42 protein-coding genes and 1 pseudogene are annotated in these 42,422 nt (G+C 71.5%); 27 read left to right on the forward strand and 16 right to left on the reverse strand.

All coding sequences use genetic code 11. The features are described from left to right. From DY218_RS10285 to metK, 3 genes are all read left to right on the forward strand, one after another. Positions 1–402, forward strand: a 402-nt coding sequence (locus DY218_RS10285; protein ID WP_147336133.1) for a winged helix-turn-helix domain-containing protein, incomplete at its 5' end; no start/stop codon positions are given. 14 nt (positions 403–416) lie between these two features. Continuing rightward, entirely contained in the window at positions 417–1,169 is a 753-nt protein-coding gene (locus DY218_RS10290; protein WP_128555638.1) for a sensor histidine kinase, read from the forward strand. Between the two features lie 83 nt (positions 1,170–1,252). Beyond that, entirely contained in the window at positions 1,253–2,461 is a 1,209-nt protein-coding gene (gene metK, locus DY218_RS10295) for a methionine adenosyltransferase (protein ID WP_128555639.1), read from the forward strand. 73 nt (positions 2,462–2,534) lie between these two features. On the opposite strand, the gene DY218_RS10300 is transcribed toward metK, so the two are convergent. Both DY218_RS10300 and DY218_RS10305 read right to left on the reverse strand, forming a co-directional pair. Then, positions 2,535–3,485 carry an NAD-dependent epimerase/dehydratase family protein gene (locus tag DY218_RS10300; RefSeq protein WP_233521472.1) on the reverse strand — a complete coding sequence of 317 codons (951 nt, stop codon included), beginning with the start codon at positions 3,483–3,485 and terminating at the stop codon, positions 2,535–2,537. Positions 3,486–3,559: 74 nt separating this feature from the next. Next, the gene (locus tag DY218_RS10305; RefSeq protein WP_128555641.1) at positions 3,560–4,516 is read right to left on the reverse strand and encodes a ScbA/BarX family gamma-butyrolactone biosynthesis protein; all 957 of its coding nucleotides are present in this window, start codon (positions 4,514–4,516) and stop codon (positions 3,560–3,562) included. 217 nt (positions 4,517–4,733) lie between these two features. Here DY218_RS10305 and DY218_RS10310 point away from each other — a divergent pair, with 217 nt between their 5' ends. Beyond that, positions 4,734–5,408: a ScbR family autoregulator-binding transcription factor gene (locus DY218_RS10310; RefSeq protein WP_267899368.1), complete on the forward strand. Its 675-nt coding sequence runs from the start codon at positions 4,734–4,736 to the stop codon at positions 5,406–5,408. Positions 5,409–5,640: 232 nt separating this feature from the next. Here DY218_RS10310 and DY218_RS10315 read toward each other — a convergent pair whose 3' ends face one another. The 4 genes from DY218_RS10315 to DY218_RS10330 form a co-directional block, all read right to left on the reverse strand. Next, a complete protein-coding gene (locus DY218_RS10315; RefSeq protein ID WP_128555642.1) occupies positions 5,641–6,276 on the reverse strand; it encodes a ScbR family autoregulator-binding transcription factor in 636 nt (211 codons plus the stop codon). 6 nt (positions 6,277–6,282) lie between these two features. Then, positions 6,283–6,789 carry a hypothetical protein gene (locus DY218_RS10320; protein WP_128555643.1) on the reverse strand — a complete coding sequence of 169 codons (507 nt, stop codon included), beginning with the start codon at positions 6,787–6,789 and terminating at the stop codon, positions 6,283–6,285. A gap of 69 nt (positions 6,790–6,858) precedes the next feature. Continuing rightward, positions 6,859–8,247 carry a TfuA-like protein gene (locus DY218_RS10325; RefSeq protein WP_128555644.1) on the reverse strand — a complete coding sequence of 463 codons (1,389 nt, stop codon included), beginning with the start codon at positions 8,245–8,247 and terminating at the stop codon, positions 6,859–6,861. Further along, positions 8,244–9,392: a YcaO-like family protein gene (locus tag DY218_RS10330; protein ID WP_233521474.1), complete on the reverse strand. Its 1,149-nt coding sequence runs from the start codon at positions 9,390–9,392 to the stop codon at positions 8,244–8,246. The genes DY218_RS10325 and DY218_RS10330 overlap by 4 nt, the downstream gene beginning before the upstream one ends. Positions 9,393–9,797: 405 nt before the next feature. Between DY218_RS10330 and DY218_RS10335 the strand changes: the two genes are divergently transcribed. The 16 genes from DY218_RS10335 (at position 9,798) to DY218_RS10410 (ending at position 26,477) form a co-directional block, all read left to right on the forward strand. After that, positions 9,798–10,781 (forward strand): ParB/RepB/Spo0J family partition protein, encoded by a 984-nt coding sequence (locus DY218_RS10335; protein WP_158574012.1) that lies wholly within the window; start codon positions 9,798–9,800, stop codon positions 10,779–10,781. A 222-nt stretch (positions 10,782–11,003) separates the two neighbouring features. Next, positions 11,004–11,816, forward strand: coding sequence for an SDR family NAD(P)-dependent oxidoreductase (locus tag DY218_RS10340; RefSeq protein ID WP_128555647.1), 813 nt, complete (start codon positions 11,004–11,006; stop codon positions 11,814–11,816). A 37-nt stretch (positions 11,817–11,853) separates the two neighbouring features. Continuing rightward, the gene (locus DY218_RS10345) at positions 11,854–13,083 is read left to right on the forward strand and encodes an acyl-CoA dehydrogenase family protein (protein ID WP_128555648.1); all 1,230 of its coding nucleotides are present in this window, start codon (positions 11,854–11,856) and stop codon (positions 13,081–13,083) included. A 71-nt stretch (positions 13,084–13,154) separates the two neighbouring features. Further along, on the forward strand, positions 13,155–13,634 hold the full coding sequence (locus DY218_RS10350) for a PhzA/PhzB family protein (protein WP_199566687.1): 480 nt from the start codon (positions 13,155–13,157) through the stop codon (positions 13,632–13,634). Positions 13,635–13,649: 15 nt separating this feature from the next. Next, on the forward strand, positions 13,650–14,273 hold the full coding sequence (locus tag DY218_RS10355; protein WP_128555649.1) for an isochorismatase family protein: 624 nt from the start codon (positions 13,650–13,652) through the stop codon (positions 14,271–14,273). Beyond that, positions 14,270–16,180, forward strand: coding sequence for an anthranilate synthase family protein (locus DY218_RS10360; RefSeq protein ID WP_128555650.1), 1,911 nt, complete (start codon positions 14,270–14,272; stop codon positions 16,178–16,180). Before DY218_RS10355 ends, DY218_RS10360 begins: the two co-directional genes overlap by 4 nt. Further along, on the forward strand, positions 16,177–16,518 hold the full coding sequence (locus DY218_RS10365; protein ID WP_128555651.1) for a hypothetical protein: 342 nt from the start codon (positions 16,177–16,179) through the stop codon (positions 16,516–16,518). Before DY218_RS10360 ends, DY218_RS10365 begins: the two co-directional genes overlap by 4 nt. After that, a complete protein-coding gene (locus DY218_RS10370) occupies positions 16,511–17,347 on the forward strand; it encodes a PhzF family phenazine biosynthesis protein (RefSeq protein ID WP_128555652.1) in 837 nt (278 codons plus the stop codon). The genes DY218_RS10365 and DY218_RS10370 overlap by 8 nt, the downstream gene beginning before the upstream one ends. 65 nt (positions 17,348–17,412) lie before the next feature. After that, positions 17,413–18,072: a phenazine biosynthesis FMN-dependent oxidase PhzG gene (phzG, locus tag DY218_RS10375; RefSeq protein ID WP_199566688.1), complete on the forward strand. Its 660-nt coding sequence runs from the start codon at positions 17,413–17,415 to the stop codon at positions 18,070–18,072. Between the two features lie 19 nt (positions 18,073–18,091). Continuing rightward, entirely contained in the window at positions 18,092–18,568 is a 477-nt protein-coding gene (locus tag DY218_RS10380; protein WP_128555653.1) for a flavin reductase family protein, read from the forward strand. Further along, positions 18,565–19,149 (forward strand): flavodoxin family protein, encoded by a 585-nt coding sequence (locus DY218_RS10385; RefSeq protein ID WP_128555654.1) that lies wholly within the window; start codon positions 18,565–18,567, stop codon positions 19,147–19,149. Before DY218_RS10380 ends, DY218_RS10385 begins: the two co-directional genes overlap by 4 nt. 171 nt (positions 19,150–19,320) lie before the next feature. Continuing rightward, on the forward strand, positions 19,321–21,255 hold the full coding sequence (locus DY218_RS10390) for an FAD/NAD(P)-binding protein (protein WP_128555655.1): 1,935 nt from the start codon (positions 19,321–19,323) through the stop codon (positions 21,253–21,255). Further along, positions 21,252–22,655, forward strand: coding sequence for a nitrosuccinate lyase (locus tag DY218_RS10395; protein WP_128555656.1), 1,404 nt, complete (start codon positions 21,252–21,254; stop codon positions 22,653–22,655). The genes DY218_RS10390 and DY218_RS10395 overlap by 4 nt, the downstream gene beginning before the upstream one ends. Next, complete coding sequence (locus tag DY218_RS10400; protein ID WP_128555657.1) at positions 22,652–23,857, forward strand: 3-deoxy-7-phosphoheptulonate synthase class II; 1,206 nt, start codon at positions 22,652–22,654, stop codon at positions 23,855–23,857. Before DY218_RS10395 ends, DY218_RS10400 begins: the two co-directional genes overlap by 4 nt. Continuing rightward, positions 23,854–25,251: an ATP-grasp domain-containing protein gene (locus DY218_RS10405; RefSeq protein WP_128555658.1), complete on the forward strand. Its 1,398-nt coding sequence runs from the start codon at positions 23,854–23,856 to the stop codon at positions 25,249–25,251. The genes DY218_RS10400 and DY218_RS10405 overlap by 4 nt, the downstream gene beginning before the upstream one ends. Beyond that, entirely contained in the window at positions 25,248–26,477 is a 1,230-nt protein-coding gene (locus DY218_RS10410) for an MFS transporter (RefSeq protein WP_128555659.1), read from the forward strand. Before DY218_RS10405 ends, DY218_RS10410 begins: the two co-directional genes overlap by 4 nt. A gap of 39 nt (positions 26,478–26,516) precedes the next feature. Here DY218_RS10410 and DY218_RS35935 read toward each other — a convergent pair. Beyond that, positions 26,517–26,625 (reverse strand): mycothiol-dependent nitroreductase Rv2466c family protein (locus tag DY218_RS35935; protein ID WP_456341169.1); only part of this gene is annotated, 109 nt, incomplete at its 5' end. Position 26,626: 1 nt separating this feature from the next. Continuing rightward, a pseudogene (locus tag DY218_RS10415) lies at positions 26,627–27,209 on the reverse strand (mycothiol-dependent nitroreductase Rv2466c family protein); the annotation flags it as partial. A 247-nt stretch (positions 27,210–27,456) separates the two neighbouring features. On the opposite strand from DY218_RS10415, the gene DY218_RS10420 reads away from it, so the two are divergent. Both DY218_RS10420 and DY218_RS10425 read left to right on the forward strand, forming a co-directional pair. Continuing rightward, the gene (locus DY218_RS10420) at positions 27,457–28,176 is read left to right on the forward strand and encodes a LuxR C-terminal-related transcriptional regulator (RefSeq protein ID WP_158574014.1); all 720 of its coding nucleotides are present in this window, start codon (positions 27,457–27,459) and stop codon (positions 28,174–28,176) included. Beyond that, positions 28,173–29,183: a histidinol-phosphate transaminase gene (locus DY218_RS10425; RefSeq protein WP_128555662.1), complete on the forward strand. Its 1,011-nt coding sequence runs from the start codon at positions 28,173–28,175 to the stop codon at positions 29,181–29,183. The genes DY218_RS10420 and DY218_RS10425 overlap by 4 nt, the downstream gene beginning before the upstream one ends. Positions 29,184–29,292: 109 nt before the next feature. Here the strand turns inward: DY218_RS10425 and DY218_RS10430 are convergent, their stop codons facing one another. From DY218_RS10430 to DY218_RS10465, 8 genes are all read right to left on the reverse strand, one after another. Then, positions 29,293–30,981: a class I adenylate-forming enzyme family protein gene (locus tag DY218_RS10430; protein ID WP_128555663.1), complete on the reverse strand. Its 1,689-nt coding sequence runs from the start codon at positions 30,979–30,981 to the stop codon at positions 29,293–29,295. 92 nt (positions 30,982–31,073) lie between these two features. Continuing rightward, positions 31,074–31,952 (reverse strand): prephenate dehydrogenase/arogenate dehydrogenase family protein, encoded by an 879-nt coding sequence (locus tag DY218_RS10435; RefSeq protein ID WP_128555664.1) that lies wholly within the window; start codon positions 31,950–31,952, stop codon positions 31,074–31,076. After that, positions 31,949–34,051: an aminodeoxychorismate synthase component I gene (gene pabB, locus DY218_RS10440; RefSeq protein ID WP_128555665.1), complete on the reverse strand. Its 2,103-nt coding sequence runs from the start codon at positions 34,049–34,051 to the stop codon at positions 31,949–31,951. Before pabB ends, DY218_RS10435 begins: the two co-directional genes overlap by 4 nt. Further along, positions 34,048–34,353, reverse strand: coding sequence for a chorismate mutase family protein (locus tag DY218_RS10445; RefSeq protein ID WP_128555666.1), 306 nt, complete (start codon positions 34,351–34,353; stop codon positions 34,048–34,050). Before DY218_RS10445 ends, pabB begins: the two co-directional genes overlap by 4 nt. A 151-nt stretch (positions 34,354–34,504) precedes the next feature. Continuing rightward, positions 34,505–35,353 carry a class I SAM-dependent methyltransferase gene (locus tag DY218_RS10450; RefSeq protein ID WP_233521478.1) on the reverse strand — a complete coding sequence of 283 codons (849 nt, stop codon included), beginning with the start codon at positions 35,351–35,353 and terminating at the stop codon, positions 34,505–34,507. A gap of 51 nt (positions 35,354–35,404) precedes the next feature. After that, entirely contained in the window at positions 35,405–36,892 is a 1,488-nt protein-coding gene (locus DY218_RS10455; protein WP_128555667.1) for an aldehyde dehydrogenase family protein, read from the reverse strand. After that, complete coding sequence (locus tag DY218_RS10460; protein ID WP_128555668.1) at positions 36,892–38,028, reverse strand: phenylacetate--CoA ligase family protein; 1,137 nt, start codon at positions 38,026–38,028, stop codon at positions 36,892–36,894. The genes DY218_RS10455 and DY218_RS10460 overlap by 1 nt, the downstream gene beginning before the upstream one ends. Before the next feature lie 35 nt (positions 38,029–38,063). After that, the gene (locus tag DY218_RS10465) at positions 38,064–38,444 is read right to left on the reverse strand and encodes a VOC family protein (RefSeq protein ID WP_128555669.1); all 381 of its coding nucleotides are present in this window, start codon (positions 38,442–38,444) and stop codon (positions 38,064–38,066) included. Positions 38,445–38,730: 286 nt separating this feature from the next. Between DY218_RS10465 and DY218_RS10470 the strand changes: the two genes are divergently transcribed. Genes DY218_RS10470 through DY218_RS10490 form a run of 5 tightly spaced genes read left to right on the forward strand, consistent with a single transcriptional unit; the run spans position 38,731 to position 42,332 of the window. Continuing rightward, positions 38,731–39,426, forward strand: a complete 696-nt coding sequence (locus DY218_RS10470) for a class I SAM-dependent methyltransferase (protein WP_128555670.1) — start codon at positions 38,731–38,733, stop codon at positions 39,424–39,426. A gap of 44 nt (positions 39,427–39,470) precedes the next feature. Beyond that, positions 39,471–40,349, forward strand: coding sequence for a diiron oxygenase (locus tag DY218_RS10475; protein ID WP_199566689.1), 879 nt, complete (start codon positions 39,471–39,473; stop codon positions 40,347–40,349). Beyond that, a complete protein-coding gene (locus DY218_RS10480) occupies positions 40,346–40,600 on the forward strand; it encodes an acyl carrier protein (protein WP_128555671.1) in 255 nt (84 codons plus the stop codon). The genes DY218_RS10475 and DY218_RS10480 overlap by 4 nt, the downstream gene beginning before the upstream one ends. After that, on the forward strand, positions 40,597–41,457 hold the full coding sequence (locus DY218_RS10485) for a class-II aminoacyl-tRNA synthetase family protein (RefSeq protein WP_199566690.1): 861 nt from the start codon (positions 40,597–40,599) through the stop codon (positions 41,455–41,457). The genes DY218_RS10480 and DY218_RS10485 overlap by 4 nt, the downstream gene beginning before the upstream one ends. Beyond that, the gene (locus DY218_RS10490) at positions 41,454–42,332 is read left to right on the forward strand and encodes an alpha/beta fold hydrolase (protein ID WP_128555672.1); all 879 of its coding nucleotides are present in this window, start codon (positions 41,454–41,456) and stop codon (positions 42,330–42,332) included. Before DY218_RS10485 ends, DY218_RS10490 begins: the two co-directional genes overlap by 4 nt. Positions 42,333–42,422 lie beyond the last annotated feature (90 nt).

Consider the following 42,422-nt stretch of genomic DNA (forward strand, 5'->3'; position numbering starts at 1 on the left):
GGCCACGGGCCCGAGTCGCCGCTGCCCGTACCGCCCGCCGCACCCGGCAGCGCCGCGCCCCCGGACGGCCGGCCCCCGGCCGCGCACGGTGCACAGGCCGCGCTGCGCGCGGGCCCGCTCCAACTCGACCCCAGGGCCCGCAAGGTCCATCTGCACGAGGAGGAAGTGCGCATCACGCGCAAGGAGTTCGACCTCCTGGCGATGCTGATGGAGGAGCCGGGGACGGTGATGGAGCGGCAGGACATCATGTCCCGCGTCTGGGACGAGAACTGGTTCGGCTCCACCCGCACCCTCGACGTCCATGTGGGCTCGCTGCGCACCAAGCTCGGCAGCACCGAGTGGATCGAGACCGTACGGGGCGTCGGCTACCGGCTCACGGTCCCGGCCGTGGCGCGGACCTGAGAGGACCGATCACGATGACTGTCACCTCTCTCGAGGCCCTCGGGGCCCTGGAGGCTCCCGATTCCCGGGCCGTCCCCGCGCTGCCGGACCCCGACTCGCCCTCCATGGCGGCCGTCGCCGCCCATCAGGTGCGCGGACCGCTGTCCTCCGTACGTCTCAGGCTCGAGCTGCTCGGGGACCGGCTGGACGGCGACGGCGATCAGGACGCCAGGCGCGAGGTCGGCGGGGTGCTGCGCGAGGTGCAGCGGCTGGCCGATGTGCTGGAACAGGTGCTGGCCTGGGGCGCCGTCGAACAGGGCGGCGCCGCGCCGGTCGAGGCCGTGGACGTGCTCGGCTCCGCGGCCGCCCGCGTCGACGCCTGGTCGGTACCCGCCCAGGCGCGCGGCGTCCAGCTGCGCCTCGACGGCATCGCCGTCACCGGCACCCAGGCCCGCGGCACCCTCGAACAGGTCCTCGACGTACTCATCGACAACGCCCTGCACGCCTCGCCGGAGGGCGGCACGGTGCACATCGCCGTGCAGCCGGCGGCCGGCGCGGACGTGTGTGTGGAGGTGCGCGACGAGGGGCCCGGCATGAGCGACGAGGAGATCTCGCGGGCCCGGCGGCCGTTCTGGCGGGGCCCGGGTTCGGGCGGCAGCAAGGGCACCGGCCTCGGCCTGACCATCGCTTCGGCCCTGCTCACCGCCTCGGACGGCCGGCTCGAACTGCACCGCGCTCCCGGAGGCGGACTGCGCGCCGTCGCCGTACTGCCGCAGCACGCCGACTGATCCGACCCCCACTCTGTCAGGCAGCCGAACCGCCCACGGTCGGCCCCCGGTTCGACCATCAACCGCCCGGACGGGAGAAGCAGATGTCCACTCGGTCCTTCACCTCGGAGTCCGTCACCGAAGGCCACCCCGACAAGATCGCCGACCGGATCAGCGACACCATCCTCGACGCGCTGCTCGGTGCGGACCCGCACGCCCGTGTCGCGGTCGAGACGCTGATCACCACCGGCCAGGTGCACGTCGCGGGAGAGGTCGGCACGACGGCGTACGCGGACATCCCCGCGCTGGTCCGTGCGGCCGTGCTCGACGTCGGGTACGACTCCTCCGCCAAGGGGTTCGACGGCGCCTCCTGCGGAGTGTCCGTGTCCATCGGCGCGCAGTCGCCGGACATCGCCCAGGGCGTCGACACCGCCTACGAGTCCCGCGTGGGCGGCGAGGACGACGCGCTCGGTCTGCAGGGCGCCGGCGACCAGGGGCTGATGTTCGGCTATGCCAGCGACGAGACCCCCGAGCTGATGCCGCTGCCGATCGGCCTCGCACACCGGCTCTCCCGGCGTCTGGCCGAGGTGCGCAAGAGCGGCACCGTCCCGTATCTGCGGCCCGACGGCAAGACCCAGGTGACCATCGAGTACCGGGGCAGCAAGCCGGTGCGCCTGGACACCGTCGTCGTCTCCGCGCAGCACGCCGCCGATGTGGACCTGGACGGGCTGCTCACCCCGGACATCCGCACCCATGTGATCGAGCATGTGCTCAAGGAGGCCGCCGAGGAGGGGCTGGTGCTCGAGACCGACGGCCACCGGCTCCTGGTGAACCCCACCGGGCGGTTCGAGGTGGGTGGTCCGATGGGCGACGCCGGACTGACCGGGCGGAAGATCATCATCGACACGTACGGCGGCATGGCCCGGCACGGCGGTGGTGCGTTCTCCGGCAAGGACCCCTCCAAGGTGGACCGTTCGGCCGCGTACGCGATGCGCTGGGTGGCGAAGAACGTGGTGGCCGCCGGTCTCGCGACGCGCTGCGAGGCGCAGGTCGCGTACGCGATCGGCAAGGCCGAGCCGGTGGGTCTGTTCATCGAGACCTTCGGTACGGCCACGGTCGCGCAGCGGGTCGTCGAGCGGGCGGTGAACGAGGTCTTCGACCTCCGGCCGGCGGCGATCATCCGCGATCTGGACCTGCTGCGTCCCATCTATGCGCAGACCGCCGCCTACGGTCACTTCGGCCGGGAGCTGCCGGACTTCACCTGGGAGCGGACCGACCGGGTGGCCGATCTGCGGCGCGCGGCCGGACTGTAGGCGCGGTTCTGCGGCGGTGTCCTCGGTCCGGCCGAGGACACCGCCGCTCCTTGGGCTGTCGCCGCTCCGCGGGCTACTGCCGGCCCGCGCCCAGCGTCCGCGCGTACCACTCGGCCGCCGCCGCGAAGCGGGCCTCGAAGCCCGGTCCCGGATCGAGGCCCGTGCGGCGCCAGATGCTCGAGCTGTCGTACCAGTGGTCCTGGGTGAGCAGCGCGTACTGGTGGTCGGAGAGCCGGGGCATGAACTCCGTCGTCCGGCGCCGGTGTTCGGCCGCGGTGAGCGCCGGACCCGGCGGCAGGCCCAGGGTGCGGGACAGCGCGTCCAGCACGTCGTGCATACGGACCGGCCGCGGATGGGCGACATGGTGGACCGCGCCGCCGGCGCCCTGCTCCGTGGGTGACCGGGCGAGTGCCACCGCCACCCGGGCGAGGTCATCCACGCACACCATGGAGCTGCGGCCCGACACTCCGTCGGGCAGCCCGCCCACCCGGCGCAGCAGTTGCGCCAGTACGGGCAGCACATGGCGGTCGCCGTGTCCGTGGACCAGGTGCGGGCGCAGGATCACGCCCTCGGCGTCCGTGTCGAGTACGGCCCGTTCGGCGGCGAGCCGCCAGCGGCTGGCCGCGGACACCGGTGCGGGCGTGAGTGCCGTCTCGTCCGGTCCGCGGTGCGGGCCGTGTCCGTACACCGCCGTGGTGCTGATGTACACCACTGAGCGCACCCCGGCGGTGGCGGCCTCCTCCAACAGGGCCTGTGTGCCTGCGTAGTTGACGTCATGACAGCGCTTCGCGTCGCTGCCGACGTAGGACGCCGCATGGATGATCGTGTCCACCCCCGCGCAACTGCCGCGGAGCGAGCGCGGGTCGGTGAGGTCCGCGCTCACCTGTTCCGTGCCCGGTGCCGGTTCGGCGGGCTGCCGGGCGAGCACCCGTACGGGCGGCGTGCTGCCACCGCCCGTACGGGTGCCGCCGGGTGACGTGAGGTGCCGCACGATCGCCCCTCCGGTGAATCCGGTGCCGCCCACCACGAGGACGGTGTTTCCGGTGTGCGGGCCCGTTGCGCAGTTCCCCCGCGCCGACGCCTCGGATCGCACGGCGGTCAGGACTCGACGCCGTCTTGCAGGGTGACGCGGCAGACCGCGGCCACCTCTCCCGACTGGTGGAACTCGACGACGGCCGTGTGCCGGCCGTCGGGCCTCGACTCCGGGTTCAGTACGGAGACCAGGCAGGGGCTGTCGAACTCGATGTACTTGCGGAACTCCGCGTCGCAGGCGAGCAGCAGGGCGTCGGGGCACCGCAGCGCGGCGAGTGCCGCCTGGCGGGCGGCCTCCATGGCCACCATGCCCGGCAGATGGTCCACCGGGTGGTCGAAGAGGACCGGGTGCTCGGGGTCGGCCCGCAGCGCGCGTACCTCGTTGACGGCCTCGGCGCCCAGGACGACGTCCGACTCCCGGGTGCGGCCGACGAGTTCGGGGCGGATGCCCTTGGCGATCCGGCTCGACGGTCTGGCTCCGAGGCGGTCGCCGCGCAGCCGGCGGTAGACGGCGGGGGTGATGATCTGTGCGTCGGTGGACCCGGTGCCGATGGGTTCGCCGTCGCGGTGCACGGTCACGTCGTAGGCGTAGGCCGTGACCTGTTCGCGGCGGCGGACCACGTCGTGGACGGTGACGTCGAGCGTCACATGTGCGGGACCTTCCCGCAGCCGGGCGCCGGTCTCGGTGATGGTGAAGGACGTGGACTTGCTCACGAAACTCTGGCCGATGGGGATGCCGAGCACCTCGTGCCCGATCAGGAGCCCCGCCTGGCGGATCGTTTCAGCGAGCAGCATCGAGTCGTGCCAGCGGCCGGCGACGGCGCCGTAGTAGCTGTGTCCGCGGGACCACTGGGCGCCGATGCGGTGCCGGTGCTCGCCGGTGGAGTGGATGCCGGTCAGGAGTACCTCGGAGATCGCCGCGCGGTGCACCAGGGTGCGCGGGACCGTGCGTTCGAAGAGTCCTTGGCCTGTCGCCGAGCTGAGCTGCAAACCCGGCTGGTCGGCTTTTAAGAGTGCACTCATCTCTGCCTCCTTGTAGCTGACTTACAGGGAGCAAAATGCGCAATGAGCAGGGATGCGGCCGGAGTTGACGCCAGGCCGCTCCGTCGTGCCTCACGAGAAAGCATACTAGGCGACTGGTTTTCTTTGGCAAGAGGAGAGAAGATGAATCAAGATGCAGTCGCGGTGATCGACGGAAGGATGGAAGACCACCATCCGCACCGCGGCAGAGGAGGTCGTAGTGGCAAGGGCAAGACAGGAACGGGCCGAGAACACCCGCCAGTCCATCCTGGACGGCGCGGCAGCGGCCTTCGACGCCGCGGGCTTCGGCAGCACCAGCCTGACCGACATCTCCCGGGCGGCCGGTGTCACCAAGGGCGCTCTGTACTTCCACTTCGCGTCCAAGGAGGCCCTGGCCCACGCCCTGACGGAGGGGCAGTTCGACATCGCCTCGGCACTGTCCGACGTGGAGCGGCCCGGCGTGCAGACCGCCATCGACCTCACCCACCAGATGGCGCACAGCCTGCGCCATGACGTGCGGATAAGAGCCGGCATCCGGCTCGTCATCGAGCTGGGTTCCTTCACGGAGCCGGATCCCACCCTCTACAACCACTGGGTCTCGACCGTGCGGAGCTATCTGGCTCCCGCGCAGGGCCGCGGCGATCTGAAGCCCGAGGTGGACGTCGAGAAGGTCTCGGTCCTCGTGGTCGGAGCGTTCACCGGCATCCAGATCACCTCCCAGGTGCGTACGGGCCGGGAGGATCTGCACGACCGGGTCGCCGACATGTGGACCTCGATGCTCCCGGGACTCGTGCCGCCGCGCCGACTCGGCCGTTTCGAGCCCGCGGGGTCGAAGCAGCTTCGCGCATCACTCGGCCTCGGTGCGGCGAGCCGGCCGCAGGTGAGCGTCGGCTGATGCGAGCGCGGGCTGATCCGAGCACGGGCTGATCCGAGCGCCGGCCGAACTCCTCGCCGGTGCGGCGGAGTTGCAGCGGGTCCGGAGGCGCCTTCTGGGCGTCGCTCAGGGCCCGCTGTCCTGTGCCGGGGCGGCCGCTCGTGGCGGCACCGGCCGTTCGTGGGGGCCCCGGCCGTTCGTGGGGGTGTTCCGGGGGCGTTCCGGGGCTCCCTCCGGGGGGTCGTTCGTGGGCTCAGTGGTCGAGGGCGCGTGGTGCGGTCGTACGGACGTCCACCTCCGGCTCGTGCGGCAGCAGCAGCGGCAGCACGAGGTCCCACAGGCTGCTCAGCCAGCGGGTGGTCTCCGGGTGCGGTACGCCCATCCACACCAGCGTCTCGACCCCGGAGACGGCGGCCGTGACCAGGGTGCGGGCGGTGTCGTCGGTGACCGATCGGCCGAGCTCGCCGTTGACCCGGGCGTCCTCGAGCAGCTGCCAGAGCCGGCCGAGCCACAGCGGATAGAAGTCCAGCGGAGTGGCGGTGCCCGGAGCCCGCTCGCGGGTGATGCGCACGCTCGCCCGGACGAACGGGTCGCTGCGCAGCAGGTGGTTCAGCTCATGGGTGACGTCGACGACGACCTGCACGAAGACCGGCTTGAGGCCGCGGAGTTCCTCGAGGGCCGACTCCAGGATGTCCTGCCCGCGGGCCTGCACCGCGTCCGCCAGCTCGTCCTTGGACTGGAAGTGGAAGAACAGCGCCCCCTTGGTGACGCCGGCGGAGCGGCTCACATCGGCGAGCGTCGCACGGACGAAGCCCTCGGCGGCGAACCGCTCCGCCGCCGAGACCACCAGCCGTTCCAGGGTGCGCTCGGAGCGCTCCTGCTTCGGCATCTTGAGTCACCCTCGCGTGTGTGAGTACCGGTCGTCTGGTTTTTCTCCCGATGGTGCGGCGCCGGGCGGACCGGCGCGGGACAGCAGCAGTTGGGCGGCGTCGGCGAGATCGGGCAGCACCTGTGTGACGCCGAGTCCGAGGAGCCGGCCGGCCGTGGTGGCGCCGGGATCGCCGCTCCGACTGCCTTCGGTACCACCGCTTCCGGGGCTTCCGCCGACGATGACCGGGCGGTTGAGCCCGCCGGTGGCGAGCAGCCACGGCAGATCCACGAGTCCTCGTACCAGGGCGGGCCCCGGTGCCCCGGCGACGAGGAGCAGGGCCTGTGCGTCCGGACGGCGGGCCAGGACGGTGGCGGCCCGCTCCAGGCTGACGCCGGTGCCCAGGTTCACCGTGCGGACGCCGCGGCAGCTAAGGCGCATGGCCGCGAGGAAGCCGTCCGCGGCGCCCTCGCTGCCGCCGATCACGCCGAGGACCGCAAGTGCCGTCCCGGGACGTGCGGTTGCCGAGTTCATCACCCGTTCCACTCCTCAACTCCGACCGTGACGCTGTGCGTTGAGTGTAGAAACCGGTCGAACGGTATGTCAATTGGAAGCCGGTCGAACGGATTTTTTGGCCACATCGTCCGGTCGGATCCCGTGCAGCACCACGAACTCCCGGGCGGCGGCCTCCGCCTCGGCGAGGCCGGCGAAGCCGCGGTCCCGGGCGGCCGCCTCCAGTTCGGCGCGGCTCCGCGCGTGCCAGACCTCCGCGAGATGACCGCTGATCACGTCCGCGGGCCAGTCGCGCGGCGGTCCGGCCCCGGAACCTTCCGCGGTACGGGAGTTGAGACGCGCGGCCGCCGCCACCGCGCGGGTGCTCGCCGTCCAGGCGGGCCCCGGGCTGCGCAGTGCCTCGGGCACGCCGTGGAAGGCGGCGGTCCCGGGTGCGGTGCGGAACGAGCGCACCAGGAGCTTGAGTTGGCGCCGCTCCGGACCGTCCTCGGCGCGCTCACGCGGCGTGAGCCAGTACGCCCAGGCCTCCGGCCGCAGCCGTGGCGGGTCGATGCCGGCCCGCTCCGCCGCCTCGAGCGCCGCGTGCACCAGTCCGCGGTCGGCCGCCGCGATCCGTCCGCCGGCGATTCCCGAGAGGGCGAACCGGCGGTAGCGCGCGGGGAAGTCCGGTGCGTAGAGCTGCTCGAAGCGGAGTACGTCCAGGGCGCGTACGCCGCCGTCCGCTCCGTCCGCCAGGGCCCGGAGCCGGGAGCCGCGCAGCCGTTCCAGGCGGTCGGTGCGGGGCAGCAGCCACGCGGGTGTGCCGTCCGCCGGCGGGGCGGGTGCGGCATCCGGACGGGAGTGCGCCAGCGCCACCAGTGCGTCGCGGCGCTTGAGTTGGGCCAGGTCCGGGTGCTCGGCGGCGAACTCGCGGGCTGTCCGCGCGGCCTGTTCCGCGGCCGTGTGCACACGACCGGCGGCGCGCACCATCGCCGCCCAGGTGCGCTGCGAGAAGTGCACGGTGCGCGCCGCGGCCAGTACGGTCCTGGCGTCCTCCTCCGTGACGGCGTCCTCGGTGACGGCGTTGGCCAGCGTCCAGCGGACGTCCACGAGGGGCACTGTCCGGGCCCCGGAGGGGGCGCCCGGCGGCAGCCCCACCGCCACCTCGTCGTCGGCGTCCAGCAATCCGTCCGCGTACATCCGGAAGATGCGGCCGACGCCCTCCATCCCGTACGGCCACAGCTCGGCGGCGCGCAGCGCGCCGATGCCGGCCGCGCCGATCACGCGGGTGCCGCGGGCGAGTACCTCGGTGATCTCGCGGTGGCGTATCGGGGCCGGCCGGTGCAGGCCTCCGTCGATGAGGACGACGGTGTCGCCCGCGTCCGGCCCCAGGGCGAGCAGGTCGCCGTCGGAGGCCGGCGGATGCACCACCGCGTCCGGGGCCACGCGCCGGCAGTCGCTGTCGCTGAGGGTGGGGCCGACGAAGCCGTGCACGGTCATGGCGCCGCCTCCGGCTCCGGCGCACGGATCCCGTCCGGGCCGCGGGTGAGGTCGCCGAGGCCCGGGGCCACCACCTTCACGACGCTGAACTCCGGGCGGGTGGACAGGTCGACGACCAGTGGCGGCCGTCCGGCGACGCCGGCGATCCGGCGGGCCAGCCACAGCCGCTCCTGGGTGTCCTCGGCGAAGCCGGGCGGCCGTGGGAACACGCAGCAGAGCTCGGTCCAGGTGACACGGCGGCCGGCCGGCTCGCCGGGGGCCGCCGAGTCCGGTCGCAACTCCTCGTGGGCACCGGTGAGTTCGGCGAGGCGGTCGCGGGCGGCCTCGGTGAGTGCGCGCTGCAGGGCGACCGTCGGCGAGCTGTGCGCCCCGGAGCCGTACGCCGGCACCGGGAACTCCCACGACCACAGGTGGGCGGTGAAGCAGGGCAGATCCCAGTCGTTGTGCACGTACTCGATGCGCACCCGGGTCCCGGACTCCTCGATCCGCTCGAGCAGCGCCGCGCAGACCGGGTCGCCGACACTCGCCGGATCGACGTACGCGCGCTCCTGCGCCGGGACCGCGTCGAGCGCTGCCGTGCTCCGGCGCTCGATCAGCTCGTACAGGGCGTGGCTGACCGCCTCGTCGTAGCTGTTGCCGCCCGCGAGGCCGGCCGCGGTGGTCCGGAGCATCGGCGGGCGCCAGGTGCCGTCGGCCTCGTCGTCCAGGGCCACGCAGTCGCGTGGCACCCAGGAGGCGGCGCCGGTCACCGCGTCGTCGGCCGGCACCCAGTCGAGCGGTGTGTGCCGGCCGAGCAGGCCTCCGGGCTGCTGCGGCAACTCTCGTACGTCGTAGGGAAGTTGAAGCCCGGCGGCCGGGGCGTGCTGCGGCCCGGCGGCCGGGCAGGCGTATTCCGCGTGCCAGCGCTCGACCGCCGCCATGGCCGCCGCGACCCGGGCGAGGAGCGGGGAGGTGCCCCCGCCCGGGGCGACGGTGCGGGTGCGGGCCGCGGGCCGGACCGCCAGCGCCACCGGGATGCCGAGGGTGTCGAGGCCGGTGACGTCGGCGATGCGGGTGACGCCGAAGGAGGTTCGGAGCCGGTCGAGGATCGTCCAGGTCTCCTCCGGGTGCCGCACCCGGTGCGTGCCGTCGAATCGGATGTCCACGATGACCTCCTCCGCGTCGGGTCATGGACCAGCATCGCGGCCGGCCGGACAACGGCCGGGCAGCGGCCGGACATACGGGACACAGCCGGCTCGCAAGCTTTCGGCACGGAACGACAGGGCGAGGTAAAGGCCGCCGGTGGGCGCGCGGCGGCTCAGGTGGCCGGATCGGGTGCGTCCGGCACGCGCGGGGGCGTACGTCCCGGAGCCGACTCGCCCGCCAGGGCGCGGAGTTGGCGGGAATCTGCCGTTCCCATGCACTCTTCGTGCGCTCTCTTACCGTTTTGTTGCCTTTGCTCTTACCTGTGGCTGTTGTTGGCTTTCTTACCTTTGAGGACAACAGCAGTTCGTCAGCGAGGGGTTAACAGCCAGCCGGCCCTCACAGCGACAGCAGGAGGAGCTCAACCGATGATCAGCACCGCGGAAGCGCCCCGCTCGCCTTTCCCCTTCGACCTGCCGGGCGGCCTCGCCACCACCACCGTCCGGGTCCCGACCGACACCCTGCTCGACGCCGACTCGCCACGGCTGTCCGGCGTCGACGAGGACCATGTGCGCGCCCTGGCCGAGACCGACGAGGCGCTGCCGCCGATCATCGTGCACCGCTCCACCATGCGGGTCATCGACGGCATGCACCGGCTGCACGCGCTGCGGCTCAACAAGGCGCCGGCCGTCGAGGTGATCTACTTCGACGGCACCGAGCGGGACGCGTTCCTGCTCGCGGTCGAGTCCAACATCAAGCACGGGCTGCCGTTGACCCTCTCCGACCGCCGCGAGTCGGCACGGCGCATCCTCAGCGCCTTCCCGGAGTGGTCCGACCGCGCCATCGCGGCCAAGTCCGGGCTCTCCGGGAAGACCGTGGGCGCGCTGCGCCGGTCGGCCGGCGGGGAACTCGCACAGCCCGCGGTGCGCGTCGGCCGCGACGGCCGGATCCGGCCGCTCAGCCCCGCCGAGGGCCGCCTGAAGGCGGGCGAGCTGCTCGCCAGGGAACCGGCCGCCCCGTTACGGGAGATCGCCAAGTTCGCCGGAGTGTCGGTGGAGACCGCGCGGGACGTGCGCGAGCGGCTCAGCCGCGGTGAGGGGCCGGTGCCGGCCCGGCGGGCGGAGAAGCACACCGAGGTACCGCGGGTGCCGCGCCGGGCGGCGGTCGCCGTCGCCGACCCGCTGACCCACCTGGACTCGCTGCGGCGGGACCCGGCGGTCAAGTACAGCGACACGGGGCGGGTGATGATCCGCTGGCTGGAGACCAGGCTGATCCGCAAGAGCGACGCCCGGCTCGTGCTCGATGCACCGGTGCACCAGTCGATGAAGATCGCGGCCATGGCCCGGGCCTGCGCGGCGTACTGGGAGGACATCGCCGACCGGCTCGAGCAGCGCGGCAGCGAATGCGCGTGAGCCGCGTCAGCGGGTCCGCAGTATGGCGTGCAACTCCCGGAGTTGTCAGCCGCGGGAAATGGCATGCGCCCTTGAATTCTCCGTCCGACCGCAGAAATTCCTCAGTCGGACGCGCGGCGGAATGGCGGCAGTGGACAGGAATGCGGCCGGCGGCGGTGAATGGAGAGCCCGAGCGAGCGAGTCAGTGAGTGAAGCGAGTCAGTGAGTGAGGAGAAGTGTGAAGTGTCTGCCAAGGTGTGGTTCATAACCGGTACTTCCCGTGGATTCGGCCGGGTCTTCGCCCAGGCCGCGCTCGAGGCCGGCGATCTCGTCGCCGCCACGGCCCGCAACACCCAGGATCTCGAGGACCTGGCGACCAAGTACGGCGACTCCGTGCTTCCGCTGCGTCTCGACATCACCGACAAGCAGGCCGTCGAGGACGCGGTCGCCACCGCCCACGAGCACTTCGGCCGCCTCGATGTCGTGGTCAACAACGCCGGTTACGGTCTCTTCGGCGCGGTCGAGGACGTCACCGAGGCGCAGGCCAGGCGGCAGTTGGACACCAACTTCTTCGGCACGCTGTGGGTCACCCAGGCCGTCCTGCCGATCCTGCGCGCCCAGGGCGGCGGCCGGATCCTGCAGATGTCCTCCATCGCCGGCATCGCCTCCTGGCCGATGCTCGGCCTCTACCACGCCTCGAAGTGGGCGATCGAGGGCATGGCCGACTCCCTCGCCCAGGAAGTGGCCCGGTTCGGCATCCACGTCACGATCGTCGAGCCCGGTCCGTACCGCACCGACTGGCGCGGCAGTTCCGCCGTGTGGGCCGCCCCGAGCGAGCCCTACGCCGAGGCCAGCAAGCCCCCGTCGGCCGGCTGGGCGCCCGGTGATCCGGCGGCGACCGGCGACGCGCTGCTGCGTATCGCCGAGGAGCCGGAGCCGCCGCGGCGGGTCTTCCTCGGAGCCTCCGCCCTGGAGACCGCCCGCGAGGTGTACGCGGACCGCATCAGCACCTGGGAGCGGTGGGACGGCCTCGCCAAGTCCGCTCAGGGGAACTGACCCGCCCGCGCAGGGCACCGAAGGGATGGACACGATCATGCTCGTAGAAACCGGACCCACGACGCGCACCACCGGCACCACCGCCACCACCCCGGCGCATGCCGAACTCGTCGCCCGCGCCGCCTCGTTGCGGGACGATCTGCGCAACAACGCCGCCGAGGCCGACCGCGAGCGCCGGCTGACCGACCGGGCCGTAGCGGCCGTCACCGGCTCCGGACTGATGCGCCTGATGACGCCGAAGCGGCACGGCGGGCACGGCGCGGAGGTGCGCACCCTGCTCGAGGTCGCCGCCACACTCGGCGAGGGCTGCTGCTCGGCCGCCTGGACCACCGGCGTCCTCAACGTCGGCAACTACGTCGTCTCGCTCTTCCCCGAGCAGGCGCAGCGCGAGGTCTGGGGCACCGACCCGGACGCCCGCACCGCGCTCGTCCTCGGCCGGCCCAACCCGGGCGTCGAGGAGACCGAAGGCGGCGTGTACATCACCGGCAAATGGCCGTACGTCTCCGGCTGCCTGCACGCCGACCGGGTCGGTGCGCTCGTGCTGCGCCCCGGCGGTGAAGGCCGGCCGTCCGCGCCGTACTTCGCCCTGATGCCCATGGCCGACGTCACGGTCGAGGACACCTGGCACATCGTCGGCATGCGCGGCACCGGCAGCAACACGGTGGTCGCGGACCGGCTGTTCGTGCCCGAGCACCGCCTCCTGCCGTACCAGCCGGTGCTGCGCGGCGAGACCGACGGCGTCGTCGACCCGGCCAACCGCTACCGCAACAGCCTGGTCGGGATCTTCTCCATCGGTCTGCTCGGCTCGCTGCTCGGCGGCGCACGGGCGGCCTTCGACCTCGTACAGGAGAAGGCGGGCAGCCGCCCGGTGGCCGGCTCCACCTACAAGAGCCAGGCGGAATCGCCGAGTCTGCAGCTGGACCTCGCGACCGCCGCCTCGAAGATCGACACGGCCTGGCTGCTCGCGACCCGGATCGCGGAGACCACCGAGCAGTTCGCGGCGGCCGGCGAGAACGCCGACACCCTCACCCGCTCCCGTGCCCGCATGGACTCCACCCGCGCGGCCCAGCTCTGCCGCGAGGCCGTGGACCTGCTCGTCACCGCGCACGGCTCGGCCTCCTTCGCCGAGGTCAACCCGCTGCAGCGGATCTGGCGTGACGTGCATGTCGGCAGCCGGCACGCCGGCTTCGGCATGGGCATCCCCGAGCAGCTCTACGGCCGCGCCCTGGTCGGCGGCGACCCGCGGGAGATCAGCCTGCTGGTCTGACGTACGCCCCACGACTGCGACATACGCCAACGCCCACGACACCCACCCGACCGAAAGCCGAGGCGAGAGAGATGACCGTCAGCACGGAAGCCACCACCGAGCAGCAGGTGCGCGAGCACAACCGCGCCGTCGTCGACCGGTACATGCACACCCGGGGCCAGGACCGCCTGCAGCGGCACCTGCTCTTCACCGAGGACGGCGTCGGCGGACTGTGGACCACGGACAGCGGCGAGCCGATCGTGATCCGCGGCCGCGACCGGCTCGGCGAGCACGCGGTCTGGTCGCTGCGCTGCTTCCCCGACTGGGAGTGGTACGACATCGAAATCTTCGACACCCAGGACCCCGACCGTTTCTGGGTGGAGTGCAAGGGGCGCGGAAAGATTGTCTACCCCGGTTATCCGGAGGGTTACTACCAGAATCACTTCCTGCACTCTTTCCGGTTCTCCGGCGGAAAGATCAAGCAGCAGCGTGAATTCATGAACCCCTGCCAGCAGTTCCGTGCCCTGGGAATCGACGTGCCGGTGGTAAGGCGCGAGGGAATACCCACCTAGAAGGAGTGAGTTGCCATGGCCGGCCTGCCCACCGTCGAGGCCTACGCACTGCCGACGAGGGAGGATCTCCCTCGGAACACGGTCGACTGGAAGCTCGACCCCGACCGCGCGGTGCTGCTCGTGCACGACATGCAGCGTTATTTCCTCGCCGCACTGCCCGACCGGCTGCGGGCCGGTCTGCTGCACAACACCTCGACGCTGCGCGAGCGTTGCGCGGCGGCCGGGGTGCCGGTGGCCTACACCGCCCAGCCCGGCCGGGTCTCCCGGTCCGAGCGCGGACTCCTCATGGACTTCTGGGGACCCGGGATGCGCACCGGCGACGACGACCGCGAGGTGGTGCCCGAGCTGGCGCCGGCCGGCGGCGACTGGGTCCTGACCAAGCGGAGGTACAGCGCCTTCCACCGCTCCGGACTGCTCGAGCGGATGCGCGATGCCGGCCGCGACCAGCTGGTGCTGTGCGGGGTGTACGCGCACATCGGCGTCCTCGCCACCGCGATCGAGGCGTTCGGCCACGACATCCAGCCCTTCCTGGTGGCCGACGCGCTCGGCGACTTCAGCGCGAGCGACCACCGCCTCGCGCTCGACTACACGGCCAGGCGCTGCGGCATGACCGTGCTGGCCGAGGAGGTGTTCGCATGAGTACGCAGGCGGAGCAGGGCCGCGCCACCAGTGGCCTGCGGCTCATCGACGAACTCACCGGCGAGGACCCGCCGCCGTTCGCGCTGCTGCACCGGCCGGAGTTCGGTGTCGGCATCGACGTCCTGGCCGGCGATGTGCATGTGCCCGAACGCCTCGCGGACGTGCCGCTGTCCGACGCCACCCCGGTGGTGCGCGGCGGCGCGGCCCACGAGGCCCTGGTCGTCGTCCCGTACCGGCAGATCACCGAGCGCGGATTCACCGCCCGCGACGACGGGGCGCCGCTGCTCGCGCTAGCCGTGACGCGGCAGGAGCGGATGCCGGTGCAGGACGTGCTGACGCGGATCCCGGACGTGCCGATCCGGCTCGCCGGCGGCCGTTTCGACGTATCCGACGAGGAGTACGCCGCCCTCGTCGACCGGATCGTCTCCGAGGAGATAGGCACCGGTTCCGGCGCCAACTTCGTGATCCGGCGCACCTACATGGCGGACGTCGGCGACTACTCGCCGCAGGTGGCGCTCTCCGCCTTCCGCCGCCTCGTGGAGCGGGAGCAGGGCGCGTACTGGACCTTCGTGATCCACACCGGCCTGCGCACCTTCGTCGGCGCGACGCCCGAGCGGCACGTGTCCGTGCGCGAGGGCACCGTCGTGATGAACCCGATCAGCGGCACCTACCGGTACCCGGCCGCGGGCCCGACCCTGGAGGGCGTCACCGACTTCCTCGCGGACCGCAAGGAGACCGACGAGCTGTACATGGTCCTCGACGAGGAACTGAAGATGATGTCGCGGATCTGCGACAACGGGCCGCGGGTCACCGGCCCGTATCTGAAGGAGATGGCGCGGCTCGCGCACACCGAGTACTTCATCGAGGGCAGCACCGGCAAGGATCCGCGGGAGGTGCTGCGGGAGACGCTCTTCGCCCCGACCGTGACGGGCAGCCCGCTGGAGAGCGCCGCCCGCGTCATCCACCGGCACGAGCCGGACGGCCGCGGCTATTACGCCGGCGTCGCCGCCCTGATCGGCCGGGACACCACCGGGCGCCGCTCCCTGGACTCCGCCATCCTCATCCGTACCGCCGACATCGAGGAGGGCGGCCGCCTAAGCATCGGCGTCGGCGCCACCCTCGTACGCCACTCCGACCCGGCCGCCGAAGTGGCCGAGACCCGGGCGAAGACCGCCGGGGTGCTGCACGCCCTGCGGTCCGGCAGCCGGCACAACTTCCGTGCCCACCCGGACGTACGGGCGGCCCTGGCGCTGCGCAACAGCGGCATCGCCGACTTCTGGCTGCGCGATGCGGCGGGCGGCCGCGCCGCCTCCGCGTTCGAGGCGCTCGACGGGCTCGATCTGCTGGTGGTGGACGCCGAGGACACCTTCACCGCCATGCTCGGCCGGCAGCTGCGCTCCCTCGGTCTCTCGGTGACCGTGCGCAGATTCGACGAGCCGTACGACTTCTCGGCGCACGACCTCGTCGTGATGGGGCCGGGCCCCGGCGATCCGCGGGATGTGCGCGATCCGCGTATCGCGCATCTGCGGTCCGCGGTGGACACGCTGCTCGAGGAGCGGCGGCCGTTCGTCGCGGTCTGCCTCAGCCACCAGGTGCTCAGCCTGCGGCTCGGCCTGGAGCTGCGCCGCCGGCCGCAGCCCAACCAGGGTGTGCAGCGCCGTATCGACCTGTTCGGCAGCACCGAGCGGGTCGGCTTCTACAACACGTATGCCGCGCACAGCGACGACGACAAGGTGACGGCCGACGGCGTCGGCACCGTCGAGGTCAGCGGCGATCCGATCAGCGGAGAGGTGCACGGGCTGCGCGGGCCGCACTTCGCCTCGATGCAGTTCCACCCCGAGTCGGTGCTCACCGTCGACGGCCCGCGGATCGTCGCGGACAGCATCCAGGGGGTGCTGGGCCGATGAGGGCCGACCTGGTGTGGTGGTCCCTCGACGACACCGCGGGCGGGCAGACCGTGGACTCGCTGAGCGAGGCGCTGTCCGACGGCGATGTGCGCGAGTGGACCGAAGTGCCGGGCCTGGCCGCCAAGTTCTGGCTGTCCGATCGGGCCGGCAACCGCTGGGGCGCGGTGATGATCTGGTCCGGCGAGCGTCCGCCGAATGCGGAGCTGCCGCCGAACCGGGCGGCCGAACTGATCGGTGCACCGCCCACGTTCCGTACTGCGTTCGACGTCGAGGCCGTGGCCTGCGGGCCCGATGCCCTCGCCGGCGCACCGAGCACAAGGGGAACCGCCCATGCATGACTATGTCGTCGTCGACGCCTTCGCGCGCGAGCCGCTGCGGGGCAATCCCGTCGCCGTCTTCCTCGACTGCGACGATCTCGACGGTGAGCTGATGCAGCGGATGGCCCGCGAGATGAACCTCTCGGAGTGCACCTTCGTGCTGCCCGCCACCGAGCGGGCGGACGCCCGGATCCGTATCTTCACGCCGGTCAACGAGCTGCCGTTCGCCGGCCATCCGATGCTCGGCACCGCCGTCGCGCTCGCGCGCAGATGGCGTCGGCGGGAGCTCGCGCTGGAGACCGCGATGGGGGTGATCCCCTTCGAGGTGACCTCCGAGGAGGACGGTTCGGCGCTCGTGTGGATGCGCCAACCGGTGCCGGCTTGGGAGCCGTACGAGCACGCCGACGAGCTGCTCGACGCGCTGGGAGTCCGCGATCCGGTCACGCCGGTGGAGGTGTATCGCAACGGTCCCCGGCACGTCTTCGTCGGACTGCCGAGCGTGTCCGAGCTGTCGGCGCTGCATCCCGACCACAAGGCGCTGTCGCGGTTCCCGGACATGGCCGCCAACTGTTTCGCCGGCAGCGGCACCAGCTGGCGCAGCCGGATGTTCTCGCCCGCCTACGGCGTGGTCGAGGACGCGGCGACCGGCTCCGCCGCCGGGCCGCTCGCCATCCATCTGGCCCGGCACCGGCTCGCCGGTCACGGCCCGGAGATCCATATCCGGCAGGGCGTCGAGATGGGACGGCCCTCGCTGATGCGGGCGCGTTCCGAGGGCGCCGGCGAGTCGGTCTCCGCGGTGCATGTGGGCGGCCACGGCGTGGTGGTGGCCCAGGGAACGATCCACGTCTAGGGCATGTCCGTGGGCGTGTCCGGCGCCATCACGTCGAGTGCCACGAGAGGACTGAGGTGTCTGCGGTGTCTGCAACGCGAGCGACGGTCAACACCAGCCGGTTCGAGAGTCTGAGCGGCCGGGTCGACCTCGACTTCCCCGAGTACGAGGCGCCACCGCCCGAGCCCATGGGTCTGGTGCTGCGCTGGATCGACACGGCGGTGGAGCGCGGGGCCCGCGAGCCCCGCTCCCTCGCGCTCGCCACGGCGGACGCCCGCGGCCGGGCGTCCAACCGGGTCATCACCTTCTCCCGGGCGAGTGCGGACGGGCTGCTCTTCACCACGCACGCCGGCAGCCGCAAGGGCCGGGAGATCGACGCCACGGGCTGGGGCAGTGCGCTGTTCTACTGGCGTGAACTCGGCCGCCAGGTGATGCTCTCCGGTCCGGTGGACCGGCTCGACGACTCCGTGGCCGACGAGTTGTGGCGGGCCAGGCCGACGCCGCTGCACGCCATGTCCACGGCCTCGAGCCAGAGCGATCCGCTGCCGGATCCCGGGGCCCTGCGCGCCGATGCGCTGCGGCTCGGGGAGTCCGGGCGGCCACTGCCACGGCCGGCCGGCTTCGCCGGCTATCTCCTCAGGCCCGCGGACGTCGAGTTCTGGAACGCGTCCTCCGACCGCATGCACCGGCGGCTGTCGTACGTCCACGGCCCGGACGGCTGGCTGACGCGCCGGCTGCAGCCGTGAGTCCGGGGGTGGACGCGCCATGGAGAGCAGCCTTCTCACTCGCACGATGGCCCGGGTGCCCGGGCCGGTGACCGTGGTGACCACCGTCGACGGCGGGGGCAAGCCCTGGGGATTCACCGCGAGCTCCTTCAGCTCGGTCTCGCTCGATCCGCCGCTGGTGCTCGTCTGCCTCGACAAGGGTGCCAGCACCCACTCGGCGTTCACCACCGCCGAGCACTTCCTCGTCAATGTGCTCGCCCATGAACAGGACGGTGTCGCACGCCGGTTCGCGACCTCCGGCATCGACCGGTTCGCGGCCGGCGACATGGAAACCTGCGAACTCGGCCTTCCCGGACTTCCCGGCACCTGTGTGCGGGTGGCCTGCGCCATTCATTCCGTCATCGACGCCGGTGACCACAGCATTCTGATGGGCCGGGTCACCGAGACATATGTGAGTGACCGCATTCCGCTCGTCTATTTCAATCGTTCTTTCTCCCGACCGGAGTTGCCCACATGAATACCGCCGTCAATGTGGCCGTCGTCCACTATTCACGCACAGGACATGTGGCGGAGATCGCCCGGGAGATCGCCGAGACGGCGGAGAAGGCGGGCGCCGATGTGCGGCTGCGTCCGGTCGAGCCGGCGCCGGACGGCGGACCTGCCGCGGCGCCGGACGACCTGCTGTGGGCGGACGCCGTGATCATGGGATCGCCCACCCGGTTCGGGAACATCGCCGGTGAACTCAAGCTGTTCCTCGACTCGTTGGGCGACGCCTGGCGCAAGGGGCTGCTCGCCGACAAGGTGTACAGCGCCTTCACCTCCACCTCCAGCGCGCACGGCGGCCAGGAGACCACGCTGCACGCGCTCATGACGTCCTTCCACCACTTCGGCGGGATCCTCGTGCCGCCCGGCTACACCCACCCGGACAAGTTCGCCGACGGCAATCCGTACGGCACCGCCCACTGCACGGCCGGCGCCACCAGGCCGGTCGACGACACCACCCGCAACGCGGCCCGCGTCCAGGCGGAGCGCGTCGTGCGCTTCGCCCGCGCCGTCAAGGCCGTACGAACCGACCACCGCACCGGGAAGGAGGAGTGATGCATATCTGCCGCACCGATGTCGGCTGGAATCCCGGCCGCGTCTGAACTTGCACAACTCTCGGGAATGCGCAGTGCGCAGAGCCGAGGCATGAACGTCCTTCTCGCCGGGCGGCGGAATCGGAAGACTCTTCTGCATGAGGTCTTTCAATTCCGCCGCGGGGAGGAATTCATGAACTCCGGACATGCCCGCACAGCCATAGTCGGCGCGGGGCCGAGAGGTATTTCCGTACTGGAACGAATCTGCAGCCAGGAACGCAAGTCCGCCACCCACGAGGCGCTCACCGTGCACCTCGTCGACCCGTGGCCGCCCGGAGCCGGGCAGGTCTGGCGGACCTCCCAGTCCCCGCACCTGTTGATGAACACCGTCGCCTCACAGGTGACCCTGTACACCGACGCCAGTGTCACCATCGACGGTCCGATCGCGGAGGGCCCGAGCCTCTACGAGTGGGCCCGCCGGCTCGCCGCCGCCGGGGACGGCGGCCTCGGCGCCGAGGTGCTCGCCGAGGCCCGCCGCCTCGGCCCCGATTCCTATCCGACCCGTGCCTTCTACGGCCACTATCTGCGCCGGGTCTGCGCCGAGTTGATACGCGAGGCGCCCGCCCATGTGCGCGTCGAGGTGCACACCGCCCGGGCGGTGGCGCTGACGGAGGAGGAGCCCGGCGGTCCGCAGTCGCTGCACCTCGCCGACGGCTCCCTGCTCACCGGCCTCGACGCGGTGGTGCTCGCGCAGGGCCATCTGCCGGCCGCCCCGGGCCGCGCCGAGGAGCGCCTCGCCCGTTTCGCCGAGCGCCACCGGCTCACGTACATCCCGCCCGCGAACCCGGCCGATGTGCAGCTGGCCTCGATCCGGCCGGGCGAGCGGGTGCTGCTCCGCGGCCTCGGCCTCAACTTCTTCGACTATCTCGCCCTGTTCACGGCCGGCCGCGGCGGCCGCTTCGAGCGGACGGCCGACGGCCGGCTCACTTATCACCCCTCGGGCCGGGAGCCGCTGCTGCTCGCCGGGTCACGGCGCGGTGTGCCGTACCACGCACGCGGCGAGAACGAGAAGGGCCCGCACGGGCGGTACGAGCCGCGGCTGCTCACCACGGACACGGTGGCACGGCTGCGGCAGTCCGTACGGGACGGTGAGTGGCTGCACTTCGGCACCGACCTGTGGCCGCTGATCCAGAAGGAAGTGCAGGGCGTCTACTACGCGGCACTGCTCGCCCGCCGCGACGGCCGCGCCACGGCCGAGCACTTCGCGCTGCGCCACCCGTCCGCCGCGACCCCCGAGGACGAGGAGCTGCTCCTCGCCGAGTACGGCATCGGTGCGGACGAGCGCTGGGACTGGGACGCGCTGCACCGTCCTTACGGGGACCGTGAGTTCACCTCGGCCGCCGACTACAACGACTGGCTGCTCGGCCATCTGCGCCGGGACGCCGCCGAGGCCAGGGCGGGCAATGTCAGCGGTCCGCTCAAGGCCGCCCTCGACGTACTGCGCGACCTGCGCAACGAGATCCGCCTCGCCGTCGACCACGGCGGCCTGGAGGCCAATTCGCACCGGGACGACCTGGAGGGCTGGTACAGCCCGCTCAACGCCTTCCTGTCGATCGGGCCGCCGGTCTCCCGCACCGAGGAGCTGATCGCCCTCGCCGAGGCGGGCGTGGTGTCCTTCACCGGGCCCGGGATGCGCATCGGCACCACCGAAACCGGCCCGGCGGGCGGGGAGTTCACCGCGTCGTCGGATCACATCGAGGAGCCGCCGGTGACCGCACGGGTGCTCATCGAGGCCCGGCTCCCGGAGCCCGATCTGCGCCGGACCACCGACCCGCTGCTCGTGCAGCTGCGGCAGTCCGGCCAGTGCCGCCCGTATGTGCTGCGCGGCACCTGCGGCAGCACGTACGAGACGGGCGGGCTCGATGTCACCGAGCGCCCGTACCGTCTGGTCGACGCCGAAGGGCGGCCGCATCCGCGGCGGTTCGCGTACGGGGTGCCCACCGAGTCGGTGCACTGGCTCACCGCCGCCGGCATCCGTCCCGGCGTCGGCTCCGTGACCCTCGAGGACTCCGACGCCATCGCGCTGGCGGTGCGCTCGGTGCCGGTACCGGCCGGGGTGAGCGCATGACCGCGCCGGACGCCGCCGCCGACCTCGGGCTGCTTTCGCCGGTACGGGCCGGCACCCCGGCGGAGGCCGCCACCGGCGACCGGGCCTGGCTCACCGCCATGCTCGACGCCGAGGCAGCGCTCGCCCGCGCCCAGGCGGCACTCGGCACCCTGCCGGCGAGCGCGGCGAAGACCATCACCGCCGTGGCCCGCCCGGACCGGCTGGATCTGCGTGAACTCGCCCTGGCCGGGCGGCACACCGCCAATCCCGTGGTCGGCCTCGTCCGCGCCCTCACCGCGGCCGTGGCCCAGGAGGATCCGGACGCCGCCGAGTACGTGCACCGCGGATCCACCAGCCAGGACGTGTTCGACACCGGCATGATGCTGGTCGCCGGCCGCACCCTGCGGATCCTGCGCGCCGATCTGCTGCGCACGGCCGAGGCGCTGGCCCGTCTCGCCGCCGCGCACCGGGACACCCCGGCGGCCGCGCGCACCCTGGCGCTGCACGCCGTGCCGACCACCTTCGGACTGAAGGCGGCCGGCTGGCGGCACCTGGTCCTCGACGCCGTGCAGCGCGTGGACCGGCTGCTCGACGGCGGCCTTCCCGTCTCGGTCGGCGGCGCTGCGGGGACCCTTGCCGGGTACCTGGAGTACGCCAGGATCGACGGCCGGACCGCCGCCGACTACCACCGGGACCTGGTCGCCGCCTTCGCCGCCGAGACCGGTCTCGCCGCACCGGAGCTGCCCTGGCACGCGCTGCGCACCCCGGTCGCCGACCTCGGCTCCGTACTCGCCCATGCCACCGGCGCACTCGGCAAGATCGCCGCCGATGTCCTGGTGCTCGTACGCACCGAGGTCGCGGAGGCGGCGGAACCCGCCCCGGCCGGCCGCGGGGTGTCCTCGGCGATGCCGCACAAGCGCAACCCGGTCCTGGCCACCCTCATCCGCTCCGCCGCCCTCGTGGTGCCCGCACTCACCGTCCCGCTCCAGCAGGCCCTCACGGCCGAGGACGAGCGCTCGGCGGGCGGTTGGCACGCCGAGTGGCAGGTGCTGCGCGAGGCGCTGCGGCTCGCCGGCGGAGCCGCCCACACGGCCGCGGAGCTGGCCGAGGGCCTGACCGTCGACGCCGGCCGGATGCGCGCCAACCTCGACAGCACCGGCAGCCGGGTCACCACCGAACGCCTGGCCGCGGTACTCGCACCCCGGCTCGGCCGGGCCACCGCCCGCCGTCTGCTCACCGAGGCCGCCACCACCGCGGACACCACCGGCACCCCACTCGCCGACGTCCTGGCCGCGCACTCCGAGGTGGCCGCCGAACTGTCCGTACACCAACTGCACGACCTGCTCGAGCCCGCCCAATACACCGGAGCCGCTGGTCGGTTGACCGACCGCGCACTCGAACGAGGAGCGATCTCGCCATGACCACCACCGCTGTCCGGACCCTGCCCGCCGCCCAGCAGCCCATCTGGCCCGACCGGGACGCCCTGGAGGAGACCGTCTCCCGGCTGCGCGCCCTGCCCGCCCTCGTCGCCCCCGCCGAATGCGACCGGCTGCGCGGCCTGCTCGCCGCGGCCGCGCTCGGCGAGGGACTCCTGCTGCAGGGCGGACACTGCGCCGAGACGTTCGGCGAACGCTCGCTGCAGCAGGTCGACGGCGTGGTCACCACGCTGCGCCAGATGTCCGAAGTGCTGACCCGGGCCACCGGCCTGCCGGTCGCCGGTGTCGGCCGGATGGCCGGCCAGTACGCCAAGCCGCGATCCAAACCCGTCGAGACGCAGGACGGCCTCGAACTGCCCGCCTACCGCGGCGACATCGTCAACGGCCTCGCCTTCACCCCCGAGGACCGCACCCCCGACCCGCGCCGGATGGAGACCGCCTACCGGATGTCCGAGGCCACCCTGCAGCGCATCACCGCCCTGGGCGCCACCTCCGTGTCCGGCCTCGGCGCGGGCGACGGCAGCGAGTTCCACGTCAGCCACGAGGCGCTGCTCCTCGACTACGAGCGTGCCCTGGTGCGGATCGACCCCGTCACCGGGCGGCGGTACGCGGGCTCCGGGCATCTGCTGTGGATCGGCGAGCGGACCCGTCAACTCGACGGCGCGCACGTGGACTTCGCCGCCTCGATCGCCAACCCGGTCGCCGTGAAGGTCGGCCCCACGGCCACCGCCGACGAGCTGCTCGCCCTGACCGATCTGCTCGACCCGGACGGTGAGCCCGGCCGGCTCACCTTCATCACCCGGATGGGAGCCGACCGGATCGAGGACGTGCTGCCGCCGCTGGTGCAGAAGGTCACCGCATCGGGCCATCCGGTGCTGTGGGTCTGCGACCCGATGCACGGCAACACCCGCGTCACCGACAGCGGCGTCAAGAGCCGCCGGGTCGCCGACATCGCCGCCGAGACCCGCAGCTTCGTCGCGGTGCACCGGGACGTGGGCAGCCACCCCGGTGGACTGCACCTGGAGATGACCGGCGGGCACGTCACCGAGTGCACCGGCGGCACCGACCGGGTCTCCACCGAGGATCTGCACCGGGCGTACGAGAGCGCCTGCGATCCGCGCCTGAACCGCAGCCAGTCCATCGACCTCGCCTTCCTGGCCGCAGAGCGCTGGGGTGAGGGACGATGACCTCCCGTACCGATCGGGGGCGGCCGCGCGGCAAACCCGCCGCGTTCGTGCTGACCGGCTCGTTCCTCGCCATCTGCCGGGCCCCGCGCTATCTGAGCGAACTCGCCGCCCGCGGCCTGCAGATCCTGGTGATCACCGGCTCGGGCTGGCGCGAGCAGGCCGAGCTCGGCATGAAGGACCCGGACCACCCGGCCTCCGCGATCGCCGACATCGCCTTCGTGGACGGCTCGGTCGACCGGGACGGCTCGTACACGCCCGGTGTCGTCGCGGCGGCACGAGCGTGGGCCGAACGCTACGAACTGGTGGGCGCCTACGCGGCCGGCGAGACCATGGTCGAGCCGACCGCCCTGGTCGCCGACGCCTACGCGCTGCGCTCGCCCGGCCTGCGGGCCGGGCGGGTGTGCCGATCCAAGTATCTGCAGCGGCTGTATCTGGCGGAGTTCAGCCCGGCCGTGGAGGTCCTGGTGCCCGGCGGGCGGGACGAGTCCGTGTCGCCCGCGGCCGGCTTCCCCGTCGTCGTCAAACCGGCGACCCGGCACTCCAGTTCGGGCGTGGCCACGGCCGCGGACCGCGACGAGCTCGCCGCGCTGCTCGCCGGATATCCGGAGCACGAGACCATCCTGGTCGAGCAGAAGATCACCGGGCAGGAGTACTCCGTCGAATCCCTGGTGCAGGACGGCGAGATCGTCTTCGCCGGCGTGACCAGGAAGGAGACCACCGAGCACCACGCCGACACGTTCGTCGAGCTCGCCCACACGGTCACCGGGCCGGCGGAGCCCGGCCGGGACGTACTGCTCTCGGCCAACCGCCGGGTCCTGGAGCGGCTCGGCTTCCAGGACGGCATCGCCCACGCCGAGTGGCGGCTGGCCGCCGACGGCCGCCCGTATCTGATGGAGATCGCCGCCCGCCCGCCGGGCGACGGCATCACCGCGCTCTACCACCTCGCGACGGGGCAGCCCCTGGAGCCGGAGATCATCCGCATCGCGCTCGGCGAACCGGCCGGCTGCCCGCGGCCGGTCCGGCACGCCCGGCAGGTGTATCTCGAGCACCGGCCCGGGGTGCTCGAATCGGTGACCGTCGACTGGCCCGGGATCCGGGCGCAGTGGGCCGGCGAGGGCGACCTGTGGCCCGATGTGGCACCGGGGGCGCCGCACGATCCGCCGACCCTGCGGGCCGTCTTCGTACAGAAGGCGCCCGGGACGCATGCCGGTCCGCTGCGCAGCTCCGAGGACCGGGTGGCGAACTTCCTCGTCGACGCCCCGACGGCGGCAGGACTCGACGCCCTCGAGGAGCGGGTACGGGCCGCCGTCACGATCCGTACGACACCCGACGAGGTGCCGGGGCAGCCGGGACGGTCGGGACGGTCGGGACGGTCGGAAGAGGGGGAGGCATGACCGCGACCGTCCCCGCCTCGGAGACCGAACCGCGCGCGGGAGTGCTCGCCACCTTCCGGGACGCCCCGCTCGCCGTGAAGACGCTGCTCGCGGGGGTGTTCATCAACCGCCTCGGCGGCTTCCTGAACATCTTCCTGGTGCTGTACCTGACCTCGCTCGGGCACGCGGCGCAGGCCGCCGCCTTCGCCCTCGGCGCGTACGGCGCCGGCACCGTCGTCGGGGTGCTCATCGGCGGCTGGCTCGCCGACCGGCTCGGGCCGAGGAACACCATCGCGGTCAGCATGGCCGCGTCCGGGGTGCTCATCGCGGCGCTCCTGTACCTCGACTCGTACGCGCTGCTGCTCGCCGTCGTGTGCGTGGCGGGGCTCGCCGGGCAGATGTTCCGGCCCGCGGCGGCCACGCTGCTCTCCGAACTCACCGGCGAGCGGCAGCAGGTGATGATCTTCGCGATGTACCGGTGGGGCCTGAACCTCGGCGCGATGGCCGCGCCGCTGCTCGGCTTCGGCCTCTACAAGCTCGGCTCGGGCCACTACGACCTGCTGTTCTGGGGCGAGGCGCTGATCGCCCTGGTCTTCGCGGCGCTGGCCCGGGCGGCACTGCCGGCCGGCCGGTCCGCGGCGACGGCGCACGACCACGGCGGCGGCTATGCCGAGGTGCTGAGGGACCGCCGGTTCCTGGTGTATCTGGTGGCGACGCTCGTGCACACCGCCGTGTACGCGCAGTACCTGTCCACCCTGCCGCTGGACGTGAAGGCGTCCGGCCTCGCGGTGTTCTGGTACACCCTGGCCGTCTCGCTCAACGGACTCCTGGTCATCGCCTTCGAGTTGCTGATCACCAAGTACACCCAGACCTGGCCGGTGCGGCTGACCGTCGGTCTGGCCTTCGCACTGCTCGGCGCGGGCGTCGCGGTCTATGCGCTGCCGCTCGGACCCGCGGTGATCATCATCGGCACCCTGGTGTGGACGCTCGGCGAGATCGTCGGCGGGCCCGCGATCTTCTCGTATCCGGCGGTGGTCGCCCCGGCGGCGCTCAGGAGCCGCTATCTGGGCGCCTTCCACTTCGCCTTCGGCCTCGGCTCGGCGGTGGGTCCGGTGGCGGGCGGCTGGCTGTTCGTCCGGATCGGCCACGGCGTCTGGCTCGCGATGGCGGCGGCCTCGGCCGTGGCGACGGTCCTCGTCCTCGCCGCGCTGAAGGGCACCGACAACAGGCGGGCGCCCGCGAAGTGACCGCGGGCGCCCGCCTGTCGAAGTATGCGGCGAGGGGATTCAGGCGAAGTTCAGCGACCCCGTGCGGGTCCGCTTCAGCTCGAAGAAGTCCGGGTAACGGGCGAGAGCGAGGGCGCCGTCGAAGATGCGGACGGCGTCCTCGCCGCGCNGGGTCCGCTTCAGCTCGAAGAAGTCCGGGTAACGGGCGAGAGCGAGGGCGCCGTCGAAGATGCGGACGGCGTCCTCGCCGCGCGGAATGGACTGCAGCACCGGACCGAAGTACGCCACCCCGTCGATGTGCACGGTGGGCGTGCCCACGTCCTCGCCGACCGGCCCCATCGCCGCACGGTGGCTGCGCCTGAGCGCCTCGTCGTACTCGGTGCTCTCCGCCGCCTCCAGCAGCGAGGCCGGCAGGCCCACCTCGTCGAGCGCCTCCTTCGCGACCGCCGGGAAGTCCTTGTTCCCGCCCGGGTGGATGCGGGTGCCGAGTGCCGTGTAGAGGTCCCGCAGTACGCCGTCCCCGTGCTGCTCGGCGGCGGCGGTGACGATGCGCACCAGGGCCAGCGAGTTGTCGACCAACTCGCGGTACCAGTCGGGCAGTTCATTGCCCTCGTTGAGCACGTAAAGGCTCATGATCTTGAAGTGCAGGTCGACGTCCCGCTGCCGCTCCACCTCGAGGATCCACCGGGAAGTGATCCAGGCGAACGGGCAGGCGGGGTCGAAGTAGAAGTCGACGCGGGGGGCAGTGGTCATGAGTGCTAATCCCTTCCGAAGTCAGGTCAGGTCCCCTGCAATTCAACCGAGGAATTTCCGCAGTCGGAAGTCCCGGCGCCCCGGTCGAAGTTCTGTTTGAAGCCTCTCGGGTCATCGTGCCAGCCTTTGGCTCGACCCATCTCCACTCCCCGAAGGGGTGATTATGAGAGGCGATCCGGCTGTACCAGAATTGGAGTCCCTTTCGGCTCTTCCCGATGCGCTTTCCCGTATGGCAGAAACTCTTGACGTGCTGGCCCGCTCCGCCTCGGCGGCCGCGGCACGTGCGCCGGCCCCGACCGCCGCCCACTCCGGCGACGGCATCCTCCGGATCGAAGGTCCGCTGGAGATACGGGCGGCCATACACGATGCGCTGCGCGCCGCGCGATATCAGATCCTCACTGCTCAGCCGGACGGCCCGCGGCCGAGCAGTACTCTCGACGACGCCTACCACGCGGTGCGCGAACATCTCGAGCGCCAGGTGTCCATGCGTACCCTCTATCAGCACAGCACGCGTTTCTGCGAGGCCACGAAACGCTATGTACAAACGGTCACGGCACATGGTGCGCAAGTGCGCACGCTGGCCGAGTTGTTCGACCGGCTGATAATCATCGACGATGCCGCGGCGTTCATTCCCGACAATGCGGAGCGCACCACGGCGACCGAGATACGGGAGCCCTCGGTGGTGCGTTTCCTGACCGATGTCTTCGACAAGGCCTGGGACCGGGCGGAGCCGTATCCCTTCCATCCGGTACGGGTCGCGGACGCCGCTTCCGAAGTGGTGCCCGACATCCGTTCCACGATCCGCCGGCTGCTCGTCGAGGGCCGTTCCGACAAGGAGATCGCCCGCCGGCTCGGGGTGAGCCTGCGCTCGGTGCAGGGCCACATCTCGTGGCTGCGCGACCGCTACGGGGCGCACCACCGTTTCCAGTTGGGCTATCTCATGGGCTACGAGGAGGCCGGGAGATGACGACCGTCGCCGGGCGGGCGGCGCACGGTGCGCTGGCCGCCAATGAGAATCCGTATCCGCCGCTGCCGTCCGTACGGGCCGCGCTCGCCGAGGCCGCGGAGCACGCCAACCGCTATCCGGACCGTGGTGTGACGGCCCTGACCGCCCGGATCGCCGGCCGGCTCGGGGTGCCGGAGGCGCGCATCGTCACCGGGGCCGGCTCCGTCGGGGTGCTGCACCATCTCATGCAGGCGCTGCTGCACCCCGGCGACGAAGTGGTGTTCGCCTGGCCGTCGTTCGAGGCGTATCCGCATCTCACCGAGGTCTGCCGGGGTGTCGGTGTGCGGGTGCCGCTGGCCTCTTCCGTACACGATCCCGAGGCGCTGGCCGCGGCGGTCGGGGAGCGCACCCGGCTGCTGTTCGTCTGCAACCCGAACAATCCGACCGGGACGGTCCTGGTCCGGGCGGAGCTCGAACGGCTGCTGCGGCGGGTGCCGGATCGGGTCACGGTGGTACTCGACGAGGCCTACCGGGAGTTCGTGACCGATCCGCAGGTGCCGGACGGCATCGCACTGCAGCGGGACCACCCGAACGTGGTCGTGCTGCGGACCTTCTCCAAGGCGTACGGCCTGGCGGGCCTGCGGGTCGGCTATGCGGTGGCCCCGGAGCCGGTCGCCGCGGCGATCCGCCGGACGGTGGTGCCGTTCGGGGTGAGCGCCCCGGCACAGCTGGCCGCGATCGCGTCGCTGGACGCCGAGCGCGAGCTGATGGCGCGGGTGACGGCGCTGGTCGCCGAGCGGGAGCGCACCTGGCGGGCGCTCACCGGGCTCGGCCTCGCGGTGCCGCGCAGTGAGGCCAACTTCCTGTGGCTGCCGCTCGCTTCGGACGCCGTCGCGTTCGGGGACGCCTGTGCTGCGGCCGGGCTCGCCGTGCGCGTCTTCGCCGGCGAGGGCGTCCGGGTCACGGTGGGCGATCAGGAGGCCAATGACGCGGTGATCGAGGTGGCGAGGCGGCACTTCGGCCGCTGAGCCGGGCACGCGGGTCCTCGACGCGACGAAGGGGCCCGGTCCGATCGGATTTCCCCATCCGATCGAACCGGGCCCCTTCGTGTGTCCGCCCGGGAGGAGGTACTCCCGGTCAGGCGGCCGCGCGGGCCAGCTGCTTGTCCGCGTTCCCCTGTGCGTACGCGGCGATGTCCGCGTACTTCTCGCGCAGGGTGCGCTTGAGGACCTTCCCGGTCACACCCACCGGGAAGTCGGCTTCCGTCCGGGCGACTTCGAGGAGCGCCAGCTCGGGGTGGCCGGCCGTGCGCAGTGCCTCGTTGGCCCGCAGCAGCAGCTTCTCCGGCTCCGCCGCCGCGTCCGCCTTGGCCGTCACCACCGCGACCGGGACGGTCCTGCCGTCGAGCCGGCCGGCGGCCACCGCGACGTCGTCGACGGCGTCGACCTCGGCGAGCAGCACCTCCTCCATCAGGACCGAGTAGCCGGTGCCGGTCTCGGTGCGGATGGCGTCCGCGGCCCGGTCGACGAGGAAGAAGTCGCCGTTCTCGTCCTTGTACGCCATGTCGCCCGGCAGCCAGTGGCCCGCCAGTTTGAAGCGGTAGGTGGTCACCGAGTCGCCCCAGTAGCCGGGTGTGATGGCCGGTCCGCGGGCGGCGAGGAAGCCGACCTCGTTCACGTCGGCGTGGGTGCCGTCGGGGCGCAGTACCGCCACCTCGGCGACGCCCACCGGCTTTCCGGCGCAGCGGTCGTTGCGCTCGTCGTCGAGGGTGCGTGCCTTCAGGAGGACGCCCCAGCCCAGTTCGGTGGTGCCGAGCCGGTCGAGGAAGGCGGCCGCCGGCAGTTCCGGGGAGCGCTGTGCGAGGACCTTCCTGATGTGCGCATGGTGCACGGCGTCGCCGATCGACACCCATGCGGCGACCGAGTCGAGGGTGCCGGGTGCGAGGTCGAGCGCCGCGAGTTCGGCGTAGGCGTGCGCGAAGGACATCACGGCGGTCGGGCGGAACTTCGCGACGGCCGCGGCGAGTTCGTCGCCGCTGCGGTCGTTGAGGGCGACGACGGGGGTGCCGCCGAGCACCGCGTACACGGTGTAGGCGATGCAGCCCAGGTGCGACTGCGGGAGCGCCGTCATCATCAGCGCGCCGGGCTGCTCGGTGTGGTCGAGCAGCCGGAACTTGGGGCCCGCGACGATCGAGCCGTGGGTGTGGATGGTCGGCTTCGGACGGCCGGTGGTGCCCGACGAGTGCAGCACCACCACCGGGTCCTCGGTGACGTGCCGGTAGCGCTCGGCCTCCGGCAGGGTCGCGGCGGGCGGTGCGGGCAGCTCCTCCTCGCTCTGCGTCCAGGCCACGCAGTCCGGCAACCCGTCGGCGTCGGCGAGCAGTCGGAGCCGGGAGCGGTCGGCGTAGAGCCCGGTCGCCTCGGTCTGTTCGAGCAGTGAGGTGGCGATGGCCGCGGTGGCCTTGCTGTTGATGAGGACGGCCACGGCGCCTATCTGGGCGAGTGCGTAGAAATGCACGGAGTACGCGAAGGAGTCCTCGAACCAGATCGCCACCCGCTCGCGGGGCTTGATGCCGCGCGCCAGGTACCAGGCGGACCAGCTCTGCGCCAGCTCGTCGATCTGGCGCAGGCTGTAGTCGTGCCGTGCGGTGCCGTCCAGGCCGACGACGGGCCGGGCCGAGTGCACGAAGGCGGTGTCCGGGCGGGGGCTGTGCGCGATGGCCCGGGTGAGCAGATTGCCGCCGCCGATGCTGTCGTCGGCGGCGACGACGGCCCGCTGCTCGGGGGTGAGGACGGTCTCGGCGAAGACCGGGGTGGACGTGGTCATGGTGGTACCTCTCTCGGTGGTGAGTGGTGGTGGACATGCAGGGGGCGACCGGTCGCGGGGCGCGGACCCGGGCGCCGTGCGCCGTGCGCCGGTCAGCGGGAGGTGAAGATCCGCTCGGCGATCCCGCTGTAGTGCTCGAGTTCGGGCCCGAGTGCGCCGCGTGCGGCGGCCATCACGGCGGCGAAGTCCGCTTCCGTGCCGTACTCGACGGCGTCGGCGAACCGGCGGGCGGCGTCCGCGAGTGCCGCCCGGGCGGCGGCGGCCTGCGGGTTGGCGGACTGGACGTCCCAGTACACCTCGGTGGTGCCGGACGAGACGCGTGCGAGCAGGGCCGCCAGGGTGGTGTACGGGGGCGGGCCGAGCTCGCGCAGTTCGCCGGCGCCCGGATCGAGCCGGTCGAGGGCGAGGCCGAAGGACAGCACCGAGGCGTGTGTGAGGGCCTGCACGGCCGCGGTGAGCCGGTCGTGCCGGGCGTCGTCGAGCGGCACGATGCGCGCGCCCCAGGAGTCCACGAGCTCGTAGAGCTCCGGGACCTGCGGCCCGTCGTGCACGACGACCGCGGCGACCGGACGGCCCTCGAAGCCGAGCGACGGCGCGAACATCGGGTTGAGCCCGACGGCCTGCACGTCCGGCGCGTGCTTGCGGATCGTGTCCGCGATGTGCTGTTTCACCGACAGTGTGTCGACCAACAGCGCGTCCGGGCGCAGCAGTTCGGCCACGACGGGGACGGCGGCGACGGCGACCGGCTCCGGTACGGCGAGCAGTACCGCGTCCGCGGACCGCAGTTCGGCCGTCAGCCGGTCGTCGGGTGCCAGGACGTCACCGCGCAGCCACCGCACCGGACGGTCGGAGTATCCCTCGGGCACGGCGGGGTCGACGACGCACACGTCGTGACCGTCCTCGACGAGCCGCCGGATGAACAGCGCACCGACCGCGCCCATCCCGCCGACGACCAGCCAGCGCCCGGTCATGAGGCGGCCCTCAGGGTCTCGTCGCGGGCCGGCTCGTCCCGGGGTGCCGCCGCGGCCGCGGGCATCGGTTCCATCGCGGTGGCGGCCACCGCAGAGACCATCGCCCGGGACTTCACGTCCGTCTCCTCGAACTCGGCGTCGGCGTCCGAGAGGGAGACGATCGCCCCGCCGACCCCGAACGTGACCCGGTCCTCGGCCGCCACCAGGGTGCGGATGACGATGGACAGATCGGCGGCGCCGCTGAGCCCGAACCAGCCGAGCGAGCCGGAGTACACCCCGCGGGCGCCCTCCTCGAGCCGGTCGATGATCTCCTCGGTACGGATCTTGGGCGCTCCGGTCATCGAGCCGCCGGGGAAGGCGGCCCGTACCGCGGACACGGCCGATTCGCCCTCCTTGAGCGTGCCGCGGACGGTGGAGACGAGCTGGTGCACCGGGGCGTACGTCTCCACGTGGAAGAGCTTCGGCACATGCACCGAGCCGACCTCACAGACGGTCCCCAGGTCGTTGCGGATCAGGTCGACGATCATCAGGTTCTCGGCGCGGTCCTTCTCGTGGCCGAGCAGATCCCCTTTGAGCGCCTCGTCCTCGGCCGGGGTCGCCCCGCGCGGGCGGGTGCCCTTGATGGGCTTGGACTCCACGACGCGGTCGGTGCCCACCGTCAGGAAGCGTTCCGGCGAGGCGCTGAGCACCGCGGTGCCGGGGAAGTCGAGCAGTGCCCCGTACGGGACCGGGCTGATCCGGCGCAGTTCGGTGAAGGTGCGCAGCGGGTCGATGGCGGCCTGCATGGTGACCATGTTGGTCAGGCAGATCTCGTAGCTCTCGCCGTTGCGGATCTCCTCCAGGGACTCGGCGATGCGGCGCAGATAGCCGTCGCGGTCGTGGCGCATCGCCACGGTGCCGGCGAGCGCCGGGTCGGTCATGCCGGTGCCGGTGAAGCGGGCCTTCTCGGCGAGCGGGTGCACGGTGGCCGCGGCGTCGGTGAGGGCGCCGAGTGCCGCTTCGGTCCGGTCGAGCCACTGCAGGGCCGGGCCCGTGTCGCCGCGGGAGAGGGCGAGCAGATAGCAGTCGCCGTTGTGGTGGTCGAAGGCGACCATGCGGTCCGCGAAGAGCAGTGCCGCATCGGGGGTGTCCGCCTTGTACGCCGCGGCGCCGCCCGTCTCCGCCTTCAACTCGTAGCCGAGATAGCCCACATACCCCAGATTGAATTCGAAGGGCAGTCCTTCGGGTACGTCCACCCGGCGTCGCCGCAGCTGTTCGTCCAGGTACTCGAAGAAACTCTGCGACACGATCTCCAGGTGCCCGTCGGCGTGCCGGACCGACACCGAGCGTTCCTGCACCGAAAAGGTGAGGTATTCGGCGAGCGGCCCGGTGCCGTCTCCCATGAAGGAAAAGCGGGAGAGCCCGTCGATGACGCTGCTGCTGTCCAGCCAGAAGCTGTGCCTGCGGCCCGCGAAAAGGGTGCGGTACGCGATGTCCGCGGTGGCGTTCACCGGCACCTTGCGCATCTCGATGTGGAGGGCGGCGCGGCTTGCCAGGGCCAGTTCGCGGAAATTCAGGAGCAGTTCGCGCCCGTATTCGCTGCCGATCGACTCGGGGTGGAACTGCACGCCCCACACCGGGAGTTCACGGTGGCGTACGCCCATGACGATGCCGTCGTCGGTCCATGCGGTCGCTTCCAGGTCCGCGGGCAGCCGGCCGGCCGCGAGCGAGTGGTAGCGCACCACGGTGAACGGCGAGGGGAGGCCGGCGAACAGCTCCTCACCGGTGTGCGTGACCGGCGACGAGCGGCCGTGCACCGGCTCGGGTGCGTGGCCGATGTCGCCGCCGAAGAGTGCGACGATGCCCTGGTGGCCGAGGCAGACGCCGAGCACCGGGAGTCCGGACTCCAGGATGGCCCGGCTGCTGATGCCGAAGTCCCGCTCGACGTCGGGCCGTCCGGGTCCGGGCGAGACGACGATGGCGTCGTAGTCGCTCATCCGAAGGGCGCGCCAGTCGTCGGTGTTCTTCACCACCGTGGGCTCCTGGCCGTAGGCCTCGCCGAGGAGCTGGTACAGGTTGTAGGTGAACGAGTCGTAGTTGTCTATCAGCAGAACTCTCATGACACACCCTTGATCACCAGGTCTTCGATCCTGCAGGTTTCTTCGATCACGAGGTCGTAGAGATTCCGCAGGAAAGCCGGATCGATGCCGTGGGCGGTGCCGAATGCCGCCGCCCGGTCGTGCACCTTGCCGATCCGGTGGGGCTGCATCATCGGAATGTTCTGTTCCTTTTTCACCCGGGCTATTGCCACGCAGGTTTCGATGCGGCGGCGAAGCTCGTCGAGCAACCGCTCGTCGATGGCGTCCAGTTCGCCGCGCAGTGCCTCGAGACTGCCTGCGGCCCGCTCCTCCACGCTCGTCATGACGTCCTTTCCTTTTCCCGTTGCGACCTGTATTCACCCTGCAGTGATCGGTCGTATCCGGGAAAGGCGCGTCATGCCTCCGGTTTGTGCAGTGCACAACCATGAGCGTTGGGAACGGGCCGCGAACAGTTCTTCTTGGCCGCTCTTTTACTTACCGGTCATCGAGCTCCGCGCGGAGCAGCCACAGCCGGCTTGCGCCCTTGCGGTCCCGCGGCTGCACCTCGTACGGCCAGCGGCCCTCACCGGCGCCGGCCTGGCCGGGCTCCTTGACGTCGGTGACGGTCCAGCCGTTGGCGCCCACGAACTCCTCCGGCCGGTCCGAGCCGAAGATCCACGGGGTGCCGTCGTCGGCCAGCTTCTGCAGGAAGCGGCGGTTGAACGGGTTGCGGAGCAGGGTCTTGCCGAGGATGTCGAAGGACAGCCTGCTGCCGGGCGCGGACGCCGAGGCGAGCAACTGCAGCAGACCGGCGGCCTGTTCGTCGGTGAGGAAGAAGGTCAGCGCCTCCGCGATCCACAGTGTCGGCTGTGTCCGGTCGAAGCCGGCCGCCTCCAGATCGGGCAGCCAGGTGGAGGTCAGGTCCGCCTTGACGGGGCGGCGCTCGACGGCCGGCTCGGCGCCGAGGGCGTCCAGGCGGCGCTGCTTCTCCTCGATCAGCGGGCCGTGGTCGACCTCGTACACCGTCACGTCGTCCGGCCAGTCGAGGCGGAAGGCGCGGGTGTCCATGCCGGCGGCGATGAGCACCACCTGCTTGACGGTGCCGTCGGCGAGCAGGTCCTTGATGGCGTCGTCCAGGTAGCGGGTGCGGATCGATATGAAGGGAAGGATGCCGCTGCCGTCGTAGTGGTCGATGAGTTCGAAGCCCTTGGGCTCGGCCAGTTGCTTCGCGTACGGGTCGTTGTACAGGGCGTCCGCGCGCTGCGACTCGAGGGCGCGGGCGGCGGCCATCCACTGGGCGGTGTAGGAAACCGGGTGCAGGCGGGTCTCGGTCTGCGTTGCCATGGGTGGTGGTGTCCCTTCTCGGTGATTTACGGGGCTCGGTGACGCACGGGCTCAGTGGTTCGAGGGCGTCTTGATGACGGATTTGCTGTGCATCAGGAACTCGGCCAGATACCCGTCGTGCGGCAGTCCTGGCTCGATGCGGTAGGTGGGCGTGTCGCCGAGATACAGATTGCTGATCGTCGGTTCGTCGAGCAGCCGGCCGATCAGCTCCTCGCGCTCGGTCACGGCGGTGAGGACGAGGCTGCCGCGCAGCGGCGCCACCCCGTCGCGGGGGGTCCAGGGTGCGACCCACACGCAAGGGAAGGGCAGTTCGGCACCCAGCTGGGGGGCGTCCGGGCCGTCCACCAGGTGGACGGCGGGCCGCAGTACGGCGCTGCCGTCGCCGAGGTCGGCGACCGCGTCGGCGGGTGAGAAGCGGCGGGCCGAGCCGGCGCGCTGCTGCAGATGGCGGGCGATCGCCTGCGCGGTGGCGGCAGGCTGCACCGGCAGCACCGCCTTCTCGTCCTGCGGCGGCAACACCGGGAGCGCGCCGAGCCGTTCGGCGAGCGCGGCCGTGAACGCCGCGGCCGTACCCGGCGCGGTCTCCTCGACGTACACCGCGGTGGTGTTCACGCAGCCGGTGCCGCCGTGGTGGCTCACCGAGGCGACGACGGTGTCGAGATGGTCGCGCCAGTCGCTGTCGCCGGCCAGCAGGATCTTGGACCGTCCCGGGCCCTGCGGCAGTACGCGCGGATCGCCGGCGTACTTGCGTACCACCTCGTCCCCGCCGTAGACCATGCCGAGGTCCGCCGCGCGCAGTACCGCCCCGGCCTGGTCGTGGTCGGTGGGCAGCAGCGCCACCCGGTCGGCGCCGAAGCCGGCCGTGCGCAGCGCGGAGATCAGCCGGTGCGGGGTGAACGGCTCGCGCCGGGACGGCCGCACCATCACCCGGTGGCCGAGTGCGAGCGCCTCCGGCCACAGGCTGTGGGTGCCGGGGTGGTTGCCGGCGGCGTGCACCGCGAACACCTCGCCGCGGCGCGCCCACACCGCCGAGCCGTCGCCTTCGGCGGCCTCGCGCCAGGACGGTACGGCGCCGCGCGGGCGGGCCCGGTCGGCGCTGCCGTGTGCGGCGGCCAGCCGGGTGGCGATGTTGCGGGTGGCGTCCCGTACGACGGTGAGGGGCAGGCCGCTGACCCGGCTGACGGTCCGTTCGTGCTCGTCGATGCCGCGGCCGTCGACGGTGCCGGTGGCGAAGAGGATCGCGGCGCGGCCGAGCGCTGCCGCCCGCTGGTCCGGCGGCAGCGGCGGGGCGGAGCGCAGCGCCTTGGCGGTGCGCTCGGCGAACAGGCCCGGTACCAGGCTGAGTTCGGCGCGCGGCGTGCCGGTCACGTCCGTGACCGTCGCGCGCTTGCGGGTGCGGTAGGGGCCTCGAGGGCCGAGCGCATCGAGGGCGTCGAGGGCGTCGAGGGGCGGCAAATCGGCCGGCGGCGATGCTACTTGCTGCGATTCGGCTATCCGGGACTCGGCTTTCCGGTACTCGGCTTGCTGGGACTCGGCCATCAGTACACCCCTTCGATGACGGTCTCGTTCTCGAACTCCGTCACGGGTGCGATGTCGGCGACCGCGTCACCGGGGCCCTCGCCGAGTGCCGGCACGCGGATCGCGGTGTCGCGTTCCAGGTTGTTCGGCAGCAGGAAGGAGGCGCTGACATGGTGGGCGACCACCCGTCCGCGACTGCCGTACGGCACCGGCTCGTTGATCCCGTACGCGCCGCCCGTCCCGTCCGTCCCGTCGGCTTCGGGGTCCACGACCTCGAACGTGACGAAGGGCGACAGCGTGTCGAAGACGCACGGATCGTCGGGCCCGAGTCCCGGCCGCTCGCCGGCGAAGCCGAGGATCATCGTGCTGCCGTAGTTCCCGCTGAACACGGTGTCCGGGAAGATCTCGTCCCGGTACAAGTCACGGGTGTCCGGGTCGAGTTGGGTGCCGCCCCAGCGGATCGCGCGGACCTTCTTGTTCACCAGCTCCACCAGTTCGTCGCGGGCGGCGAGCCGTTCGAGGAGCGGTGGCGTGATGGTCAGTACGCCGATGTCCTGCGAGCGCAGCACCTCGGCCGCCTGGTCGACGATGTGCTCGGCGTACGCGCCGGCCTCCTTGCCGCGCCCCTCGGCGATCAGACGCTTCACCCAGCGCGGGTCGAGGTCGACGGTGAATCCGTGGGTGCCGTGGGTGGCGGCCGAGCGGCGGAAGTACTCGCCGACGATGTGCGGGCCGCTGGGCACGGTGCCGAGCCAGTTCAGGCCGCGCGGGAATCCGTGCGCGTCCAGCTGCTCGTTGCTCCAGGCCAGCATGCGGTCCAGCCAGTCGCGCAGCAGCACGACCCGCTTGGGGGCACCGGTGGTGCCGCCGCTCTCGTAGACGCCGACCACGTCGGGCCGGCTGCCGTAGCCGCGCGGGATGAGGTCCTGCGCGGGTACGTCGCGCAACTCGCCCGCCACATTGGGGAAGAGCGCCAGATCGGCGTGGGTGCGTACATCGGTACGCGGGTCGAAGCCGAGACTGCCGGCGCGGTGCAGCCAATACGGGGAGCCGGTCTCGGGGCTGAAGTGCCACTGCATGGCGGCGCGCACGAACTGGTCCGGGTCCGGCCGGACGCCGGGGGGCGGGTTCAGGATCTCTGTGCCGTTCAGCGTCATGGTCTTCGTCGTCCCGTCGGTCGGTCGGGGTCCCGTCAGTCGGTCGAGGTGGCAAGGGCGACCGGATTTCCCTCCGGGTCGCTCACGTAGGCGATGCGCTCGCCCCACGGCATGTCCACTGCGCTGCGGAGCACGGATATTCCGTCGGCGCGCAGCTTTTCCAGCGTCCGAGTCAAGTCGTCGACCTGGACAAACATTTCGAAACTCGGCCCGCGGCTTGCGGTGCCACCGTATTGCTGCGGGGGCCAGGCCGTGGACACCACGGCCATTTCCGCTTGTCCGCGCCGTAGTGCGATGTATTCCGGGTCGCCCGTCTCCGGGCTCCTGCGGAACGGAGCGAAACCGAGCTTCTCATAGAATCCGGCGGTTTCGGATACGTGTTCTGCGTACAGCAGGGGAAAGGTTCGATCGGACATGTTCAGAAGCTACTGCGATCGCCCCGACGGGGCACGTGACCCGGCCTCCGCACTTCCGCGCACCGGCAAGGCCTACGGTGAACCCGCTGTTCATGACGGGTTCCGACGCCGACTCCCGGGACTCGGCGTCCAAGTGAGGAAAGTCCGCAGTCGGTCCCTCCGACAGGCACAGCCAATTGTCCGCAGTCGCCTCTCCTTGACCGGAGAAAAGCCGTGGACTTCAAATGGTCCGGTGACATCGACCGCCCGCCCATGTACTCAACTGCCCTCACCGCAGGAGATTCACATGACCAGCACCAAGCAGGACTTCAACTACGCCAAGGCGGATTTCAACGCCGTGTACCTGGGCGGGGAATTGCTGGGCGACGCCGGCATCAAGACCGTCCCCTGGGACATTGGCGAAGCACAGCCCGGTGTGATCGAATTCGAGCGCCGGGGACGTATCCACGGACAGGTTCTTGATGTCGGCTGCGGCCTCGGTGACAATGCCGTGTTTCTCGCCGGCCGGGGCCACCGGGTGACGGCGATCGACGCCGCGTCGGCGGCCATCGAGCAGGCCCGGGTGCGGGCCGGGGACGCGGACATCGAGTTCGCCGTCGCCGATGCCACGAGCCTGGCCGGCTTCGAGGGCCGCTTCGACACCGTCCTCGACAGCGCGCTCTACCACACGCTCGACGCCACGAGCCGCAAGGCGTACGTGGCCGCCCTGCACCGGTCCACCAAGCCCGGTGGCCTGCTCAACATGCTGTCCTTCGCCGCCGTCCCCGGCGGCATGCCGGCCCCGCTGTCCGTGTCCGAGGACGACATCCGCACCGATCTGGACGAGGCCGGATGGCGCGTCACCGAACTGACGCAGACCGTCTACTGGGGCGTCGCCGCGTCCATCGAGGAGTTCATCAGGAAGACCGGCGCCCGCATCGCGGTCGACGACAGCGGCCGTACCCAACTGCCGGTCTGGTCCGTCCAGGCCCAGCGCGGCTGACCCGCCGCATCCCCACAAGTCCACGAACAGCGAGAGGTATTGCGATGACAGCGACCGTGCAGCCGGTGAGCCTCGAGCTCGCGCGACTGGAGTCGATGGCGGAGTCGGACTACTACAACCCGTACACGATGTTCGAGTGGCCCGACACGCTCGAGCTCGACAAGCCGTGGATGAGCGAGGACCTGGTCACGCTCGCCGGCACCGAGTTCTGGGACGAACTCCCGCGCGAGCAGCAGCTGGCGCTGACCCGCCACGAGGCGGTCAACTTCTTCAGCCTCAATGTGCACGGCATCCGCGAGCTGCTCAGCGAGGTCGTGCTGCGCATCCACACCAAGACCTATGCGGACGCCTCCGAGTTCCTGCACCACTTCATCGGTGAAGAGAACGAACACATGTGGTTCTTCAGCGCGTTCTGCCTGCGCTACGGCAAGAAGATCTATCCGGCGGCCCCGAACCTGACCCCGGCCACCGACGACGGCCTGAGCAAGGCCGCGAGCGAACTGGTGATCTTCGCGCGGATCCTGATGTTCGAGGAGATCGTCGACTACTTCAACGCCCATATGGCGACCGACACTTCGCTGCCGAAGATCGCGCAGGACATCAACCGGATCCACCACCAGGACGAGAGCCGGCACGTCGCCTTCGGCCGCACGATCTTCACCCAGCTCCTGCAGCAGGTGAAGGAGAAGAACCCCGAGGACATCCCGCGCCTCGTCACCTACCTGGATGCCTATCTCGACTACAGCATCCGCAGTCTGTACAACCCCGCGGTCTACCGGGACGCCGGGCTGAACTCTCCGCTGGAGCTGCGCAGGCAGCTCCTGGAGCACCCCGCCCGGGCCGAAGCCCACGACCGCATTCTCAAGCGCACCCGCAAGTTCCTTGCCCGTAACGGTCTCATCGCCCAGGAGGCAGTCGCATGACCACCACCACCGACAAGATCGCCGCCATCAAGGCGTTCATCGCCCAGCGCAACCCCGAGGCCGCCGACGTCACCCTCGACGACGACCTGATCGAGATGCGGGCGGTCGACTCGCTGGCGTTCGTGGAGTTCCTGTTCCTGCTCGAGGAGCTGAGCGGGGAGTCCATAGACCCGGAGGAGATCGATGTGGAGGACTTCCGCACCCTGCAGCGGATCAGCGACCGCTTCTTCGCCGAAAAGGTGAGCGCATGAGTACGGTCGCCCAGCCCACCGACGCAGGCCTCGGCGTACTCGCCTCGGACGAGCTGCGCCTGATCCGGGTCTTCGAATCCCTGGTCCTGACCTGGGCCGAGCGGCTGAACGCGCAGGAGCGGCGCTATCCGTTCCTGCTCCAGCCCGAGGACCTGGACAGCATCGACTACTACGACAACTTCCCGCATCTGGGCCTCGCCGCCACCGCGGCCGACCCGGCACGGCTGGAGAAGGCCCGTACCCAGTCCGCGGGGCCGACCGCGGCGCTGCCGGCGTCGGTCCTGAACGACGCCCGGCTCGCCCTGCCGTCCGCGGCCTGCTACGCGGTCTACTTCGATCTGCGCGGCCGGACGCTGGAGTCGGACGGCGCCCTGTTCACCACGGTCGCCACCTGCTTCCGCAACGAGGACCGGTACGAGGGGCTGCGCCGGCTGCTCGGCTTCTCGATGCGCGAGATCGTCTTCGTGGGGAAGGCCGAGGGTGCCAAGGCGCATCTGACGCAGGCGAAGGAGCTCGTCCTCGGTCTCGCCGCCCGGCTGGGTCTGGACGCTTCCACCGAGGTCGCGACCGACCCGTTCTTCGACCGCAACGGTTCCCGGGCCACGATGCAGAAGCTGTTCCCCGTCAAGGAGGAGTTCGTGGTCGACGGCCTGGCCATCGGCTCGGTCAACTACCACCGCAACTTCTTCGGGGACCGCTGCGGCATCCGCGTGCCCAGCGGCGAGCAGGCGCACACCTCCTGCCTCGCCTTCGGCCTGGAGCGCTGGGTGCACGTACTCGTGAACCGTTTCGGCGACGCGGACACCGCGGCCGAGGCGCTGCTCGAGGTGGGACTCGAGGGGAGCGACGGGCCATGACCGAAACTGTCGCGGTCGACGTGCCGGCCCCGGCCGGAGCAGCCGACCCGGACGGCGCCGTCGACACGGGCCGGGTCCGGGTGGCCGATGGCATCGAGATCGCCTACAGCCGCCGCGGGCGGGGCACCACCGACGTCGTCCTGGTGAACAACTTCTTCATGGACCGCAAGTCCTGGAAGTCGTACACGGGACAGCTCGAGGAGAACTTCCGCCTGATCGAGTACGACCTGCGCGGCCAGGGCGACTCGACTCCCGCCGACGGCCCGCTGGAGTGGGACGACCACATCAACGACCTGCTCGGGCTGCTCGATGCGCTCGGGGTGGAACGGGCCGTGCTGGTCGGCACGTCCTTCTCCACCCTCATCTGCCGGGACGCGGCGATCGCCGCACCCGACCGGATAGCGGGCCTGGTCATGGCGGGCCCCGCGATGAGCGCGTACGGCCCTCGGCGCATCCGCCAGATCACCAAGTCCTGGCTGAAGGCGCTGCAGGAGAACGGCCTCGGACAGCTGTACAACCAGCTGTATCCGCTGGTCACCGGCGACGCGGGGGTGGAGGAGGCCGGAGTGACCGGCTTCCTCGGCCGGAAGCAGAACTTCCTCGGCATCCACACCGTGGAATCCCTGGAGTCCGGTCTCGCGGTCTCGCTGAAGGCGCCGAACGATCCCGAGCTGCTCACGAAGGTGCAGTGCCCGACGCTGCTGTTCGTCGGCGACGACGACTTCTCGCTCGGGACGTCCGGTGTGGCCGGCCTGGAGGAGTTGCTGCCCGACTCCCGGACGGTGGTCGCCCCGCGCGGCGGGCACCTGGCCTTCCTGGAGCAGGCGGACTTCTTCCAGGAGGAGGCCGTCCGCTTCATCTCCGGGCTCGGCTGATGAAGGTCGTGCTGGAGACCGCCGAGGTACGGGCCCCGTATCTCGCGGCCGAGCAGCACGACGCCGGTCGCCGGGCCGCCGCCGCGGCAC

It is taken from the genome of Streptomyces triticagri (assembly GCF_003429565.1).
Classification (GTDB): Bacteria; Actinomycetota; Actinomycetes; order Streptomycetales; family Streptomycetaceae; genus Streptomyces; species Streptomyces triticagri.

What these genes read in the sequence shown, in the direction of transcription:
- DY218_RS10465 (WP_128555669.1), bottom strand. Translation starts at nt 38,444, where the DNA reads ATGTCCGATCGAACCTTTCCCCTGCTGTACGCAGAACACGTATCCGAA.
- DY218_RS10350 (WP_199566687.1), top strand. Translation starts at nt 13,155, where the DNA reads ATGACCGTCAGCACGGAAGCCACCACCGAGCAGCAGGTGCGCGAGCAC.
- DY218_RS10365 (WP_128555651.1), top strand. Translation starts at nt 16,177, where the DNA reads ATGAGGGCCGACCTGGTGTGGTGGTCCCTCGACGACACCGCGGGCGGG.
- DY218_RS10395 (WP_128555656.1), top strand. Translation starts at nt 21,252, where the DNA reads ATGACCGCGCCGGACGCCGCCGCCGACCTCGGGCTGCTTTCGCCGGTA.
- DY218_RS10305 (WP_128555641.1), bottom strand. Translation starts at nt 4,516, where the DNA reads ATGAGTGCACTCTTAAAAGCCGACCAGCCGGGTTTGCAGCTCAGCTCG.
- DY218_RS10475 (WP_199566689.1), top strand. Translation starts at nt 39,471, where the DNA reads ATGACAGCGACCGTGCAGCCGGTGAGCCTCGAGCTCGCGCGACTGGAG.
- metK (WP_128555639.1), top strand. Translation starts at nt 1,253, where the DNA reads ATGTCCACTCGGTCCTTCACCTCGGAGTCCGTCACCGAAGGCCACCCC.
- DY218_RS10445 (WP_128555666.1), bottom strand. Translation starts at nt 34,353, where the DNA reads ATGACGAGCGTGGAGGAGCGGGCCGCAGGCAGTCTCGAGGCACTGCGC.
- DY218_RS10355 (WP_128555649.1), top strand. Translation starts at nt 13,650, where the DNA reads ATGGCCGGCCTGCCCACCGTCGAGGCCTACGCACTGCCGACGAGGGAG.
- DY218_RS10430 (WP_128555663.1), bottom strand. Translation starts at nt 30,981, where the DNA reads ATGACCACGTCCACCCCGGTCTTCGCCGAGACCGTCCTCACCCCCGAG.
- DY218_RS10450 (WP_233521478.1), bottom strand. Translation starts at nt 35,353, where the DNA reads ATGGCAACGCAGACCGAGACCCGCCTGCACCCGGTTTCCTACACCGCC.
- DY218_RS10460 (WP_128555668.1), bottom strand. Translation starts at nt 38,028, where the DNA reads ATGACGCTGAACGGCACAGAGATCCTGAACCCGCCCCCCGGCGTCCGG.
- DY218_RS10480 (WP_128555671.1), top strand. Translation starts at nt 40,346, where the DNA reads ATGACCACCACCACCGACAAGATCGCCGCCATCAAGGCGTTCATCGCC.
- DY218_RS10390 (WP_128555655.1), top strand. Translation starts at nt 19,321, where the DNA reads ATGAACTCCGGACATGCCCGCACAGCCATAGTCGGCGCGGGGCCGAGA.
- DY218_RS10455 (WP_128555667.1), bottom strand. Translation starts at nt 36,892, where the DNA reads ATGGCCGAGTCCCAGCAAGCCGAGTACCGGAAAGCCGAGTCCCGGATA.
- DY218_RS10405 (WP_128555658.1), top strand. Translation starts at nt 23,854, where the DNA reads ATGACCTCCCGTACCGATCGGGGGCGGCCGCGCGGCAAACCCGCCGCG.
- DY218_RS10380 (WP_128555653.1), top strand. Translation starts at nt 18,092, where the DNA reads ATGGAGAGCAGCCTTCTCACTCGCACGATGGCCCGGGTGCCCGGGCCG.
- DY218_RS10470 (WP_128555670.1), top strand. Translation starts at nt 38,731, where the DNA reads ATGACCAGCACCAAGCAGGACTTCAACTACGCCAAGGCGGATTTCAAC.
- DY218_RS10490 (WP_128555672.1), top strand. Translation starts at nt 41,454, where the DNA reads ATGACCGAAACTGTCGCGGTCGACGTGCCGGCCCCGGCCGGAGCAGCC.
- DY218_RS10400 (WP_128555657.1), top strand. Translation starts at nt 22,652, where the DNA reads ATGACCACCACCGCTGTCCGGACCCTGCCCGCCGCCCAGCAGCCCATC.
- DY218_RS10370 (WP_128555652.1), top strand. Translation starts at nt 16,511, where the DNA reads ATGCATGACTATGTCGTCGTCGACGCCTTCGCGCGCGAGCCGCTGCGG.
- DY218_RS10345 (WP_128555648.1), top strand. Translation starts at nt 11,854, where the DNA reads ATGCTCGTAGAAACCGGACCCACGACGCGCACCACCGGCACCACCGCC.
- DY218_RS10410 (WP_128555659.1), top strand. Translation starts at nt 25,248, where the DNA reads ATGACCGCGACCGTCCCCGCCTCGGAGACCGAACCGCGCGCGGGAGTG.
- DY218_RS10315 (WP_128555642.1), bottom strand. Translation starts at nt 6,276, where the DNA reads ATGCCGAAGCAGGAGCGCTCCGAGCGCACCCTGGAACGGCTGGTGGTC.
- DY218_RS10425 (WP_128555662.1), top strand. Translation starts at nt 28,173, where the DNA reads ATGACGACCGTCGCCGGGCGGGCGGCGCACGGTGCGCTGGCCGCCAAT.
- DY218_RS10320 (WP_128555643.1), bottom strand. Translation starts at nt 6,789, where the DNA reads ATGAACTCGGCAACCGCACGTCCCGGGACGGCACTTGCGGTCCTCGGC.
- DY218_RS10435 (WP_128555664.1), bottom strand. Translation starts at nt 31,952, where the DNA reads ATGACCGGGCGCTGGCTGGTCGTCGGCGGGATGGGCGCGGTCGGTGCG.
- DY218_RS10360 (WP_128555650.1), top strand. Translation starts at nt 14,270, where the DNA reads ATGAGTACGCAGGCGGAGCAGGGCCGCGCCACCAGTGGCCTGCGGCTC.
- pabB (WP_128555665.1), bottom strand. Translation starts at nt 34,051, where the DNA reads ATGAGAGTTCTGCTGATAGACAACTACGACTCGTTCACCTACAACCTG.
- DY218_RS10335 (WP_158574012.1), top strand. Translation starts at nt 9,798, where the DNA reads ATGATCAGCACCGCGGAAGCGCCCCGCTCGCCTTTCCCCTTCGACCTG.
- DY218_RS10290 (WP_128555638.1), top strand. Translation starts at nt 417, where the DNA reads ATGACTGTCACCTCTCTCGAGGCCCTCGGGGCCCTGGAGGCTCCCGAT.
- DY218_RS10485 (WP_199566690.1), top strand. Translation starts at nt 40,597, where the DNA reads ATGAGTACGGTCGCCCAGCCCACCGACGCAGGCCTCGGCGTACTCGCC.
- DY218_RS10385 (WP_128555654.1), top strand. Translation starts at nt 18,565, where the DNA reads ATGAATACCGCCGTCAATGTGGCCGTCGTCCACTATTCACGCACAGGA.
- DY218_RS10325 (WP_128555644.1), bottom strand. Translation starts at nt 8,247, where the DNA reads ATGACCGTGCACGGCTTCGTCGGCCCCACCCTCAGCGACAGCGACTGC.